We start from the raw sequence: 57,671 nt of genomic DNA on the forward strand, positions 1-57,671 counted from the left end.
AGAACAATTGATACCGCCAAAATAGGCCCATATCCTTCTTTTTTATTAGGTTGTTCTACTAGCTCCGAGAGCAAATGTGGTGCGATTGCTGTCGTCGATATGGATAATTTATTGTGGCGCTTTTTGAATAAAAACCCGATCAAAGCAATGAGTGGTAGAACCAACCATAAATACTCTGGCGCTAAAAAGTGGAATGCTCGGAAATAATCAGCCATGTGAACTCCTCGTTCTCCATTCAACGACAGACAACCCAAGCCACATCACAGCATAATAGGCAAGGAGGCTAGTTAGAAGATATGGGTAAAGATAGATATATGGTTGAAAGCTGCTTTGTTGATATTTGCTTTGCTCAATCTGGTTAATTTGTTGCAACACAGATTTAAGGGCATCTTTGTTCATTGCCAAATAGTTTTTTCCACCCGTTAAAGCGGCAACTTGACGTAGAGTGTTCACATCGACTTTGGCATTTTCGTCCTTTGTATCAGGATTGCCCATCGCAATAGTATAGATTTTAATATCACGTGTTTTCGCCACTTTTGCTGCCTCAACCGGCGGTAGTTGACTTGACGTATCGCTACCATCAGTGACTAAAATCAAGACTTTTTGTTTTGCATCAGATTTGTCAAAAGCGCGTATACTCAAGCCAATTGCATCACCAATTGCTGTCGCAGGACCGGCAATCTCAGTTTCCAAACCTTCAACAACTTGTGTCCACGTTTCTAGTTCCTGAGTAAAAGGCACTTGTAAATAAGCGCCGCTGCCAAACACGATCAAACCCAGACGGTCTCCTTGTCGCTCTGCCCCAAACTTCCACATGAGTTTTTGTAGTGCTCCCCATCGAGATGATAGCTGCCCGTCTTGCTGAGGAAAGTCAATTTTATTCATAGACTTCGAGAGATCTAAAGCAACCATTAAGTCTCGAGCTGACTTTTTTTCCGTGATTTTGTCCCCAAGAATCACAGGCTGAGCGGCACACAAAACCAATAAGCCCCATGTAATTAACAGTGATATTTTCTGTACTTTAGATCGAAGAGGAATGCAGCTGTTTTTTTGCGCACTCTTGTTAGTAGTGTCTAGCACTTTCTGGAAAAATGACACTCGCACAGCACTTTCGCTTTCTCGATACGCAGGCATCAAGAAATAGACTAGCGGTGCAACTAATCCCAAGAGAAGCCACCAAGGTGTTAATAAAGTCATAAAGAGACTCCTTTTTCTGCCCCATGGTGTGCAATCCAATCTATAGCGGCACTTAAACATTGTGAGTTGAGTTCAACATTCGACGTCCAAACTCTTGGATTCTGAAACGCAATGGCTTCAATATGTTTTTGAATAGCCTTAGTAAATATTGTCGTCTTTGCGGATGAATTTAGAAATTCGTACCACTCTTGCCCAGTTAAGGTGCCTATAGGTAAGTTTGGATAAGCAATAGAAGCGACCTGGCGCAATTCGTTTGGAATGAGCGCAATACCCTGCTCCAACGGCAACCTATGGAGCAGTGATATCGCTTTTCGTCGATATGCATTAGCTCGCCATTTGTGAATCTGCCACCAAATAGTAAGGGCTAATATCACTACAAGACATAGGATCAAGCCCCAAGCAGCTGGGGTTTTTGGCGTCAACGACACGTACTTAGGCATGATGATGCCGTTAAAACCCTTTAACATATAATTACCAAAGACTTCTGGTTCAGGGATCTGATATGTAAACATCATCCGCCCTCTCTTAGAAGCTGACTTAACTGAAGGTAGGGTTCATCAACAGTATTAAACAGACCAAAAGGTAAACCAGAGTGATGAACCGAACGGCGAACTTTAGCAAAGTGCTCATTAGATGCAGTTTGATATCGCAGTATATCTTGAGCGTTGTTATCAAGTTTTATTTGCTTTGAACCATCACTAATTAGCAAGTCAGATGCCGACTGATAATCCTGTTCCAGCAAGTCGGTGACGAGAAAGACCATCACGTTATGCTTTATTGACAAACGTTTAAGCTGGTCAAGCTCTTGATTTGTCAGCGCCAATCCATCTATAACTAGTACTAACGTACCACTGCTGCCTAACAAAGGAGTGTAAGTCGTCAACGTTTCTTGAAGCGGAACAAACGCGGGAGCTTTCTCTTTAGGTGAGTCGCGTAGAGCTTGATTTAGTGTCGTTATATCAGATATGTAACGCAATATTTGAGATGTCGTTCGTGATGGATATTGAACTAAAGTTTGGTTGGCACCCATGGTAATTCCACCAACACGATCTCCTTGAAGGTGCAGTAACCAAGCGATTAGCGTAGCAAGTTGCGCTGCAACAACCGACTTCATGTAACGTTGGCTACCGAAGAACATATTTGCACGTTGGTCACAAAGTACTAAAGCAGGTCTATCCGTCTCTTGGGTAAAAACTTTGGTGACACGACCATTCGCTCGCATACTCGCTTTCCAGTCAATGTCCTTAATATTGTCACCAGTTCGATATGTTCGGAGTTCTTCAAAACTCAGCCCTTGCCCACGAAACTTGGAACTATTTTGGCCCGAAAAGATACCGTCAGGCTTGAACTTCGCATAAAGAGTTAATCGCTTTGCTTTATTTTTGAGGTCCATTAACGTGGCACGATCCACAACTATTCTGGGGTCAGATATAGGCATTAGACAATTTCCACCACGTTAATGAGCTCATCCACTACCGCTTTACTATCAATGGCATCAGACATCGCATCAAAACTCAGAGTAATACGATGGCAGAGTACGCTATGCGCAACCGCTCTAACATCATCAGTGTCAACATAGTCTTTATTTTTGAGAAAAGCATAAGCTCGCGCCGCTTTGTCTAAGGCTATTGTTGCTCTGGGGCTCGCCCCAATTCGAATCCATTTGGACAATTGGCTGGTCTGATATAAGTCTGGGGAGCGTGTTGCCATTACCAAATCTACAATATAACTTTCGATAGAATCAGAGACATAAACGTCTAGAATGGCCTTTCTAGCATCTAGCACCACAGAAGGCTCAACCTGCATTAGTGCTTCCACAAATTGTTGCTCTTTTTTGACAAGCTTTAATATCGCTAGCTCATCGGCACGTTTAGGATAATCAACAACAATTTTCATTAAGAAACGGTCTAACTGAGCCTCTGGTAATGGGTAGGTACCCTCTTGCTCAACTGGATTTTGTGTCGCTAAAACCAGGAAGATTTCAGGCAGTTCATGGCTCTGTCCACCTACAGTGATTTGTCTTTCTTCCATCGCTTCAAGTAATGCAGATTGCACCTTAGGAGGCGCGCGGTTAATCTCATCGGCAAGCAGAATATTGGTAAACGCCGGCCCTTTGACAAAAGACATCATTCCTTCGTCATTAAGAGATTCATAACCCACAACATCGCTAGGCATAAGGTCTGGGGTAAATTGAATACGGTTTAGATCCAGATCGAGACTCTGTGCTAACGAACGTACTGAACGTGTTTTAGCAGTCCCCGGCAAACCCTCTAAAAGTACATGACCATCGGTCAAGAGTGCAATTAAGAGGGAATCAACAACATGTTGTTGACCGATTATTTTATGTGTTAGTGATTCAGATAACGTTTGTATATCTCGGCTAATACTTGTCACTGACATATTTACCTCCAATAAGTTGAAGAGAAAATATTAGCCCTTTAGAAAACTGAGATAAATTAATTGTATTTAAAATAGCATTTAGCAATACTAATCTCATACAAAACACAACAAAGGCAGCAACAATGTATATAAAAATCAGCATTTTAGCTATGATTTAAATTAAGATAAATAATACTTTAAGCATTAGTAATTATTCAAATCACCAAACATCATTAATATTCACCTCAAGCTTAGATGCTGAATGCTAATTTAAATTCAAATACATACTGGTGAAGATAAAATGAAAATACCATGTAAGAAGACACTATTAACGTCCGCGATGCTCGCGCTATCCGCATTGACGTCTGTTAATGCAACTGCTGCCCCATCAACTCCATCTACACCCACCGAAAAACCAAACATTCTAGTGATGTGGGGTGACGATATTGGTATGTGGAATATCAGCTACTGGAACCGTGGATTAATGGGCTATGAAACTCCCAATATAGATAGGGTCGCCAATGAAGGCGTCGCTTTCACTGATTACTACGGAGAACAATCTTGTACTGCAGGTCGTAGTGCGTTTATTACCGGTCAAGATGGCTTGCGTACCGGAATGACTAAGGTTGGTCTTCCTGGTGCTCCACAAGGCATCGCTGACGATGATATGACGATTGCCGAAGCGCTTAAAGATATGGGTTATATGACAGGTCAATTTGGTAAAAACCACCTAGGTGACAAAGATAAAGACTTACCTACAAATCACGGCTTCGATGAGTTTTACGGTTTCCTTTATCATCTAGACGCGATGGAAGAACCTGAGCATGACTTCTACCCTAAAGATCCTAAGTTTGCCGAGCAATACGGTCCTCGTGGTGTCATCCATTCAACGGCTGATGGTCAAATCAAGGATACAGGCCCATTGACCACAAAACGCATGGAAATCATTGATGATGACGTTACAGCACACGCTATTAAGTTTATGGACAAGGCACAAGCTGCGCACAAGCCATTCTTTGTTTGGTGGAACTCATCCAAGATGCACTTCAAAACGCACCTTAATCCGAAAGACAGAGGTATTTCTGGTCAGGGTTTCTACAATGATGCCATGGTGTCTCACGACAGAAACATCGGCCAACTTCTCGATTATCTTGATGATAACAACCTAACTGACAACACCATAGTCATGTATGGCACCGACAACGGTCCACACTATAACGCATGGCCTGACGGTGCAATCACTCCATTCCGCTCAGAAAAAGAAACTAACTGGGAAGGTGCATGGCGAGTACCTGCATTCGTTCGCTGGCCTGCCGGTCACTGGGATGGTGGTCGAGTACTAAACGGCATGGTTTCTGGTCTAGATATGCTGCCAACACTAGTCGCTGCTGCAGGTAACTCACACATCAAACAAGACCTTCTAAAAGGTGGATTTAAAGCGAACAACAAAGAATTCAAGATCCATCTTGATGGCTATAACATGAATGATTACTTCGCAGGTCGCACTAAAGAAACTCCACGTAAGAGCATTATGTTGTACAACGCCGACGCTCAGATCGTTGCTATGCGCTACTCACAAGACAACTACATCGGTGGCGGTAAAAACCACAGCACGGATTGGAAAGTTGTGTACGGTGAACAACGTGCGAAAACAATGGCTCTATGGGCAGAACCGTTCACATGGTTACGTCTGCCTAAAATCTTCAACCTTCGCCAAGACCCATTTGAGCGTGCTGATCAAAACGCAAATGGCTACTGGAACTGGGAAATTGACAATGTATTTGTGTTTTATAAAGCTAACCAATTGGTTAAAGAACACCTAATGACATACAAGGATTACCCACCATCACAACGTCCTGGATCTTTCACCATGTCTGGCGCAAGTGAAACGGTTTACAAAAACTTTGGTATAGGTGCTGGTGGCTCAAAAGTTCAAACTGCTCACTAGACAAAACTCAACTAACGATACAAGGGTGAATTGACGTTCACCCTCTTTTTTGGAGAAAACCATGAATAAAGCAGCTTTAATACTGTTATTGGTCACATCAGCTTGCGCTCATGCAACGACTGCAGATGACTCTAACAGCGCAGTACTAGAAAATATCGCTCGTTTTAATAAGTACGAGCAAACGGCAAAAGAAATGTCTAATGGCCAATCAGATATGGTTCAAATTAGCCAACAACAATACCAGAAGGCACCAAGCCAGCCCCAAACTGTCATGCCTACTACCGCGACATCCAGTAAGCAAACGGCCGCACCAGCACGTGCAGAGTCTTCTGTTTATCAATCCATCAAAATCTTAATTGAAAGTGGGAACCTTACAGAGAAAGATAAAATGAAGCTAATCAGTGCCTTGAGTTCTTGATTGAGCATACACATATAGTTGGATTTAGTTTTAGTTAAATAACTAATAAGCACCGCTATTCAATTAATTGGCATTGGACGCCTTATAGTACCCCTATCAACGAAACACGAGAAAGGTTATTTATGAGTGATACCAGCCCTGTAATTCAAGCGGGACCACAATTTAATGGCAAACCATCTAAGCGCATGCATGTAATGGCAAAGCCGATTGGCGCAGCATGTAATTTAGACTGCGATTACTGTTATTATTTAAGTAAAGAAGACCTGCTTGAGTATAAAAAAGGATGTTCACCAAAACTGGATGACCAAAAACTAGAAAAATTCATTAAAGATTATATTCAAGGCCAAAATACACCGCAGATTACTTTTTCATGGCAGGGCGGCGAAGCTACTATGTTAGGTCTTCCTTATTTTGAAAAGATCGTTGAATTTCAAAAAAAATACCAACCTGAAGGTGTAACTATTTCCAACGACCTTCAAACCAATGGCACCCTTTTAAATGACAAATGGTGTAAGTTTCTCAAACAGAACAACTTTCTTGTTGGCTTAAGCATTGATGGTCCTGAACTGCTGCACAATACCTATCGTACCAACAAATCTGGTCGTGGTACCTTCAAGCAAGTAATGAGAGCTGTTGAATTGTTACATAAACACCAAGTGAGCTTTGCAACACTTACCTGTGTGAACAATATAACTAGTCGCAACCCATTAGAGGTGTACCGCTTTTTAAGGGATGTAGTGAAGTCACCTCAGATGCAGTTCATCCCAATTGTTGAAATGAAAACCTTCCGCGAAACTGCACCAAATACTTGGCAGATTGACGAGAGATTAATGCAAGGTGACAAACGCCTTATTCCAGGCTACAAAGACTCCGTAGTGGAACCGTTCTGTGTTTCTGATCATGCATGGGGCAATTTTCTCATCGCTATTTTCAATGAATGGATATGTAACGATGTGGGAACCGTATTTGTTCAGTATTTCGAAGCATTTCTTGAGGCGTGGATGGGACATAGAAACCCTCTTTGTACTCTGGGTGAAATGTGCGGAAAGGGCTTAGCGATGGAACCTAATGGTGATGTATACACGTGCGATCACTATGTTTATCCAGAGTACAAAATCGGTAATATTGCCGAGACCGAACTCGAAAACATGGCGTTCTCGGCTAAACAACAACAGTTCGGTACAGCGAAGTCAAAATCCCTCCCTAAACAATGCAGAGAATGTGACTATAAGTTTGCATGTTTTGGAGAGTGTCCAAAAAATCGATTCATCAAGACCAAAGAAGGCGAAAATGGCCTGAACTACCTGTGTGCGGGATGGAATAAGTTCTTTCGTCATGCAGATGCAGGCTTTGCATTTACCTTGCGAAGACTTGGTTTACCCGTCGCTCATGGAAAGCATAGTGACCAAGCCCTAATCGATAATCAAATAATCTCTGAACACAAGGCATAGGCATGAAGTCGTTATCTTTAATCTTTATTGGTTTGTTGTCGTTTTCTGTGTTTGCTTCAGGAGTACCGTCTGAAAACTTCAATCCAAATAAAAATGATCCTGCATATGTCGCTCAGGATAAGTCTCAGCCAATCGAGCAACGAATTGACGCGTTAGAATCGTTAAGAATCACGCCTTCCCAAAATGCTCTAATAGCCATCGCTCGAGCACTCAAAGAGGATAATGAACGCATTCAACATGCTGCAATAGTAGGTAGTGATGGGTTAGCACTCGACTATCGTTGGGAGCTCATTTCACCTTTTTTAGATGATACTAGCCCGACCTTAAGCTATGCGGCAACATACAGCTTAGCAAAGATGTATCCGAAGTTAACAACATCTATGAGACACAAGCTTGATTTATATATCCCGAAACTAGAACAGTATTACAAATTGAAGCATGACGCCTTTTCAACCTTTAAACTGGCTGAAGTGTATCAAGCATCAGGTGACACTAAAAAAGCAATAACGACCTATAAATCACTTATTGAAGAAGACTCAAGTAATCAAGCTTTTTGGGTTGGATTATCAGAATCCTATCGCGCAGACAGTCATACTGACAAAGCTTTAGATGTACTGAACGAAGGCATTCTGTTAAATCCTAATGCTTCACAACTGTATTACGCCAGAGCACTTGCTCGTGTACGAAATGATAACAAACGCGAAGCGCTTTCCGACTTCAAATCCGCTGCCGTTTTAGCTGAAACGAATAGCTATTATTGGTATTTATATGCTGTAGCGCAAAAAGGTTTTGACCTCGAAAAATCTGTGCCGCTTTTCGAACATGCGTATCAACTGTCAGGCTCTGCAGAACAACTGTACACACTATGTAGTGTTTACATAAAGTCGAACAATACGGCCGCCAAGTCTTGCCTAAATGAGCTAAAACCTAGAGTACCTCAGGCGAATTATGATGCTTTACAGTCTGAACTTCTCCACAAAACAAAGAGATGATAACGATATGTACAAAGTTACGCAGTTAAAACGATGCTTAACCCTTTTACCAATGATAGTGGCAACGATTAGCTTCACAGCCGATGCAGGACAATTGTTAGCTCAACAGCAAGAAGTTTCCGCCGTGACCAATGCAAACGCGTCATACTATAGTGCTTTTAAGCAAAGTAACGAGGATAACTGGGTTTACCAATTAGCCCAAAAAAACGAACTGAAACAACACTGTTATTTATCTAAAGATAAATCGTTACCTCTGGGCAAACAGATTAGTTACCAAGGAATTGAAATGACGTGCATACAAATAGGAAAGTCTAGCCGTATCTTTTGGCCAACTAGATGGGTGGAGCACTGCCAGTCGGTAGGAAAGCCTTACAACATCTGTATGATAGACGACATCAAAACATAGATAAGTAAACTTCAACAAACTTCTCGTTAATCGTAATACACCCCACCAGCAGTAACTTTCTCATTACTGCTTAAGCCACAAATTGACTATCATACATATAGAATGCATTATCATTTTGTAATGTTGCTTAAAGAGTAGGTTATGGATCTTAATTTATTAAAAACCTTTGATGTTGTAATGAAGTCTAAAAGCGTTAGCGAGGCGGCCGAGGTCTTAAATATTACTGCTCCGGCTGTGAGTCACGCTCTAAACCGCCTTAGAGATCAGTATCAAGACCCCCTTTTTATTCGACAAGGCAGAGGGATCACGCCTACCAATTTTGCCCTTCAACTGCACAGTGAAATACAAGGCCCCTTGAGTTTTCTACTCAATGGCACCAGTTCTAAACAAGAATTTATTCCTTCTAAGAGTCAAAGAACTTTCCGCATATCAAGCCATAAAGATTTTGATTTGATGATGGTACCTGCGATTACCAAATATAAGCAGAAATACGCTCCTCATATTACGATTCAAGCAGACGTAGAACACTTGAACGAAGCAGATAGACAAGATGACCTTCGCCGAAGAACCGTTGATGTCATTCTGGCGACCGTTCCCCTCTCTGAACACGGCTACCACAACGAACTTATAATGGAACAAAAAGCAGTTGTTGTAGCGAGTAAGTCGCATCCTACTATTCAAGATTCATTATCTTTCGATGACTTTATGCAAGCGCATCACGTTACATGGCGCAGCCAACGTCTTAGTACTCATACACTAGACTCTCTTGCTATCGAAGGCCAACTTCCAACTAGAAAAGTAGCCTATTCTACAGGTTCACTGCTAACAGCCATGCAATTGGCTTCAGAAACTGAGTGGCTTAGTGTATGTGGCGAATGGTATGCAAATAAATTTTCGGAACGATTAGATTTGAATGTACTCCCATTACCATTTTCTGCAAAGAAAGTTCCCATATACATGACATGGCATCAATCACAAAAGAAAGATAAAGGTCATGAGTGGCTTCGTGAAACGATTAAAACTATATTTAAGAGCATTGGATAGTACTCTATTACTGTACTCACATTGAATGTTTGAGCTAGCACACTTTTGGTACCTACTTAAAACATCATATTGATACTCTTATCCTTCTACAAAATAACTAGTCGTAGAGTAATTTACATACGCTTGAACCACGATAGACACCATGGCAGCAGCACAATCATGAGTGTGCCCACCCCCCAAATAACACCCATATTCGCAGCTCGTCGAATAAATGGACCAATATCGAACCCACTTGAATGAGTGTACAGTGTAAACGGTGTCAGCGTAGCTGCTAGGAGTCCAATTTCGAAATTTGGTATTTTCTTGGAGATTTTCTCCGAACTATGAGCAAAGTAAAATACAACAATGGAGAAGCCAAATATCACTAGCGATAGCATCAGTATATTTTGGCCATGACCGGCTATAAGCATATGTAATACTAGCGCAATGAAACAGCCGGATACCTGCAGCGGTAAGATACTTTTTAGGCCTTTTATGATCGAAGCATAATCTGGTCTACAAACAATACTTATGATCACTGAAAGGCAGAATATGGCCTTGCCAACTTCAATCGATAGAAAGTAAACCAGGGATAGAGATATGATGATGGTGGATATCACATTCAGAGCCTTAGAACGCTTGGCGACTTTTTGATTTTGTCTGGATGACATTTGGTTAGTTGGGGTCGGCAAAATCCAAAAAATAGCTTTTGCTAGTAGTAGCATCATGAACGCGACATGTAGAAGTTGGTAAAAATACAACTCCATCGAAGTTCCATATGTTGTATTGATAAGTCCATAACAATATAAAAATAGCGGCGCCGTTGAAAATGATGCAAGTTTTTCAATTCGCAAATAGCTATATATGACGAAAACCGAGATTACTATTAACGCCCACTGGTTATGGTCGAGTATTGTCGCAGCCAAGGAGCCCGAAATAAAATAGATGCTAACTAAAGATATGAACACTAATGATTTATTCAAGCTAAACTTATCTCGTAAGATCAAAGCTGGACCTAAAAAAACACTAAATACTGGCATTCCTAAATGCAGCATATCAGTGATAACAATCGATAGAGTAAAGAACAGTGCACTTCTTATCATTGGTGCTTTTATGTTAAACATAGGATATATCTTTCATTAGTATAGGTAACGAAATAATGCAATAATATGCATCGTCATATATGAAAACGAATTCCAGTATTTGCTATCGTCACGAACTACCATTACTGTTGCTCGAGAACCTGAAATTAAACTGCTATCAACATCTGGCATATTTAGAGTAGAGCGAACATATTGGCTTTTGCGTACCCATCTATCTCCCTGAGCTACCGTAGCAGTCTCTCCTAACTTTTGATCGCCAACCCCAGTTACAGTTATCGCTTGGTCTATGCTAGTTACTTGTGTCTTGAATATTCTGCCGGGTATAGCATCAAACACAACCAAGCAATTCGCATTGGGTAAAAGATCTAAACCTTTTTCGTTAAAATCAGCGACGAGCTGTCTCTGTGATTGAGAGGTTATGACGATTTGCGGTGAGTTCTTTGATACAAAATGACCTTTTACGAGCTGCATATTGGTAATTACTCCGTCAAATGGAGCATGTACTGTAGCTTTATTAAGGTTTTTCCTAGCTTTTTCTAATATAGCTTTCCCTAACAGCAGCCCACCGTTTCCACCTTGTTCTGAGCCAAGCTTAACGTGGTTAATCTGTAACTTGATTTTAAATTGTTCTATTTCTCTTATTTCATCAATGTATGCTGTGTAAGCATCATCATATTGTTGCTGGTTAATTGCTTTATTACGTAAAAGGGTTTTCATCCTCATATAGTGCTGTTTTTTATTACTGGCAATTTCTGTTTTTTGCTTTATTTCGCTTTCAATCAAACCCATTTCAAGTTCAATCTTCTTAAAGTTCTGTTCTAGAATAATCAAATTTGCATAAGCGGTATCATACTTAGATTGAAGTTCATCAGTTTCAATTTTAAAAAGAGGGTCACCTTTTTTAACAAATTGACCATTTCTTACGTATATGTGCTCTACCACACCGTCAATATCAGTAGATATTTTCGATATATCACTTATCACGTAACTATCCGTTGTAAATGGAGAATACAAGTCACTAAGAATCATGCTAACAGCAGATATTACCAATAGAACAATGGCAGCTAAAGTTAGAGGTTTCGAAAGATTATGGAGAGTTAAATTCATCTTAGAATGTCCTTCATTCGGTACTATTAACGCCAATACCTAGAAAGAGCAAACTACAATCAGATACTGTGTATTGATTTCATATTATCTACATATAGACTTATGGTTAAATGGCTCGAAATCAGGAACAGTTTTGCATAGAAACAATAATCGCTTTGACTTAAATACACTTGTCATCTTTCGGCGTGTAGTAGACCTAAACTCGTTGTCTAAAGCCGCTGAAGAGCTAGGAATCAATGCCTCTACTGTAAGCCGTAAGATATCAGAAATAGAAGCATACTACGGCGTTAAACTCCTCATACGTTCAACACGAGCACTTGACCTAACTGAGGAGGGAAAAGCACTCTACCGCTACTGTCAAAATGTGGACGATGTGTTAAGACGTTCAGAAGATGAAATAATGCACCACCAACTTGAGCCCACAGGCATTTTGAAAGTTGTCGTACCCGTTGACCTTGGTAACCTCCTACTTCAAGACGCCCTCGTGAGTTTTTCCCGAAAGTACCCTAAAGTTTTGCTCGATCTTGATTTTTCTAATCGGCAAGTCGATATGCTTGAAGAAGGCATCGACATTTGGTTTTGTATTGGAGAAGTAAGTAATAAGAGCTTGATTTCAAGTGAGTTACTATCATATAAACGATACCTTATGGCATCAAAGACATATCTTTCAGAATATGGCGACATTAGCTCTATTGCTGACCTAAAAGCGCCTCATAGACAGCTCAAATCTAAAAATCCATTCATTTATCAAGAGTCAGATAAGTCAGTACTTAAACAGCTACCAGTGGCATTGACAGTCAATAGCGGCTATACCATTTTCAAAGCTTGTGCTTCAGGCCTAGGACTAGCTTTCATCATGCCTAACCTAGTAGAAAAATACGATACCGATAAAACGCTAGTGCCTGTCCTTCCAAACGAAATCTATCAGCAATCGTCTGTTAACATGGTATACAAAGAGCGAAAGCTAAAGCCAATGCGCGTTGAATACTTCTTAGCTCACATGAAGAGTTACTTTCTTTAATGAGGTAAAATTCCTTCGACTAGCTGTTTTTGGTCAAACCATAAATAAACGCCAACTCAGCCACCGTTTTTGCTTTGAATTTTCTCAATAAACTGGCTCTATGGACTTCCACCGTCCGCATAGCAATACAAAGTTCATCAGCAATGCGAATGTTGCGCTTTCCCGCTATGATCAAGCGCAGAATGTCCTTTTCTCGAGGTGTTAACGACGCATACGCGTTTTTTGCTTCCATTGTATCTAGGTTGGCAGATGACTGAGCCAACCCTAGGACTATCGCTTGAGCTAACTCTGAACCTTTCACTGGCTTTTGGAAGAAGTTGACGGCTCCAGACTGTAAGGCATCTACAGCCATTGGAACATCACCATGTCCCGTCAGATAAATAACCGCGAGTGGACTGTGTGCTTCTGTCAGGATTTGATGTACTTGTTGGCCGCGAAGCTTTGGCATACGACTATCTAAAATCACACAACCCGCTTGTTGGATATCAGCGCTATTTAAAAAAGTCACACCATCAGGAAAGCTGGTTACATTAAAGTCCTGCTCTTCAAGCATAAACGCCAATGAATCTCTGACAGATTCGTCATCATCAACGACGTATACAGGCAGTTGGTTATCACACAATTTATATCACTCCTTGGCTACTCGTCGGTGAGCATGGTGTCTGCTGGTGGATGGTATGGCAAAGTAATCACGACTAAACAGCCATGCGGCTGCGTTGATTGTATTTGTAACTCTCCGTTGTGCATCTCCACTACATCGCGGCATATTGCCAGGCCTAACCCTAGGCCATCTTTTTTACTGCTTATAAAAGCTTGCGTCGGGTTATCTTGCTCCAAACCAGTGCCGTTGTCTGCGATTCGAATAGATAACATTTGAGATTGATACTCAGTATGAAGAGCTATCGTTCCTTTATAGTCACGTTGTTTTTCAGCAAGCTTTGAGCAGGCCTCAATAGCATTGTTGATCACGTTAACAAGTACTTGTTGTATACCCACCGCGTCAACATTGACGAGTCGTTGTTGCCCTTCTGTACTCCGAACCGTCTCAATACCATTTTTGTCTAATCGATATTTAAGTAGCTCGATACTATCCCCTAGCAACTGTTCAACATCACATTCTGTCTTCGCAATCGCACGTTTCTTTATGAGATCCCTTAGTCTGCTGATAATTGCATCGGCGCGCTCAACTTGGTCTTGGATTTTTTCCAACACTGGCACAATGTCTTCTGGAGGACGCTTTTTGGCAAGGCGCAGCAAGCCACCTTCACTGTAGTTTCGAATGGCAGCTAATGGTTGGTTAATTTCATGTGCCAAACTACTGCCTAATTCACCAATAATCGCAACTCTCTGTGTATGTTCTAACATTTCACTTTTTTCTTTGAGGCGCAGTAATGTCTGTTCTAAATCGTGTTTACTCTTGCTAAAACGATATTCAAGCCAAAAGTGATACACGTTCAATACAATCACGAATAAAAACAGTGTCCATGCCCATTCTTGATGCAATCTTAACCAACGAATCGCTTCCTTCCACCAAGGCTGCTGAAGCGGATGCAAATCCATAGCCTGAAATAGTTTATCAATGGAGAGTAAACTAACCGGAGAAGTCCAGCCTGACGCTTTTGAGGCAATCGCAGCTGGGCTGTCAGCAGGCATAGCAAGCAAAGCTCGGCTGATTTCTTTGGCGAGTTGAGATGAGCCGCGTTCAGTTTTTGCAAACGACCAGTTAGGATACAGAGGTGTAGAAACAGCACATGATGAATGCGTTTGTTCAAGAGGGTTCAGCACACGCAACAACCCTTTATCTATCAATCCTTCCTTCTCCATTTGTTCCAACAAGCACGCTGGTACAACCGCCGCTTCTACCGCCTTATCACGAAGTTGATATAGGTTGGCATCAATTGGAAACCCCAAGTAGCGCACATCGGAGAAGAAACTATTAGGATCGCCTCCGTCGGTTAGAACTTGGTATCGCATCGTTAGATATCCACCAAAAGCATCTTTAGAAACAGCAGCAATCGATAAACCTGCAACGTCACTTGGTGTCTTATATGGGGAGGCAGACCGAACAACCAAAGCCGAACCAATGCCGTAGTTTGAGCGTTCTGGCGCTTGACTTACTATCGTCGCTATCCACGATAATGGGTATTGACGACCTAATTGAACGGCTTGCCCTGGATTCGTTAAAACGAAATCCATGCGCTGATCTCTAACCGATTGCGCCATTCCATCAAGATCTAAAGGATGCAGCACAAAATGCGCGGCAGGGATCTGTTGATTTAACCAGTCAATAGTCGGCTGCCAACGTTGCTGAGCATATAAATGCCCTCTGATAGCTAAGACCCCTACATCCACTTGTGCCTTAGTTGTTGAAGCTATCTTCGTCCCTTGGTCTTGCTGCCCTGCATAGGCAATTCCAGTTATCGTGCCAACGATAACCATCAATAAACGAACCCAACGTAGCGTGCTTCTCACCATGAATTGTTTTTAATCCTTAAGATTTAGAGCACCAGAATAGCAGCAATAGAGGCACTTCGGCATTTGTCTTAGATCAACTTTGATCGTGGTATGTGGAAATCCACTATATCGACAGCGAGTAACAATTCTGACAATACCAACAGGCTTTCATTAATCTTAGCAGGTGAGTTATGGATTCCACCAAACGTCGCTTTCTCAGCGCCATTACAGCTGGCGCTGCACTCATCCCTGTTGCAGGCGTTGGTACAGCTACCGCCAGTACAGTTATAAGGAACAATCAGGAACCCGACCGAAAAGGTCAAACTGGAAAACGATTTGCCATGGTTGTCGATCTTCGTAAATGCGTAGGGTGCCAAGCATGCACAGTCGGTTGCAGTATCGAAAATCAAACTCCTATTGGTCAGTTCCGAACCACGGTAAAACAGTATGAAGTCACTTTGGATGACGGTTCAACCGCTACCAAAGAAGTGAAATCCTTTATGCTGCCGCGCCTTTGCAACCATTGCGATAACCCGCCTTGCGTAGCAGTTTGCCCAGTTCAAGCTACTTTTCAACGTGAAGATGGCATCGTCATGGTAGATAACAGTCGTTGTGTTGCCTGTGCTTACTGCGTTCAAGCGTGTCCGTACGACGCGCGTTTTATCAATGAAGACACTTTGACTGCAGATAAATGTACCTTCTGTGCACATAGGCTGGAGCAAGGCTTACTACCTGCCTGTGTCGAGACTTGTGTTGGAGGTGCACGTGTCATTGGTGACCTGAATGATCCCCACAGCGAAGTTCGACGCTTAATGAGCGAGCATAGTGATGATATTAAGGTGTTAAAACCGGAAGAAGGAACCGATCCCCACGTGTTTTATATCGGCATGAATGAACGTTTTACTCAGCACATTGAAGGTCAACCCGCTATTTACGAACCACAAGGAGAGCAAGTATGAACATTACTGAAGTTCTAGTTCAACCTCAGACTATCGCATGGCTCCCGTGGGCGGTACAGTACTTTTTTTACATTGGCTCAGCCTATGCTGCAGCTATTTTGTTTTTGATTGCTCTCACGTTTCAATCTCACACCAGCCATCATTTGCGCGCTGCTTTAGCACTGACCTTGGCCATCGGTGCGATTGTTGGACCACTTGCCTTAACCGGAGATCTGCATCAACCAGGTAGAGCTTGGCACTTTTATGCACACTTCACACCTTGGTCTTGGATGTCTTTAGGTTCGATTTTTCTACCTCTATTTTCGTTATTGGCGATGGCGACAGCTTGGCTTTATCTTCGAAATGACCTAGTGGCGCTGCAACATCAGAACAATAAACTGCTTCGACTCTTTGCTAAGTTATCACTAGGTCAATGGACCACCAGCCGTAAACTAATGATGAGCGCAGCCATTACCACCGTGATTTCTGGTTTGACAATTGCTCTCTATACCGGCGCAGAGATAGCCGTTGTTCAGTCCCGTCCATTATGGAATCAACCTGCCTCACCACTCATTTGGTTCGTCACAGCTTTCTCAGCAGCAATTGGCTTCACTCTGCTAATTCTGCTCCTTATTCCCTCAAAACCGAAAGCACTGTCATTGGGAGATACCCGTCTAGTGAAACAGACTATGATATTGAGTAGCGTATTAGCCCTCATATTAATCCCTCTTTGGGCATCGAATAATTCCGCGTTTTCACTTTATGCCAACTCGCAGTGGGTTAATAAAATTGCACTGCTTACCGCTCTGCTTGTTGCCAACATACTGTTGTCACTCTTCTGCCTACGCGACAGCAAAACACATTTTTTCTATTTGCTTATCGTGTCCTTTATCTGCCTTGCCAGCGCATGGAGTGTTCGCTGGGTCACCATGATGGAAGTACAAACCATCGCGAAATTTGATATTGGTCCTTACCTTTATCACCTTCCTGTGGGCAGCAATGGCTTGCTCGGGATTATAGGTATGTTTGGCCTGTGGATTGCTCTTGCTTTACTTTGCTCTGAGCTTGTTCAGCCTAAACAGAACATCAACTCCACTACCCTAAACCAACACTGATTTAAGAGGATTTCACTATGGATAACAAACGTCGTCAGTTTCTGAAATCTGGCCTAGCTGTCGGTGGTCTGGGTGCTTTTTCAGCTGGCTATTCAACTACTACTAAGCATATGGTCGATGGAGTCGTTGAAGGCACTGCAGGACAGAAAACCCGTAATATTCACCATGGAAACTCACTCGAACCTGAATACAAAGTGACACCAACGGGCGACCTAATACCAAACCCGAACCAGCGCGTGGCACCTTCTATGTGTTTTGGATGTTGGACCTTATGTGGTTTACGTGTACGTATCGACAATCGCAATGACGAAATACTGCGTATTGCTGGTAACCCATACCATCCACTCTCTCACCAACAGCATATTCCATTCAATACGCCTGTTAAGGATGCTTATCTAGGCATGGCAGGCGAATCTGGCCTCGAAGGACGCTCTACAGCTTGTGCTCGCGGCAACGGCATGATGGAGATTCGCAATAGTCCCTATCGAATTACCCAGCCATTGAAACGTGTGGGCAAGCGAGGTGATGGGAAATGGCAACCCATCAGTTATGAGCAATTGATTCAAGAAGTCGTACACGGCGGAGACTTATTCGGTGAGGGGCATGTCGAAGGTCTCAAAGATATTCGAGATCTTGTAACTCCTGTCGATGCAGATAACCCAGAATATGGACCTAAAGCCAATCAACTTTTGATGACCAACGCTGGTAATGAAGGTAGAGATGACATCTTTAAACGATTTGCCTTCAACAGTTTTGGAACCAGAAACTTCGGCCATCACGGCTCATATTGCGGTTATGCGTTCCGAGCAGGCAGTGGTGCATTTATGAATGACCTAGACAAATTTGCCCATCTTAAACCTGACTTCGACAACGCTGAATACATCATTTTCATCGGCATGTCTCCCGCACAAGCTGGTAATCCGTTCAAACGTCAAGCACGCCAACTTGCTAAAGCACGAACAGAAGGCAAACTTACCTACACCATACTAACTCCGAGCTTGCCGGCAGGCTCTTCTAGTCTCGCTGCAGCTGATACCAACCATTGGCTACCTATCAAACCAGGGGCAGATTCCGCATTAGTGCTAGGAATGATTCAATGGATCATCAAAAACAGGCGCTACAATGAGAATTTCCTAAGCCAACCTGGTGTGAATGCCATGCATAACGCGGGTACCGCACATTGGTGTAACGCTACGCATTTGGTGATTAGTGACGAAAGTCATCCGCGCTATGGCACCTTTTTGCGCGCCTCCGATTTAAACCTACCATTCGAAGGTGAAGCGCTATCTGACAACGATTCTTATGTGATTATTGATGCGCAATCTGGGCAATTTGGCTTAAATACTCAAACGGGCTCAGCGGAATTATTTGTTGACCAAACCGTCGAGCTCTCTTCAGGCAAAGTTCGAGTTAAATCGTCTCTGCAGCGATTAAAAGAAGAAGCTTTTAAACATGATTTAAACTTCTACAGTAAACAGTGTGAAGTCCCCGTTAATGAAATCGCTGCTTTGGCTAAGAAATTCACAAGCTATGGCACTAAGGCGGTAGTGGATACACACGGCGGCAACATGCACACCAACGGGTTCTATAACGCGTTTACCATAATGATGCTCAATGCGCTCATAGGTAATATCAACATGAAAGGAGGCGCAATGGCGAAAGCTGGCGGCTATCCTACATCTGCTGCTGGCCCGCGTTATGACTTTACGAAGTTCCCTGGCAAAACTGCGCCAAAAGGCGTTTTCTTGTCACGCAGCAAATTTCCATATGAAAAGACCAATGAGTACAAACGTCGTGTTGCAGCTGGAGAATCCCCATACCCTACACGAGCACCGTGGTATCCGTTTGCAGCGCCTTTACTGACTGAGCACTTATCCGCTGCCATTGATGGTTACCCGTATCGCATTAAGGCATGGATTAACCATATGGCAAACCCTATTTACGGTGTACCAGGACTAAAGACATTATTAGAGGACAAGCTAAGAGATCCGAAGCAACTCGGATTAATTGTCTCTGTCGATGCCTTTATCAACGAAACCACTGCATTATCTGATTACATCGTACCTGATACTGTCACCTACGAAAGTTGGGGGATGGCAACACCTTGGCATGATGTTCCAGTAAAAACTGTAACTGCACGTTGGCCTATCGTCGAAGCTCGAACAGAAAAATCTGCCGACGGTCGCTCTGTCTGTTTAGAAAACTTCTTAATCGATGTCGCTAAAGAAATGGAATTAGGAGGTTTCGGTGAAAAAGCAATTCGAGATACCAATGGTCAATGGCATGGGATCCATTCTGCGGACGACTATTATTTGCGTTCAGCCGCTAACCTAGCTTATGTGAAAGGTGGAGTACCTGACGTCAGTGCAGAAGACATCGCCTGGTCAGGCTTAGAACGATTACTACCGAGTATGCAAAAGACATTAACACCAGAGGAAGTGAGTCGCGTCGCTTACATTTTCGCTCGAGGAGGACGATTTGAAAATGCTACCGAGGCTTATAAAGGCGAACAGATGAAGTACAAATGGTCTCGTCCGCTTGCTGTTTGGAACGAGCGTGTGGGCAGCTCAAGAAACACAATGACTGGTGAATACTACAGTGGCTGCCCTACATGGCACCCGCAGAAGCTAGCAGATGGTACACCATTAGAAGATCGCTATCCAAAAGACAAATGGCCATTTAGCTTAACAAACTTTAAATCCAATATTCATAGTGCGGTCTCCAACCTTTCACCAAGGTTAAACTCAATTAAAGGTATCAATCCGGTCTATATTCATCCAGATGATGCCAGCAACGCAGGAATTAAAACAGGTGATAAGTTTATCATCGAAACGCCCGGAGCGAGTACCACCGCCCTTGCGATGATTGTGCCAGGAATCCTTCAAGGCACACTTGGATTCGAGCATGGTTTTGGGCATACGGAATTAGGGCAACGAGCTCATTGGATTGGTGACAAGCAGCAACCTATCAAAAGTCGTCAAATGGATGGAGTAAATATCAATGACATCGGCTTAACAGACCCTACCCGAGAGGGTAAAGGCGTCATGCTGGATTGGGTTGTTGGCGCGGCTGCTCGCCAATCATTGCCCGCGAAGATTCGCAAAGCTTAATCTACCTCTACTAATTCTTCAGGGCTTCTTTCAATCTTGTAAGAAGCCTTTTTTGTTATCTTTATTTACGCTCAAATTACCAACAACTCAAACACATTAGAGTCAATATGACACATATTAATTATTGTCTTTTTGACAAAAACAAGGAAAGAAAAAACCATAAGTAACTGTAATAAAACAAAAGTACAACATGGCACAGATAATGAAATAGGTGAGATTAGTATTAAAAAAACAATATCCCAGTGAGGTAACTTATGACTGCTCAACATAATAAATTTAACTTCGACCACCTACTCACTTTCTCAAACATCGCATTAGTGGCCACCTTTATTGCCATGATCGTGAGTATTCTGGTGTCTTACCCTTATGCACACCTGTTTACGCTACCTCAACAAATCGCTGCGCACATTAGTACCATCGTCATCGCGGGCTTGCTGAAAGTGAGTTATGTTACGCGCTGTCTCGCTCAGTACAATTTAGGATTAGAAGTTCGCTAAGGAGACGAAAAGTTGGCGTTGAATACTTAGCGCCAACTTATTTACCCCAACACACCCGTTAACTTAAACATCCAACAGTCGACGTTGCGACTGATTAAGCCTCTTTGAGGTCTCCGCCGTTAACCACTTCTTCTGATCTTGCTGCTGAACCCCGTCTTTAGCGACATACAACCCATGCAATACACGGCGACGCGTACCTAGCGTATTGACCGTACCTCCGTGCCAGGTGTGGGCATTAAAAATCATAATACTGCCAGCAGGACACTCAAGGTAGACTTCATCTGGATGCGTTGCTTCGGTATCTTCTAAAACATCTTCTGGTAACTCTGGACGTAAATGAGTGCCCGGAATAATCCGAGGGGCGCCATTGTCTCTACAAAGATCATCAAGTGCCCAGATAGAATTCACTAAATGCACTTTGGGGAAGTCGGGCCTTGGTTTTTTCCAATCGCCATGCAGCGGTTGCAAGCCACCACCAGGGTGAGCCTCGCGGCCATTCAAGCTCGACAGTTTGAACTCGCCATTAAAGATATGCTCACAGGCATCAAGCACTAATGGATGACACCAGATTTTTTCCCAGACGGTGCCCTTATTAATCAAATTGGCAATTCGAGTCACCGTCTCTTCTTGGTGGTGCTCAATGGCTAAGTTATCTCCCTCTTTCTCTACAAGGTAGTCAAACTTTGCTCTGAGTTCTTGAAGCCACTCCGGGTCAATCACATCATGAATGATGGTGAAGCCATGAGTGTCTAAATCATCATATTGATGCGGTGTTAATCCCTCTAAAGAGTAGAGGCTAGTTATTGTAGATTCGTGACTCATTTTATTATCCTTCTCGGCTGACTTTTCCCCTATCAATCTACTGTTAAAGCCGTAATAATCCTGTAGGCAATATCTACGATAAACTGGATATTTGTAAGATCGTTTACTAAATGTGAAGCAACGCAAATAGACCAATTAAGCTTGTCGCGTATACTGGATTCTTATTTAGTTCCGCCTCCACCACCTAGAAGAATGTTATAAAGCATGTTAGATAGAACCTACCTCATCGAAGCCTTAGAACACTACGCAACGCATACGGAGCAAATCCACTCATTGCTGTTTGCAGGTAACCTACCAAGTCCACCGCCGCTTGCGTATCAAGTTCACTTTCCTCGTATTGAAATGGTGTTAATTGGTGAACTGGAAATGGACGTTGGTAATAGCATAGGAACAGATACGGAGGTCACTCTCAAACAAGGTGATGTTCTCTACTTACCAGCCGAAAGTTGGAATAAACCTAATTGGGATAAACCTGTGGTCACCATGTCAGTCCTTGTGGGTAAGCAAAGTTTTGGGATGAGTCTTTTGAGTTGGGATGGTGAAAAGTTCGATTCGGCAATAAAAGAGAACGTCGCAAGGCGCGGACCGAGAACAGGCTCCTTCATTCTTCAAGCCATTGAGGAATTATCATGGCACTCTCAAGATCAGAATACGTTGCACCTTTTGGCTAGCAGCCTCTTTAGTCATATCCATGACCTGATCCATAACCCACCCGAAACGCCGTCTAAGAGTAAGGCGTTGTTCGATGCAGTAAGAGATTACTTGGAGCAGAACTATCATGAGCCATTGACGCGAGAGTCAGTCGCTAAACATTTCTACGTCTCACCGAACTACCTGTCGCAACTTTTTAACAAAGAGGGAAAAGTGAAGTTCAATGAGTATTTAACGCATATTCGCTTAGAGAGGGCAAAGTACTTACTCAAACAGTATGACACCAAAGTGAAAGAGATTGCGCATCGCTGCGGATTCAACGACAGCAACTACTTCTGCCGAGTATTTAAACAGCAGACAGACCGCTCCCCTTCTGAATATCGGGCGCATTACCAAAGCGGAACGATAGAATAAAGCTAAACGCTTATAACAGTCCCTGCTGGGGCTACTTTAGCGCGCTCGATAGCGTTAATCGCCAGCTCTGGACTACGCAAAAAATCTGAAATCGACATCTTGATTAAGCGTGATTGCTCGAACCTCTCAGCCCCTTCAATGTTGATCTCTGAAATGATAAATGCGACGTCCGCGGCATCAATTGCTGCTTGCTCTAAGGAATTCTCAGCGCCTAATGCTCCCTGTGTCTCCACCTGGATTTTATAACCTGCTTTTTTGGCTGCTTTCTCCAGCAACTCCGCTGCCATATAGGTATGCGCAACGCCACTGATACAAGCCGTAACTCCAACTAACTTCATTATTACCCTAAGATCTTCCTATAGCAAAAAGCCTAGTGAGTATAATCTCACTAGGCATCCGTGTCTTTGTCTATCCTAGCTAAACTTGTTTTTAATCATGTTCATAATAGATCAAGAACCGTTTTGCCTTCACCGTAAGCGCCATGCCAATCACTCATAAAGCCAGCGACACCAGAATCGGTTAACGGATGAACAAGCAATTGGTCAAACACATCTGGTGCAATCGTAACGGATTGAACCCCTGCTTTTGCCACTTCATGGACTTGTTGAACGTTTTTAAATGAAGCAGCAAGTACTTTTGCATCTAGATTATAGACATCAATTAGGTGGGCCATTTCAGCCGCAACCAACGTGCCATCACCACAGATGTTGTCCAAGCGGTTCACATAAGGAGCAAGGAATTCAGCACCCGCCATAGCGGCCATCAATGCTTGCTGCGGAGTCAAAATCGCCGTTGCAGTAATTCGAATACCTTCAGCGCTGATCAGCTTCATCGCTTTAATACCTTGCGGTGTCACCGGCACTTTAATAATGATTTCAGGGTCAAGCTTACGCAGTGCCTTTGCTTCTTCCAGCATCACCTCTGCAGTGTCACCTACCACCTGAGCATGAAGCATACGCTCAGAGCCAATTAACTCACGAATATCCAAAATGATATCGCGCAGTGAACGGTTTTCTTTTGCGATGATCGTTGGATTGGTCGTCACACCCGCAATCGGATACAGGTCTACCGCTTTCTTAATCGCATCTAAATTGGCGGTATCTAACATATAAATCATGGTACATCTCCAATAACTTTCACTAGTCACGACGCCCTCTCATTTCGGTTCGTCGTTTACTTTTTTAATAACCAAATTCTTTTAAACACTGAGTAATGGCTTGTTTACTCTCAGTAAAGCGGATGCCCTGTGCCGCGAGCTTACTCGTGTCTAAACGAACATCACGCGTCTTAGGCGCATCGCATTGCACCAATATGTCCGGCAAACGCTGCTCTAATTTGAGTTCCGTCAGAATATGCTCGGCAATGTCATAACGACTCGCGTCATTGTGTGCGCCGGTATGATAGGTGCCATAAGGGATGTCAAAGATCTTAGGAAACTGCTCGATAAGCTCGTGCACATAGGTTAAACCTCGGAACTCATTACCACGTTCGTACATCACTCCCCCTTTGAATAAGGTTTGAATGGCATTCCAAACCACATTGGGATTGATCGTGGTGTTTCTTTCAGGCAACCCAAACAACCACGTGAACCTCAACACCCACATTTCTGGCAGAATGCTCGCTAACTCTCGCTCTGCTTCCAGTTTGTTCTGACCATAAACGGTGTCAGGAACCGGGATTGATTGTTCTGTGTAAGGACCCGCTTCAGAGTTACCATTGAAAACTTGCTCAGTAGATATGAATACTAGCTTCGCGCCAACTTGCTTACATGCTTTGGCGACATTGATTGCACCTTGGACATTCACTTTATGAGCAACTTCAGGATGCTCATTACAAAAATCCGTTACAGCAATAGCAGCAGCGTGAATCACGAAATCAGGCTGAAATTCGGTAAATATCTGGTTAACGGCTCTGTTATCAGTGATATCCAGTTGCGCAACGTCCGTCCCTTTAATCTCAAATTCACCTTGGTAACGATTTATAAATCGAGTACCAAAAAAACCACCCGCTCCTGTAATCAAAATTCGTTTCTTGCTCATGTCTAGCCTCCTATGACGACTTTATATCCATGCGCTTCGACATGGCGCTGAATCGCATCAATTTCTTGTTTTGTCGGTACTGGGATGTCTTTCATGGTGTAGTGCATCCCCAATGTGTCGTATTTATTTGAGCCAAATTGATGAAATGGCAATAAGTGGACCTCTTCAATATCGTAAGGAGCAATAAAGCCAAGTACCCTATCAACATTAATGAGATCGAGGGTGTAGCCTGGTATTAGCGGTAATCTGGGGATGACCTTGCAAGGTTTGGCCATTAACGTCTTAAAGCTTTCGAGTACCTTATCCAGATTAATGCCGATGATCTCCTTAGCTCTGACCTCATCCATCAATTTGAAATCAAACAGAATTTCATCGCAATATTGAGCCATATCGCTCAACTGCTTACTATTTCCATGTCCTGAGGTTTCAATCGCCGTTTTGTATCCCAGTCTTCTTAGCTGCTTTAGAAGTTCGATGCAAAATCTGCCATGCACCAGAATCTCACCACCAGACAAGGTGACGCCACCGCCTGATGTTTGATAGAACACATCATCTTTAGCAATTTCTTTTACCAGCTCTTCAATAGTGACGTCATAACCGACTTGTTCAAACGCACCACTTGGACACTCATCCGCGTCCTGCTCGCAAACATCACAGTGTAAGCACTTGGCTTCCCTGCGAATGTTTACCAAATCAATCGAACGTGACTCTGGGTTAGCACACCAAGGACATTTCAAAGGACAGCCTTTAAAAAAGACCACGGTACGAATACCTTCACCATCATTTAACGAGTATCGCTGGATGTTAAATACTCGCGCTTTGAGCTGGGGCGCACTAAACTCCCCAGATTCTGAACAACCTGTTTCGCTCGTTTGGCAATTACAGCTCATGAGCGGTTCTTCGGATAATGTCATCTTGAATTTCTTTCGATAGTTCCACGAAGAAAGCGCTATAGCCGGCTACTCTCACCACCAATCCTGCGTAATCTTCGGGCTTTTCTTGCGCCTTACGTAACGTGTCTGCATTCAATACATTGAACTGAATGTGTTGCAGCTTGAGCTTCATAAATGCTCGTAAGAAATCCCCTAATTTGGTAATGCCCTGCTCTCCCTCTAGGGTTGATGGCGTGAACTTCACATTGAGCAAGCTACCATTCGACAGTAAGTAGTTATCCAGCTTACTGACCGATTTCAGTACCGCAGTCGGGCCTTGCTGATCTTTGCCCAACATAGGAGATAGGCCACCATCAGCCAATTGCTCACCAGCCAATCTTCCATCTGGTGTCGCACCAACCACAGCACCAAGAGGAACATGAGCAGATACCGTGTATGACCCCGGAGTAAAATAGCCACCACGAGGGTTTTGGTAGGTTTCGACTTCTTTACAGAACAGTCTTAACAAGTCAGCACCCAACACATCCACTTCATCGATATCGTTGCCATATTTTTCGTAGCGGTTCATCAGACGAGCACGAACTCGTTCGCCCTCTTTACCTTCGAAATTAGATTCAAGAACCGCGATAAACTCCGCAAAGTTCATGCGATTTTCTTCAAATACAAAACGCTTTAACGCCATTAACGAATCAGAAAGGTTGGCAATCCCAATCCCTTGCACACCAGAGAAATTATAACGACCACCACCATAGGTAATGTCCTTCCCATTCTCGATACAGTCGCTAATGAACGAGGACAATAGTGGAACAGGAGCCCAGTCACGATGCCCCACATCACAGATGTTTGACCCTTCAACCATTAGCTGCACATACTGGCAAATGTCGGTGCGAATCTCAGCGAGTAATGTTTCAAAACTGACGTCTTGATTGCCCTTATTGCGCTTAAGTACCAATTCCATGACCTTAAGCAGGTTAAACATCGCTATGTCATGCAGCCCATAGGTTTTCCCCGGAATCGACAGCTCCACACAGCCCACGACAGAATAATCACGCGCATCTTCCAAAGAGACACCACGATTCAAAAACGCCGGCACCACCACTTCATCATTGAATATTTGCGGAATACCTGTGCCTAAACGAATGGTTTCTGCGGTTTTATTGAGAAACGCACGGTCAATGAATTCGTTTACTCGAACACCAAGGTTTGGCTGCGGTAGTTGCACGCTTTGGTACGCATCAAGACAGAGTGTTGACAACGTATTGACTGCGCTACGCCCATTTTCAGTCAGACCGCCGAGCAAGATGGTATAACCGGTTGGAAAGCCAGCAAAAAACTTAGCACTGCTGGATGAACGCAGTAGGACGATGTCGTTTGTTTTGACCCACAAACTCTCAAGCAGCTCTTGCAAAAACGCAGGAGATTCACCGTTGGCGATAGAGTCCTGATAAAACGGCATCATATATTGATCAAAACGCCCAAGAGATAGTGAACTCGCATTTGACTCATACTGAAGAATGATATTCATATACCAGAACAGCTGACACGCTTCATAAAAACCTTGCGGTTTTTGTGTGGCGACTTTGCCAGAGATACATGCAATACGAATTAACTCTGCCGCCCTAACGGGGCACTCGCACTCAGCGGCCATCTGTTTGGCTAACGCTTCGTAACGACGAATATGTCTAGTTGAGGCTTGCAGTAGAATCAGTACCGATTGATAAAACTCGTTGTCACTATTAACGGTTGCTAGCGTAGACATGTCATCGGTCAATGCACCTAATCCGTTTTCAAGTAAGCGATCAAAGTCGATAATGATGTGGCCTTGACCTTTATCGGTTTGGTTAACACTGAATACTTTCTCGGACACCGCTTGTTTGACGGTTTCAGGAATTTGAGCATTGATAAAGTCTTTCATAGAACGCTCGGACCAGTAACTCAGCAGCGTCTCTTTATAGACCACTTTATCTTCTTCAGAGATATAGAATTTATCCTGTGGGCGTGACTCAAAGATATCTAACTCTTTATCAATCCAATAAGGATCCATTTCTGGTGAGACAATACCAGCACGCGGCTTGATGGTGCGGTTTCCGGCAATCAGTTCATCATCACGAATCGATATCGCAACATTATCCAAAACGTGTGCTGTTGCCTTTGCTCGGCGGATAAGAGTATGTTCCCCTTCCGTCTGCTGATGGCTCTCGGTATACAGTAGCGCACGTTCTAGAGAGATTTCACGTTGAGCTTCAAACAGGGCGGACTTTAATCGAGTAATTCTTTCGGTGCTCACAATAGGCTCCATTATTATTGTCTATTGCCACTGATGGGCATTTTCTTGATTCATAACAGAGTCACTTTCGATAACGCTTGAAGAAAGTAACTGTGGTATGAAGGCTCCCTCGTGTTAAGGGAGCCTGACTGGTTATGCTGTCGCTTTCTCTAAGTGAGCTTCAATCTTACTCATCACAGCATCTGCACGCTTGACGGCATCACTCACGCCGATACGAACAATTGTTTTACCCTTGAATCGATCCTCATTCTTGATACCGATATCCTTAGTTAGAATCACGATGTCAGCTTGAGCGACCTCTTCTGCTGTCAGCTCATTTTCAATACCAATTGAGCCCTGAGTTTCAACTTTGCAATTCCAACCTTTTGCTTTTGCTGCTGCCTCTACGGCTTCCGCCGCCATGTAGGTATGCGCTACGCCAGATGGGCACGCTGTAACTGCTACGATATTAGTCATAATTCTCACCTTTATTTTAATGTTCTGTTTTTATTGGATAATATTTAATTCAAAGACTTAGAGTTAACCGATTGATATGTCTAGGTCTAAATCATCAGATTCTTCTTTCTGCGGCTGTTCTACTTTACGACGAGCTTTAAGAAAGTTAACCAGTAGTGCGGTCACTAAAGAGCCAACACCAAGTGCAATTAGGAAACCGAATCGACCGTCTACAACTGGTAGTACAATCAAACCACCCCATGCCGCGAAACACTCAACACCAAGAATCGCTGCAGTCGCCGCACCTACTGCGGTGCCAATCATGATGGAAGGAAGTACACGAAGTGGATCGGCTGCCGCGAATGGAATAGCACCTTCAGTAATACCCATTGTTCCCATTAGAATGGACGCGCGGCCAGCTTCCTGTTCGTCAGCTGCGTAAAGCTTCTTGTTCAAGAATGTCGCTAGACCCATGCCTACAGACGGTGTTGCTACCGCAACTGCACTAATACCTGCGACGTTGTAAATGCCTTCACCGACACAAAGGATGACGAATGCATACGCAACTTTGTTAACTGGACCACCCATATCAAAGGCAATCATTAGGCCCATGATAATAGCGAGTACAACGATACTTGAGTCCTGCATACCTTTTAGGAAACCAGTAAGCGCTTCTGTTGCCGCGCCAATTGGCTCACCGATGCCCCAAACGATGGCACCAGCGGTAATAAATGTACCTATAATTGGAATCACGAAGATTGGCATAATTGAACGAGCAAACGCTGGCACTTTTATCTTCTTCAGATAGAAAACAACAATGCCGCCTAATAGACCCGCGAAGATCGCACCGAAGAAACCAGTGTTGTACATGTTTGCGCCAATGAACGCTGCAATAGCAGAAGGCGCGAGCGCTGAGCGGTCAGCAATCGAATAACCGATGTAAGCAGCTAGAATGGGAACCATAAGTTGGAAGCCGGCTACACCAATAAAGAATAGATCGTGCAGCCACGTTCCTTCTTCAGGCACAGCACCTTCCCCATATAACATGACGGAAGCCGCCAGTAGGATCCCCCCCGCAACCACGAAAGGAATCATGTGAGATACACCTGTCATTAGATGTTGTCTCGTATTTTTAAGAATTGAGATTAAGTCATTCATTGACCTCTCCTTTGAGTACATAAGTATTAAAATTTTTATTAAAGGAAGTACTTCTTTTGTATTTATTGGCTCACGTTTCTGATTAAGCTTCAGAGAAACTCCATCTCTACAGCACAGGGTTATAATAGTGAGCAAATGTGCTAACCAGTTAGAGGACAAAACTGCTTTTTACTGGATATTTGTTAGATGCAGCGTGAATATTGATCTTGAGCACACTTTACTAGTACTTTTATCAAAAGATTCAAGAAAACCAATTAAGCAACTGTTATTAAAGGATTAGTTGAACATAAAACACTGACACATCTTTTATAAAACTTGATTAAAGTCACATACTAAACTGTATTTTTGAACGGTATCACAAACAGCCCACTACCTTACAAATATCCAGTTTTTAGCACTTTTATCCAATAGTCCACACGGTGCTTTTTGTTAAAGTTGTAGACATAAACGACTAATAACAAATTCGAAACTAAGGACTAAACCCCTATGAGAAGTTTTACCTTTTCTTGTGAGCTACCCAATGGTGTTCACGCAAGACCAGCGGGTCATGTAGAAACCCTTTGTAATCAATACCTATCTAACATTGAGTGGCAGAACGAACGTACTGGCCTATCTGGAAATGCAAAAAGTGTGTTGTCTTTAATAGGGACAGACACACTACTCGGTGACACATGTATGATCACCATAGACGGCGAGGATGAGGAGTCTGCACTGGAAGCTTTACAGAACTTTATTGCGAATGAGTTTCCACATTGCGATTCTCCACTAGAACAAACACACGCTAATGAAGAACAGCAACCACTACCACGTAACTTATCCAACCTCACGGAAGGAGCGATTCGTGCAACTTCCGTGAGCAGTGGCATTGGCCGTGGCGTAGTGGTTAAAGTAGGTGCAATCAACTTTGATCAACTGCCCTACCTTCCTGAAACAAGAGCACTTGAAGAAGAAAAGTCTGAACTAAAAAGCGGTCTCGCTCAGCTTTCTAAGGCCATTGAAGTGCAAGCCAACACATCAGTAGATACGGAAAGCGAAGTGCTTGCCGCGCATCTCTCTATATTGAGGGATGAGTCGTTCGCACAACAACTGAATACTAATCTCGTAGAAGGAAGAAGCTGTGCCCAGGCAGTGGTCGCAACCGCAAAACACTATGCAGAGCAACTACAGAAATCTTCCAGCCAATACCTTCGTGAGCGTGAACTCGACATTCGAGATGTTTGCTTCCAATTACTGCAAACAATCTACGGTGACGAACATTACACCAGCCAACTCGCGCTGACTGAACCCTCTATCTGTATGGCTGAGGACCTCACCCCTAGTCAGTTCTTAGAGCTGGATAAGTCACTGCTAAAAGGTTTGGTTTTGACCCATGGTGGCAGCACATCTCACACAGTTATTCTTGCTCGCTCTTTTGGTATTCCAACAGTCGTTGGAATGAAAGATGGTGCATTGGAGGCCGACATCGGCCAAGAGGTTTATCTTGATGCCAATTTAGGTGCAATCGTCACCGACCTAACTGAACCTGTGGTTCGTTACTACGAACAAGAAAACCGAATCATCAATACGGTTCGAGAGCGCCAGGCTGCGTTCAAAGATACACAGGGTATGACACAAGATGGAAAAAAACTTGAAGTTGCAGCGAACATCGCCCATTCCGTAGAAGCAAAATCAGCATTTGACTCGGGAGCAGAAGCCATCGGTTTATTCCGTACCGAGATGCTATACATGGATCGCAAAAGTGCGCCGAAAGAAGATGAGCTCTACAACATATTCTGCCAAGCACTGGATGCAGCTTCAGGTCGTGCGATCATCGTTCGTACTATCGACATCGGCGGCGATAAACCAGTTGACTACCTCAATATCCCTAAAGAAAACAACCCATTCCTTGGCTACCGTGCAGTACGTATCTACGAAGAGTTTATTGACCTATTTAAAACCCAATTACGAGCTATTCTGCGTGCTTCGGCACATGGTCCGCTGAAGATAATGATTCCAATGATTTCTTCGATGGAGGAGATTTTATGGGTCAAAGACATTCTTGCTGAGATTCGCCAAGAACTCCGTAAAGAACAGGTTCCGTTCGATGAAAAAATCCCGCTTGGCATTATGATGGAAGTTCCTTCTGTAGCCTTTATCATCGATCAATGTTGTGAAGAAGTGGATTTCTTCTCCATCGGCTCTAACGACCTAACTCAATATTTGATGGCCGTTGATCGTGACAATGCAAAAGTAACGAAACACTACAACAGTCTAAATCCAGCATTCTTGAGAACGCTAGACCACGTCGTCAATGAAGTGCATCGTCATGGTAAATGGATTGGACTGTGTGGGGAGCTTGGCGCTAAAGGCTCAGTATTGCCCCTGCTCGTTGGTCTAGGGCTTGATGAAATCAGCATGAGCGCACCAAGCATTGCTGCGACCAAGGAACGCATTTCCAAACTAGATAGCCGAGAATGTCGACAGTTGTTAAACAAAGCAATGCAATGTCGTACACCATTGGAAGTAGAGCATCTACTTGCGCAGTTCCGTATGGCACAAACCGAAGCGCCACTGATTTCAGAAGATTGTATCAAGCTTGATCTCGACCTGCGTAGCAAAGAGGAAGTGATTAAGACACTCGCTGACAATCTATTCCTAACAGGACGTTGCCGTTATCCGAATAAATTGGCGGACGATCTTTGGGCTCGAGAAGATGTGTTCTCAACCGGTCTAGGCTTTGGCTTTGCTATCCCTCATACCAAGAGTGAACACATTGAGCAATCAGCGGTGAGCGTATGCCGTCTAGCGAAGCCTATTCAATGGGGCGATGAGGAGGCGCAGTTTGTCATCATGTTGACGCTGAACAAACACGCAGCCGGCGACCAACATATGAAGATCTTCTCTAAGTTGGCACGTAAAATTATGCATGCCGAATTTCGTGATGCCTTGTTTAACGCCCAATCGAGCAGTGAAATAGAACAGAAACTCATGACGGAGCTAGAGCTATAGTCCCCAATTCCAAATGGAAGTAAGAAGGATTCAAAACCTTCTCACCTCGGACTTGGACTGACTAACTTGTTCGGTTCCAAGTTTTTGGCGAAGTAACCATCATTCGTGTCCAGTGTTACTTCGCCCTTTTTGTTTTAGAAAGGAGCGGAATATGCCCGCCACTACGACATCAAACACTCAAACAAGACTCGACAGCCTTATTGCGGAAGAAAACCTGTTGCAGTTCCCCTATTTCAATCAGAAAGTCGCTTGGGATATCGGTAATGAGCTGCGTGCCAACGCCATCGAAAAGCACGCCAAGGTTGCCATCAATATTTCGGTTGGTGAGCAGTGCCTTTTCCATTGTGCACTTGACGGAGCAACATTAGACAATCAAGAATGGGTGAGAAGAAAATCAAACGTTACCAAGCGTTTTCAGCGCAGTTCTTGGTATATGAAGCATTACCTAGAAATGAAGGGAAAGAATATAGAACAAGCTTCTTTCATTGATGAGAAAGATTACAGTCCATTTGGCGGTTCTTTTCCTATTCGAGTTAAAAACACAGGTATGATAGGAACGATTACGGTTTCAGGTTTGCCTCAACACGAAGACCACCAGCTAATCGTAGATGTGCTCTCACAGTATTTGAAAAAGGAATAGTTATCGTGACGACGCTTTCATTTAAAGGTCTGTTATTCGACCTAGACGGTACATTAGTCGACTCAATCCCAGCAGTGACACGTGCATGGTCACGCTGGGGAGAATCTAAAGGTCTCGAGCCTAGCTACGTGATGTCGAGGATTCACGGAAGGCCTGCTATCGAATCAATCGCTGAGCTGCTTAATGCATCAGTAGATACACCAGAAGTTCAAGCCGAATTTGACTATCTAGAACACTATGAAGCCACCCACACCGAAGGCACCACTGCGCTACCTGGCGCCGTTGAGCTACTAAACAGCTTAAATGAGCTCGGTATCCCGTGGGCTATCGTTACCTCTGGCACATTGCCAGTAGCAACAGCTAGAATGAAAGCGGCAAACCTCCCTCAGCCCAAAATCCTTGTTACACCCGAGTTGCTCTCCCAAGGCAAACCACACCCCGAACCTTATTTGAGAGGGGCGAAAGAACTGAATCTGAATCCTGAAGAATGCATCTGCTTTGAAGATGCGGTCGCTGGCCTCAACTCAGGGAGCGCAGCAGGTTGCCAGAGCATTGCGGTGCTCAGTCATAGCTCAAGAAGTGAATTGCCTGACGCGGATGGCTATATATGCAAGCCTTCTGATATTCAGATTGAAAAGACAGAACACGGATTTACCCTGACGTTGTAAGCCGAAAAGGAGGCATACGCCTAGCCTGTTCAGAAATTGTCTATTAGTGCTTCTATGTATAGGAAACCTATACCATTGAGCAACCTAGAGTCTGGCAACTCACCATATCGCACCGATGCCCTTTGCTCCTTTAGGGCATTAGTGTTAGCTTCAAACGTATTGAATAGCGCTGATTCTGCTTCTGTACCTCTCGCCACCTAAGACGCTGTCCGCACAACATCAATAGTTCAACTGATCATCAACAAACATACCATTCCCTGTTCTCTTTACTACACTACTATAAGCAACTCCAACTAGTGACACTTTTGTTAATAGCACTGGAAGAGATCATTTGAACAATAATAATAGATTAGTTACCACTGATTCCCTCAGCAAACAAGGCCGTCCATTATCGTCCTTTGATTTACGCTATGTGAGTTTGTTTTTTCTATACATAGTATCTTCATTTCTTTTCTCAATGCTCAGCCCTCAAACTTTAGTTGCATCATTGTGGCCATCAGCTGGTATTGCACTTGCGGGTTGTTTTTTATGGCAGAGACACTTCTTACCTGCAATCTTGGCTGGCTCACTAATATTTAGTATTGGGATTCAATTATTCGATGGGAATGCAACTGGCCTCTCTTTAATAATAACGTCAATTGGAATCAGCTTCGCTTCTACGGTTCAAGCTTGGATAAATTACCGCGTTTTAAGACATCTCTCCTTAAATGTCATTAGCTTAGCCAGCTTTACCAAAGTTACTCTATTTATAGGAGTAGCATTTATATGCTCTCTAATCGGTAGTTTGCTAGTAAACCTGCTCATAGAGCCCGCTCATATATTACGCTTTAGCGACAGCTACTGGGCAAATGTAGTCATTCAATGCTTAGGTGACTTTTTAGGTATCATCATTATTACACCTATCGTTGTTATCTTATTTAAATCGCGCGACCGACTAGCCAACAGACTAAAGCACTCTAGGGCTCTGATATTTCCACTTTCTATTGTTTTTATTACACTTATTATCATTCAAAATTACAGTGATAAAACGCTCAAATCCGACAGCCTCAATGAGGTCCAAGTCCGTTCTCAATTGATTGAAAAAAACCTTAATCATCAAGTAGAAAACTATTTAAAGTCTTTATCAACTTTAGCTAGACATCTTTCCGGGAATGGCGACATTACACAAGAAGAGTTTAGAGAGATAACCTTGCCGCTTATCGACAAAACTCCTGGGATTCGAGGGTTTTCTTGGAATCCACTTGTAGAACAGCGTCATGTGAGCAAGTTTGAAATAGAGACCAATAACCAAAGCTCTTCGATGTTTAAAGTTCGGGGCACCCCATTGAATGAGTATGATCCTCTCGTTGTTGTAAAATGGATCGAGCCATTTCTTTCCAATGAAAAAGCATTTGGCTTCAATGTGTTCTCTAATGCAGCACGGCGAGAGGCAATGATTCTCGCGCAGAACAATAACTATCCAGTCGCTACAGAGATTATTCAACTTGTCCAACTTGAGACCAAAGAGCCTGGATTTTTAATATTTACTCCGATAAATGATGGACCTTCTCTTGATACCTCAGTTATTACACGCTCTTTCAATCTATCTGGTTTTGCCGTTGGTGTTTTTGTCGTTGGGGATATTGTTAAAGCGAGTGTGAACAATAGCTCTGCACACTATATGGACGTAGAAATTCTCGACTCTAGTGCAGGAGATGAAGTGATTTACCGTTACTTCTCACCAGACAATTTAGCCCCATCTGAGGGCGCAGTAGAGTTTTCTTTTTCTCAACAAGTGACTACTCGAGAGTGGACCGTCGTTTTATCTGTATCACAACAAGTACTCCTTTCATTAACCGCTCAAAAATCCGTAACATTTCTCATTTATGAGTCTGTGTTTGGTGCTTTAAGTGTACTGCTTATCATGACGGTGTTTAACAATCATAAGGTCTTATTAAGGCGTGTAAAAAGTCGAACTAAAGAACTGGAAGCTTCAAGAGATCAGCTTAAGCGTTACGCGTTTAACGATGCACTAACCAACTTACCTAACAGACGCATGTTTATCGAGCAAACTAACCATGCTTTGAGATTGGCCGAACGGAATCGTTCGATCGCAGCCGTTCTTTTTCTTGACCTCAATCGTTTTAAACACGTAAACGATAGCCTAGGGCATGACTTTGGCGACAAGTTACTCGTCGAAGTTTCTAAAAGGTTAAGTGGTTGCTTGAGAAGTAGCGACGTACTAGCTCGTTTTGGCGGTGACGAGTTCACAATTCTTATCGAAAACCTTACCAACATAGAACAAGCAATCGCTCTATCCAAAAAGATCATTAATGGGTTGAGAAAACCCATTCAAATTGGGAGAGAGTCCCTTACGATATCAACTAGTATAGGCATTGCCGCTTACCCTAAAGATGGTCAAAATGTCGACGATCTTCTTCGAGCCGCTGATACCGCCATGTATAAAGCAAAAGAGTCATCGGTTGGTTATTTTTGTTACGCGAACACTTTAAGAAAACAAGCACAACACAAACTATTTATTGAATCAGAACTGCCGAGAGCCTTGGAGAAAGGACAGTTTGAATTATACTACCAACCTATTATCGAGCTTCGCTCTGGGAAGCATCTTGGTTGCGAGTGCTTGCTAAGATGGAACCACCCTACCTATGGAGTAATTTCACCCGATTCATTTATACCTATTGCGGAGGTCTCTGGAGAGATCATTCCTATTGGCGCATGGGTCATCGAGCAAGCCTGCAAACAGATCAGAGTGTGGCAAGACCAGAATATTTACCATAAAAAAGTATCAGTAAACGTATCAGTAGTGCAGCTAGTTTCGGGTCAACTAATTGACGATGTGATGGATCCACTTCAACGCTACGGGATTTCACCTGAAGCCCTTGAACTTGAAATTACTGAGAGTGTATTAGTACAAAATATGAGCCAAGCCATCAGGTTCATCACAGAGTTGAAGAAGATTGGGGTAAATATAGCTATCGATGACTATGGAACCGGCTATTCCTCGTTAAGTTATTTAAAGCAACTTCCTGTTGATAGCTTAAAAATCGACAGAATTTTCATAGACCAACTTCACCCAGAAGACATGACGATAGTAAGTTCGACGTTACAAATGGCTAATGAGCTTGGTATTAATGTCATTGCGGAAGGGATACAAACCGCAGAACAAATGAAAATCTTGATAGATCACGATTGTCAGTGGGGTCAAGGTTTTCTATTTAGCAAACCACTCCCCCAATCATCCTACACGGCGTTCTGCCAAAACAGCAAACTTAGCCGTTCAGAACGCTCCAATGGACTCTAGGTCCATTTTAGACACTAAAATCACATAACCGAAGACTAGCGACCGATGAATGATTAAATAGAAAAACCGCGCATACACAGCGCGGCTTTATTTTTTAGCAGTTTGTAAGTGAGCTAGCCAAGCTAACAAGCGAAACAAAAACCTAATTTGTAATCTTCTCCACTCTTCGCTGTATATTCCTTGTCTTCATTACTCGCCGTTGGGCGACATTTATCATCGCCTTTCACCAAGCTTACCCAGTGACGAAGACCCGTGGTTTGATGGCCTTCAGACTGACCAAACGTAGTACACGTTTCTAATTGAATATCAGCAATTTGAACCAGCTGTAGAAACCCGTTGCCTTGACGGCGAGCGAACGTAACTTCTACGTGAGTGCCACTTTCGTCGCGGAATAGAATCGAATCCGGAGAACACTTGTCGCCAGTATAAGCAACAAACTGTTTGGCATGGCGCAGGCCGCTATGTTGACCATTTTTGAAGTACGCTTGAACGTGGCGATAGTCAATTTCATAACTTACTACATCCTCGTGAGAACCATTCTCTAGCGGGAACAAGGTATCAAGAAGTTGCTTAGTCATTTGTTGTTTTTGAGTTGGCTTATCAGCGTTGACCATTTCCACGGCAAACACGGCTTCAGCGATAAAATTTTGTGGGTTATGTAGTTCTGTTTTATCGAATGTCTGCATATTCATAGTCTATTCCTTCAGAGGCAATTAATAACAGCTTAAGCAAATACCCTTAACACCTTGTTGGTTTGTCTCGTTATTGCTTGATTATTAGAATAGCGCTTTTTTGACAACAATTTCACAACGAAATTTTCACACTGTCAATTTTACAAAATCACTCTTTGTAAAAATCGATAAAGCACTCTTGGAAATCATATTTATTCTCAATTTTTCAATACGTTAATAAAATCAGACATGCAAAAAACACAAAACCCGCTAAAAGCGAGTTTTGTAAAATTCACTGTGTGAACGAGTAAAAAAGGGGATTTTTACAAACCTCTTTGCCACTCTTGGCGGAGCGAAATTTGCTCTGGATGATGAATTGCCAGCTCAACTTGTTGCAATAATGCCTCTTTATCTTTACCCAGTACTCCCTTGAACACTAGATAGTTGGAAGCATGATCTGAGCGGAATATTGTCTTGTCTAACTGTAAATGTTCAAGCAATAATTTTATTTCTTTGAATAACTCGAGTTGAGTCAATTGGCGAAAGTCACCGTTATATTCAGCCGCGACGCGCTCTTCACCAAATGGAAAAGACACTACTAAGGTTGAGAGATAGTCTGGCTGAGCGGCATTCATTAGCTTGGCCGAATTCAGTGCATGCTGCTCACTCAAAATAGGGCCGCCTAGACCATTTAGGATCATGACAGAACTTTTCATGCCTGCCGCTTTTATCTTGTTTAGCGCGGCCAACGATGATTCAAATGTCTCACCTTTTTTCACTTTAGCTAGTACTTCGTCATCTCCGCTTTCACAACCGATATACATCAAACTCAACCCAAGCTCTCTAAGCTCTGCGAGTTGCTCCGATGTCTTGTTGGTTAAATTTCGTGGCAAACAGTAGCTTGAGATACGTTGAATGTTGGGAAGGTAGCGATGAATTAACTCACAGATCGCTTTAAGACGATGAAATGGTAATGTCATCGCATCACCATCCGCAAGGAAAACTCGGTGAACTCGTGCACCAGACGCGGCCACTTGCTGCAATTCTTGCTCTAGTTCTTCTAGCTTCTTAGGACGAAACTTCTTCTGAGACTGAGTATACATATCGCAGAAAGTGCATTGATTATGGCTACAACCATTGGTTACTTGTAATATCAGCGACGTCCACTCTGACGGTGGTCTAAAAACCGGTTCAATGTAATTGAGCATCCGATATCCTGTTAAGTAAGTGCGTTAGCGAAATCGTAACGCACTTTGACCTCTCGTCCAACGAACAAGGTGAGCTAGAACTACATAAATATGAACTGCCTATATAAACTATCCAGTTCCGCTCGTATTTGACGAATTTGCGCATCATTTTGCACAGAGACCGCTTCAAGCAGTCCTTTCTCGCGCGCGGTGATTTGTTGACAAAGGCTAGCAAGACTGTCGCAAAACGCGACATTATGACAAGCCTGCTGCTGCGCCTCTTCCATTGCTGATGCTACTTTACGACGCGATGTAGCGGGCACAATCGCATTTGCTTGATTATAAACTTGTTGTCTTTTACGTCTTTGTAGCGATTCGTCTATCGCTTGCTTCATGGCGGGTGTGATTCTATCGGCATACAAAATCGCCTTACCATTGGCATTTCGTGCTGCTCGACCAATGATCTGAATCAGCGCTTCTACCGAACGTAGAAATCCTGCGTGGTCCGCGTCGAGAATGGCAACCAAGGAAGCTTCGGGAATATCCAGTCCTTCTCTGAGTAAGTTGATACCAATCAAGACATCGAACTCCCCAGCCCTTAATCCATTGATAATACCAACTCTTTCTGAGGTTTTAATATCGGAATGTAAGTAACGAACGCGTATTCCCTGCTCCGCCATATAGTCGTTTAACGACTCCGCACTTACCTTAGTTAAAGTGGTCACGAGCACTCGTTCATTATTACTGGTACGCTGACGTACCTCCTTTAACAGGTCTTCCATATTGTTAGCTGATGGGCGCACCTCAACCTCAGGGTCAAGCAAACCTGTTGGTCGAATAATTTGTTCAACCACCACTCCACCTGAACGCTGAACTTCGTATTTTCCTGGCGTCGCAGAAACAAAAATTGTCTGCGGTTTTGCCTTTTCAAATTCATTGAACGTCAGTGGACGATTATTTAAAGCTGAAGGAAGACGAAACCCGTAATCAATAAGGGTATCTTTACGACTTCGGTCTGATTTCGACATTGCTGAAATCTGAGGAACCATCACGTGAGACTCGTCGATAAACACCAGCCCATCCTTAGGTAGGTAATCCATTAATGTCGTCGGCGGTAGCTCAGGATCTCGTTCATTAAGATAACAGGCATAGTTTTCGATACCGGAGCAATAACCGTATTGCTGCATCATTTCAATATCATGCATACACCGTTCGTAAAGCCTTGCCGCCTCGGTTAATCGGTTTGCTTCGTTGAGCTCTCTAACTCTTTGTTCCATTTCAATACGGATCAACTCACTGGCTTTACGGACTTTTTGTGGTGACGACGCATAGAGTGTTTTAGGTGAAATCTTGTACTCTGTGCAAGATTTTAAGAGTGTACCCACGATAGGGTCGACCCAATCAAGTTGCTGAATAACGCCGTTATTTAAAGTAATGCGAATAGCATCTTGGGCAGAATCAGCTGGAAACACATCTATTTCGTCACCACGAATGCGAAAACCAGCGCGCTCTAACTTGGGCTCGGTAAGGGTATATTGTAAGCGTGCTAATCGTTCCGTTAAATCAGCTATATCTAGCGCCTCACCTACTGCGAGCGATATTTGTAAGTCTCGATAAGTTTGCGGATCGCCTAACCCGTAGACAGAAGAAACGGAAGCCACCACAATAACGTCTCTTCTCTCAATCAGTGACTTGGTTGCCGAGAGCCTTAGTCGCTCTAGCTGTTCGTTAATCGCGGAGTCTTTGCGGATAAAACGGTCGCTACCGGGAATGTAGACTTCTGGCTGAAAGTAATCGTAATAGGAAACAAAATACTCAACGGCATTCTCGGGAAAGAAGTGACACATCTCGCTATATAACTGGGAAGCTAATGTTTTGTTATGAGCAAGAATCAACGTGGGTCGTTTCAAGCGATGGATAATATTCGCCATCGTGAATGTTTTACCCGACCCCGTTACGCCTTGTAATGTTTGATGACTTTTACCACCTTCGATGCCTGAGATTAAACGAGCGATGGCTTCAGGCTGGTCTCCTGAAGGTGGGTATGCGGAATGAAGAATAAATTTGTTTTTAGACATATACTCGCCCTCTGAAGAACAGTACTAAAGTATATGCCTATTATCGTCAAAGTGACTAAGCGAAGCTTGCTTGAATCATATAGCTTCTGCAGAATCGATCTCACTTGTGTCCCCTGTCGACTCACTTAACAACCCTGCATAGATGCCATTAATAGACACCAAATGTCCATGGTTGCCCTGTTCGACTATTCGACCCTTTTCTAATACTAAAATTTGATCCGAGTGTTTGATGGTACTTAAACGGTGAGCAATAGCGATAACCGTTTTTTCCTCAAATAAACGCTGCATGGCTTTCTGAATAAGATCTTCAGTAATCGAATCTACAGAGCTTGTCGCTTCATCAAGCATCATAATCTGCCCACCTTGAGCAACTGCTCGAGCAAACGAAATAAGCTGCGTCTGCCCCACCGATAAGTTCGAACCATTCTTATCTAAAACCGAGTCATAACTTCGAGGTAACTGTTCTATAAATCGATCTGCATAGACATAGCGTGCGGCTTGCTCAACTTGTTCACGGTCAATCCCCGGTTTACCAAGGGCGATATTGAACTCGATACTTTCTTCAAACAAATGAACATCTTGCATCATCATCGAAAATAGGTGTGCCGAGTCATCCACTGAAATCTTCGATAACTCAATGCCATTTAACAGAATACTGCCCTCATAATCTTGATAGGTTTTTGAAATCAATCTCATGATGGTTGATTTTCCAGAGCCAGTAGAACCTACCAAGGCAATTTGATGGCCTTTTTTAAGTACGAAAGAAACGTCTTTCAGTACATACGGAGCATCTTGTTTATATCGAAAACTAACATTAATGAACTCTAAGCTCACAAACTCTTGCAATGGTTGTTGGACCTGATGACTCGGTAACAAGGTTCGACCTTGTTCCTCCGTCGGCTCAACAAACAGTTCTTCGATATGATCAAACGCCGCAAACGAGCTTTGAATAGAGGCAATTTGAGAGGTGAAATCACGAATCGGCACAAACACTTTTTCTAGCGTATTAATAAAGGCAATCAGTACACCTAAAGTCAGCGTTCCGGCTAGCACTTGTTCAGAGCCATACCAAATCATGAGACCAATGGTTACCGACGTCACACCAGAAATGAAAGAGAATAAGATGGCGTCATACTTATTGATTTTCTTTTGAGCAACCAAAAACTCATCAATATGCCCATTGTATTTCGCTTCTACTTTCTCTTCAGCGCGGTACATTTGAACGGTACTCATACCGAACAACAATTCTTGTAGATAACCGATACCTCTTGCCAAGGATGCGCGCGTTATCTTATGTAAAGCTCTTAGACGATTACGTACATACACCGTTAAATACATAACAGGAGGCATGACTACTAATACGATCAAAGTCAGCTTCCAATCGATAAATAGCATCATTACCAACAAGGCAATGGTGTTTATTGAATCCTTTACCAACCCGACAACCGATTGCACAAACGTTTCACCAATAGTCTCTAAATCACTCGTCAAACGTGACAACGTGACGCCTGCTGGCGTGTTGTCGAAATAGCTGCGCGGAAGTCTGAGTACGCGTTCAAACAACACTGCGCGCATATCGGTAATCGTTAGCTGACCAGTTTTTCTTAGATTGTAAGCATAAGTGGTGTCCACCACGTACCCAGCAATAAGGACTAGAACCAAATACACCACATATTGCATTAACCCAGCGAAGTCATTTTGTCCCAACTGAACGTCAATAACTTGGATAATTAACCAGGGGAATAACAAGCTGGTTGCGACCGACAGAGGAAGCATAGCAATACCAATCAGAGCGGTTTTCTTGTATTTCTTAGCGAACTTGAAGAAATGCTTGAGATACTTTAAGTCGACACCTTTTAACATGCGCTCGCCTCCGCTTCATTTTGCTGAAGCTGCCACGTTTCCAAATAGTACGGGCATGTTTTCAGTAACGTTTTATGGTCACCTTTCGCAATTATCTTGCCTTCATTAAGTACGATGATCTCATCCATATATTCTAAAGCGTTAACACGGTGCGATACCACGAGCACCGATTGGTGTTTGAGTCGCTCAAATAACCCATTCAATATTTTACGTTCGGTTTCGTAATCAACCGCAGAGAGTACGTTATCCATAATGACAAGGTCTGCGGGCTCTAAGAGTGCTCGTGCAATGCTCAACCTCTGCTTTTGCCCACCAGAGAGCATAATGCCTTTTTCACCTACCAGAGTTTGATCACCATCCTCAAACCTAGCCACATCGTTTGCAAGCTGGCTCAGCGATAGCACTTCGTCCACTTGCTCCTTGGTGGCATCATTGTTGGCACTACCAAATCGAATATTCTCTTCTACCGTGGCCGAGAACAGATAAGGGTCTTGGGTGACGGTTTTAACATAGCGACGCAAGTCACTGCGGGAAAAATCCGTAATGTCTTTACCACCTAAGAAAATCGCATTAGTGGGAACATCTAAATGATGATTCAGGCAGTTCACCAAGGTTGTTTTGCCTGAGCCGATTCCACCAAGTACCCCTACTTTTTTGCCCGCTGGAATGTCAAAGCTGATATTGTCCAAAATCAGCCGTTCATCATTTGGATAATGAAAACTCAAATTTCTTACCGATAACGACTCCCCTTTCAACTGTTCAACATCCTCATCAGCGAGACGAGTTTGATCAGTTTCAGGGATTTTAGCATTGAGGATAGTTTGAGCACTTTGAATACCAACAATACCTCGCTGGTAGATAGTCGCGATTCGACCAAGCTGCATCAGTGGCATAGCCAGTAACACAGAATAAGTAAGAAATGCGGTGATTTCGCCAAGAGTTAGCTCTTGATTCATCAGCATGTAACCACCTAGACCGAGAATTAGTATCTTCATTAGGTCATTGGCGTAATCAAGTACCGGTAAAAAGAACACCTGGATTCGAGTAATCTGCATTCGGCAACGCAGCAGTTGCTGATTGAGCTTCTCTATTTCTGTAGTTACCCAAGGTGACATGCGTTGATTCTTAATCAAGTCGATGCCTGACAAGTAGCTCATAAGCTGAGCAGACAAGCTTTGTAGCCGATTCATATGCTCAGTGTGCAACACTTTCATTCGCTTAAATCCAATGCGGAAAATCACAAAAGCAATGGAGATTGGAATGACTGAATACATGGTCAGTTCTGGAGAGATACGCCACATCCAAATTGGTGTCAGAGAAAGAGCAAACATAGTGTTAAAGAACTGGAGAAAGCCAATCCCAAACATCAGTCGAACCCCCATCACATCGTTGTTCATGATAGAAATGAGTCGACCTGATGCAAACTTCTCGTGGTAGCTATTTGGTAGCCGATTGAGCTGTTTTAACAGTCTATTTTTAAGTGCAGCTTCTGCAATCCTTCCGGGGTTAAGCGCATACACTCGAGACAGAATACGCACCACAACCATAGCTACAGACATGCCCACTACGATGGCGACATAAGTTTGCAATTGTTGATGACCGTCATTCGACGCATCATCAATCAGATCTATCGCCAGTTGGATATAGCGTGGAATTTCTACTTGCAGCCAGTTAACGAGAAAAATAAAAATGATCGCGAAAATATAGGATTTGCGATTCATATACAAATAGTGCGAAATCAACTGCCTAGTGTTCATAAAGCTCTTTATTTGGAAAGATTTAGGGGCGTACTAGTCGATGCTGATATGACCAGATTGTGTCAGTAGCATAGGATTAGCTTTAGAATATGGTTGATAATATCAACTTTAATTAGTCTTGTGAATGGATTCATTAAAATTATCCCGAACTAAACTCACTAATATTTGTTCTACTCCTTCTAAGTTGTAGCAGTGTGTTTATGCGTCGTCCTGCCTAAAATCAAACAAGACATGATCTTAGTCATAAGAAACTCACTTTTTATCCAGTATCATCGAGACGCACTGGACTTACTTTTTTCAAGTAAAAACTATATAAGTGACCTATCCGATGACACAAAATATAAACTCTATTACCTTCGATATGGTCGACACAGCAATTACAAGAGTAGAACACGCTAACCATATCAATTTGGAAGCACTCAAAAACACACTGAGTGTCAATCCAGATCAGGCAGTAGAGATGTTCAACTCTTTGGTTTGCATAGACTCTATCGATGACAAATTTAAGCAAATCATGAATAGCTACCCACAGCTACTAGATAACGCTCAGCACCTTTTAGAAACCTCTATTTTGCTGAGTTAGTCAATTTGCCGTTTGAAATCATGAAAAAGCTCTCTATTTAGAGAGCTTTTTTGTGGCCGTTATTTAAAACTATCGTATCGTAGAACGCTCGAAACGTACGGTTATTTAATTAACCGAACAAGTAGTGAACCCGGTGCTCTTACCGACTCTACATTGTGACTGATCACCACGCCGTCTGAAGGTGACAAGTACTCTTCGATAACATCACCAAAACTGTTGTATTGCGTCGCTATTTTTTGACCCTCTGATATCTTATCTAGCAACTCAACATGGCTGATCACAAACCCACCTTGATTCGCTCGAATACTGACAATTTGCTCGCCCTCTGTACAAGGTAGAGTTTGCGGCACCACTTCACCATCAATTAACTGATACGAGCGCAGAATATTCAGCACCCCATCTACCGCACGTTGCACCATGTCTAGGTCAGAATAGCGCCCGACGCCAACTTCAATCGTAATTGAGGGAATGTCTGCTCGGTTATACACAGTTTCAAGAATACCTGGGTCTCCTGGGTCGTTTAAAATCACATCGGGGTTCAGCAGACGCGCCATTCGAATGGCGTCATCAAGTCGATAATCGGCAAACACATACAGTGGATACGCCGCGCCCGAAGTTTGGGAATGCAGATCAATGGCCAAATCGGCGTTGGGCTGAAGAAGGTTGGTCCAAAGGCTGTGCGCAAAACGATTCGCATCATCGCCGTCTGGGCTGCCGGGAAAAACACGATTCAAATTCGAGGTGGAACTATCTGGAGCAGCGGAGTGGTAATCACGACTATGGCGTGCGATCCCAGACAGGTTCACTGTCGGCACAATGGTGACCGTACCGGCATTCGTTTTACCAATCAGCTCTCTAGCCAACTGCTGAGCCGTTAGGATCCCATTTTGCTCATCACCATGGATACCAGCGGTAATCATAATCCGTTTTCCAGGGCGAGAGCCCTTGAACACACGAACGGGCAACGTCTGGGGATGACCTATGGCGTCGGTGGCGACCGCAAACCAAAATTTATGCTCACCCGGCTCTAAACCTTCCACATCCAGGGCCTGTATCGTTGGATACATAGGCACAATACATTGGTTGAGTGGTTTAGACATAGTAACTCCGACGCTGGCACAAAGCATCATCATAACATTGATATAACACCAGTACAGTGCTGAATCACCGAGTTACACCCCCCTTACTATTGGAACCATGGTGGCAGAACTGGTTGATAAGACTGAGTTTAAGTTACGGAAGGAGGCGATAAAAACGTTGCATAAAGGCGGCAGAGTCACTGCCGCCGTTTTATTATGCTAACAGGCAAGATACCGAGTGCGCTTCGTCACCAGTTAGTATCGGCTTTTCCTTGGCGCAGGTTTCATTGGCTAGTGGGCAGCGAGTACGGAACACACAACCTGAAGGTGGATTGATTGGAGAAGGCAAATCCCCTTCCAACATCTCGATGGTTTTCGAGCGCTCAATGTGAGGATCTGGTATTGGTACCGCTGACATCAAAGCTCGAGTATAAGGGTGCTTTGGCTCAGCAAACAACGCCTCTGACTCTCCCAACTCTACCGCGTTTCCTAAATACATCACCAACACTCGGTCTGATATGTGTTTGACTACCGACAGATCGTGAGCAATAAAGACCAAACTCAGTCCTAGTTCCTTTTGTAGTGCTTTCAATAAATTCACTACCTGTGCTTGAATCGATACATCCAATGCTGATACTGGCTCATCGCAGATGATCATCTTGGGACGCAGAATCAGTGCTCGGGCAATACCGATACGCTGACACTGGCCACCAGAAAACTCATGGGGGTAGCGATTAATCACATTAGGTAATAAACCGACTTTCGCCATCATTTCTTTAACGCGTTGTTTCACTTCTTGTTTGCCAAGCTCTGGATAAAATGTCTCTAGGGGCTCAGCAATGATATCTCCTACTGTCATGCGAGGATTGAGAGACGCCAGCGGATCTTGGAAAATCATCTGGATTTCCTTGCGCGTTTCCCTGCGCTGCACAGAGTGCATTTTAGTAAGGTCATTCCCAAGCCAGACCACCTCACCATCTGTAGCTTCAACTAAACCAATTATCGCTCGTGCGAATGTGGATTTACCGCAACCTGACTCACCTACTACTCCGAGCGTTTCTCCTTCATAAAGACGGACATTGACTCCATCGACCGCTTTCAACTGAGAAGCCTTACTCCAAGGCCATGCGGATTTCGAAGCAATGCTGAAGTGTACTTTGAGCTGTTTTACATCTAACAGCAGGTTTTTGTTATCTTTCATAGCATTCATTTGGTCCAAGTCTCCCAATCAGAGAAGCAGGCTCGCTGGCGATTATCGGCAAAGTTCTCTAACGCTGGCGCCGTAACGCTGCACTGTGGAATAGCACGATGGCAACGTTCTTGATAAGGACAGCCCGGTGGTAAGCGAAGCAAGTTAGGTGGATTGCCGGGAATAGTAGGGAGTATCTCCCCTTCCGTGTCCAATCGAGGAATAGCCTTGAGCAGGCCCTCTGCATAAGGATGACTTGGGTTATAGAAAATATCATCCACAGTTCCATACTCCATGGTACGGCCTGCATACATAACCAATACCTTGTCGCAGGAACCAGCGACTACACCCAAATCATGGGTAATCATAATGATCGCCGTATTGAATTCAGTTTTCAGCTCATTCAATAGGTCCATGATCTGTGCTTGAACTGTTACGTCCAACGCAGTGGTGGGCTCATCGGCGATCAACAGCTTAGGGCGACACAACAGAGCCATGGCGATCATCACGCGTTGGCGCATACCTCCTGAAAATTCATGAGGGTACATCGAGATACGCTTACGGGCTTCAGGAATCTTCACCGCCTCTAGCATGCGCACAGATTCTTCAAGCGCCTCCGTTTTACCCATCCCTTTGTGCAGCATCAGGACTTCCATCAATTGGTCACTGACCTTCATGTATGGATTGAGAGAAGTCATTGGGTCTTGGAAGATCATTGCAATCTGTTCTGCACGAACTTTATTCAGTTCTTTTTCAGACAGATTAAGAATTTCACGACCTTCAAATTTAGCACTACCAGAGACAATGCCATTTTTTGCCAGTAAACCCATAATCGAGAAAACGGTTTGTGACTTACCGGAACCAGACTCGCCGACGATCCCCAACGTTTCGCCTTGGTTTAACGCGAAGTTGAGGTCATTCACTGCCGTCACTAAGCCATCCTGCGTCTTAAACTCAACTCGCAGATCTTTTACATCTAATAAACTCATTATTTTTCCTTAGTCACGACTATCTGTCTTTCGGATCCAGCGCGTCACGAAGACCATCGCCAACGTAGTTAAAGCAAAATAGTGTGACCACCATGAAAATAGCAGGGAAAGCCAGTTGCCAAATAGCCACTTCCATTGTCTGAGACCCTTCCTGCAGCAGCGCACCCCAACTTGTCATTGGCTCTTGCACGCCTAATCCTAGGAACGATAGGAACGACTCGGTTAAAATCATGCTCGGAATAAGTAGTGTCGAATAAACCGCAACAATACCCAATACATTCGGCACAATATGGCGTGTAATGATTCGCCAGTTGCTCACACCACTGACATGAGCTGCCTCGATAAACTCTTTACTACGAAGACTTAACGTTTGACCACGTACTATTCGGGCCATGTCCAACCAGGCAATTGCGCCGATAGCGACAAAAATCAGCACGATGTTGCGACCAAAGAAGGTTACTAACACGATCACCAGAAACATAAATGGCACTGCATAGAGAATTTCAAGCACACGCATCATCACGCGGTCCACTCTGCCTCCGATAAATCCAGAGGTCGCCCCATACAAGGTCCCAATAAGCACAGCAACCAGAGCACCGAGCACACCAACCATCAATGAAATACGTCCACCGATTAGCGTTCGCACATAGAGATCTCGTCCTAAGCTATCCGTCCCAAACCAGTGCTCTGCACTTGGTGCAGCGTGCATGGCATACCAATCCGTATCATCAAAGGTGTAACTTGCAACCATAGGAAGGAAAATCACTGCCATGGTCATTACAAACAGAATCAACAAACTCACCATCGCAGCTTTGTTTCGCATAAAACGAATTCGCGCGTCTTGCCACAAGCTTCGACCTTCAATTTCTAAACTTTCTGAAAACTTCTCGACAGCTTCCAAGTTTTCTTTTTTCGTTAGCATCACTCACTTCCTCAGTAACGAATTTTCGGGTCGATCATCGCAAGCAAAATATCCACGATGGCGTTGAATAGAATGAAGAGGAAACCAATCAAAATGGTCACCCCCATCACTAACGAATAGTCTCGGTTAAAAGCCGCGTTAACAAACAGCTTGCCGATACCCGGTAAGCCAAAAATAGTTTCGATAACAACGGAGCCAGTAATAATGCCGACGAAAGCAGGCCCCATATACGACACTACAGGCAGTAACGCAGGCTTTAACGCATGCTTAAGAACGATGTAGGAATAACTCAGCCCTTTGGCTCGCGCTGTACGAATGAAATTACTGTTGAGCGTTTCTATCATGCTGCCTCTAGTGATACGAGCGAAGGTTGCCACATACAAAAGCGACATCCCGATGACGGGTAGTACAATGTACTTCAGACCACCGTCGTGCCACCCCCCTGCTGGAAACAGGTGCCAGTGTAGTGAGAACAAGTAAATCAGTGCCGGAGCTAACACGAAGGATGGCATCACGACACCTAACATCGCGGTCGACATAATGGTGTAATCGACCCAGGTATTTTGCTTTAAGGCGGCAATCGTACCGACTGTGACTCCCATAATGAGGGTAAAGATAAACGCGACTAACCCCACTTTCGCCGATACCGGCAGTGCCACAGCGATCAATTCGTTAACCGTGTAATCTTGATACTTGAATGAGGGACCAAAATCTCCATGGAGGACATTAGATAGGTAGGTCGTGTACTGCTCAAATACTGGCTTGTCTAGGCCATATTTAGCTTCAATATTTGCCATGACTTCAGGGGGAAGTGGGCGTTCACTTGAAAAAGGGTTACCCGGTGCAAAACGCATCAGAAAAAAAGATACGGTGATCAACACCAATAACGTTGGTATTGCTTCCAATATCCGCTTCATGATGAACTTAATCATAAACGTGTCCAGTTTGAAATTATGAATAACAGAAGGACACTGCATGTACGATCACATACAGAGTCCTTGCTGACTTTTTAACAATGATTACTTAGCTTTGATGTAAAGGTCTTTTGCGTAGATCTTGTCTTCCGCGTTCCCTTCGGGATAACCGCCAAGTTGAGGTGAAACGAGACGTGTCGTCACGTATTGATAGATTGGAGCTAAAGGCATGTCTTTCGACAGTTGTGCCTCTGCGTCATAGTAGAGCTGAGTGCGCTCAGACTCGGATTTTGAGTTGAGGGCTTTGTCGATAATGGCATCATAAGCTGGACTCTTATAATGAACACCACCATTGACGTTATCGCTCATCATCAAAGTTAAGAAGGTCGATGCTTCGTTGTAGTCTCCACACCACGCAGCACGCGTGACGTCAAAGTTGCCTTGGTCCCTACTCGCTAGGTAAGACTTCCATTCTTGGTTCTCCAGGTGAACATTAACCCCGAGTTTTTTCTTCCACATCGACGAAATAGCTACCGCAATTTTCTTGTGATTTCCCGACGTGTTATACAGCAGGCTGAAATCTAGCGGGTGGTCTTTATCGTAACCAGCCTCTGCCAGCAACGCCCGCGCTTTCTCATCTCTTTGTTTTTGCGTTAGCTTGCCGTATTCCGGCAATTGTGGCGAAAATCCCGCGGTGATTTCTGGCGTTAGGAAGTAAGCGGGTTTCTGTCCCTGCCCTAAAATGGCTTTAGTGATAATGTCACGGTCAATAGCATAAGACAGTGCTTTGCGGACTCTTACATCGTTAAACGGTGCTTTCATTGCGTTGAACTGATAGTAATAGCTGCATAAGTTGCCCTTGATGGCGACATCCTGCGGATACTCTTTTTGAAGGCGATGGAAATGCTCGTTTGGCACTTCGTTAGTCATCTGAATTTCACCCGACAGGAAACGGTTCATTTCAGCGACTTGATCCTCAATAGGCAAGAAAGTGACTTTGTTGATCACTGTGTGTTCATTATCCCAGTAATTAGGATTTCGCTTCAGCTCTAATCGCTCATTCACCACCCACTTTTCCGGAAGGTATGCGCCATTACCAACAAAGTGCTCCGGTTTGGTCCACTTCTCGCCCCATTTTTCAATTGTCGCTTTATGTACAGGCATCATAGTGGTGTGAGCCAACATCTTAACGAAATAAGGTACTTCGGTATCCAATGTGACTTTCAGTGTGTAGTCGTCAACGGCCTCAACACCTAATCCAGATATATCTTTCTTACCTTCAATAATATCTTGTGCGTTTTTCATCTTGGTTGAGGAAAGATACCAAGCGTAAGGTGACGCAGTTTTCGGATCCACTGCTCGGCGAAAACTGTAGACGAAATCTCCCGCGGTCACAGGATCGCCATTGGACCATTTAGCATTGTGACGGAGGTGGAAGGTGAAGGTCTTATTGTCAGGAGTATCCCAAGATTCGGCCACACCTGGAATGGTTTCACCATTGGCATCCTGTGTCACCAGACCTTCCAACAAATCACGAATGACGTTTGACTCGGGAACGCCTTCTGACTTTTGAGGGTCAATGGTTGCCACTTCGGTACCGTTACCTCGTACAAATTCTTGTTTTTTTGCTAGTTTAGTTCCGGCTGGAACGTTAGCTGCATAGGATGACTGAACAATAGTAGAGCCAAGTATGCCCGTACTAATTAGTAGTGCTATTTTCGTTTTATTAATAGTTAACATGTTGTGCCTGCATCTTTTTATTGTGATTAAACTGGAGAATTAACTCCGTTTGATTCAAAAGTATTTTTTACGCAAAGATGTAACACAAAAAGATAATTCTTATTCACATTAAGGAAATTTGATAGATAGGTAACGTTTTTATCACATTATATTAATGTCAAACAGCACCTATAAATCATTCTATTATCATAGAAATTGTTTTACTTTATCTATATCTGCTTGGAATGAATCAGCGCCGATAATAGTGACTACTTGCTCAATAACTTTGATTTCTTCAGGGTCAAATGTATGGTGTGGATCGACTAAGTTCCATACATGAAGAGGACTTGGAGACCATCGCTTGAACAAGCAGTCTAGAGCTTGCTCTTGGCTTCGGGTGAGTTGTTTATGGATATTTTTAGCACCTTTATGCCTCAAAGGGCCGTTAATGTAGACATCTGCCATATGAAGCATCAATCTTATTCGTGTTGTTTCGAACATTATTTCTAATTTCCTGCAGTGCTCTACGACTTATTACACACAACAAAATATCCGTTATTGTCCATTTATAATGAGTAATGTCTAGATAACATACTTTCTCAAAAGATTAATGTGAATCGTGGGTAAATTATTCGCTGTTATTTTCTGATATATTGCTTTTAATTAGGCAAGGGATAAGATATTTCCATCGAAAGATAATATTATTTAGAAACTGATCATTCTAGGCATACACGAGCAGTTAAATAATATTAACACTATGAAGGTAAATGTGGCTCAAAAAATCACATTCATAAGAGTGTTAATGAGAGGGATGACTGTCGATTCTTGAGGCAGGTTGTACGGCATAAGAGAAACATCTCACTTCTTATACCGTACAAAAGCACTTACGCCAGTAGCGATTTCGCAGTCGCTACAACGTTTTCAGTTGTGAAGCCAAACATCTTAAACAGCTCACCCGCTGGCGCAGATTCACCGAATGTTGTCATGCCGATAATCTTGCCATCGAAGCCAACATACTTGAACCAGTAATCCGCAATACCTGCTTCAACAGCAATACGCTTAGTCACTGCCGCAGGAAGAACCGCTTCACGGTATGCTTCATCTTGCGCATCAAATACGTCAGTAGAAGGAAGAGACACTACACGTACCTTCTTACCTTCAGCCGTCAGTTCAGCGTAAGCGTTTGTTGCTAGCTCAACTTCAGAGCCTGTCGCAATAAGGATTAGCTCAGGCGTGCCTTCGCAATCTTTCAGGATGTAACCACCCTTAGCAACGTTTGCTAGCTGCTCAGCGTCACGATATTGCTGTGTTAGGTTTTGACGAGAGAAGATAAGCGATGTTGGGCCGTCTTTACGTTCAATTGCGTATTTCCAAGCAACCGCAGACTCTACTTGGTCACATGGGCGCCATGTACTCATGTTTGGCGTTACGCGTAGTGATGCGATTTGCTCAACCGGTTGGTGCGTCGGACCATCTTCACCCAGACCGATAGAGTCGTGAGTGTAAACTTGGATGTTTTGCACTTTCATCAGTGCAGCCATGCGCATTGCGTTACGAGCATATTCCATGAACATTAGGAATGTTGCACCGTAAGGAACGAAACCGCCGTGTAGCGCGATACCGTTGATGATCGCCGTCATACCGAACTCACGTACACCGTAGTGGATGTAGTTGCCAGATGCATCGTCAGCCGTTAGCGACTGAGAACCAGACCACATGGTTAGGTTTGATGGTGCTAGGTCAGCAGAGCCGCCCATGAATTCTGGAAGCATCTTACCGAACGCTTCTAGTGCATTTTGAGACGCTTTACGTGATGCAATGTTTGCTGGGTTTGCTTGAAGGTCTGCAATGATCTTGCTTGCTTCTTGTTCCCACTGAGCTGGAAGCTCACCGTTCACACGACGCTTAAACTCAGCCGCTAGTTCTGGGTAAGCCGCTTCATAAGCCGCTAGCTTCTCGTTCCAAGCTGCTTCTTTTGCGCTACCCGCTTCGTTTGCATCCCACTCTGCTTTGATGTCAGCAGGGATTTCGAATGGACCGTGTTCCCAACCCAGGAATTCACGTGCTGCTGCAATTTCGTCGTGACCTAGTGGTGCACCGTGACAGTCGTGAGAGCCCGCTTTGTTTGGTGAACCAAAACCGATGATGGTTTTAGTACAGATAAGTGTTGGACGTGGATCCGCTTTTGCCGCTTCAATCGCTGCATTGATCGCATCAGCATCGTGACCGTCTACTGCAGGAATTACGTGCCAGCCGTATGCTTCGAAGCGCTTAGGTGTGTCATCAGAGAACCAACCTTCCACTTCACCATCGATAGAGATGCCGTTGTCGTCCCAGAAAGCGATCAGCTTACCCAGACCTAGGGTACCCGCTAGTGAACACGCTTCGTGAGAGATACCTTCCATCAGACAGCCATCACCCATGAAGACATAAGTGAAGTGGTCAACGATGTCATGGCCTTCTTTGTTGAACTGAGCTGCAAGAGATTTCTCAGCAATCGCCATACCAACCGCGTTAGTGATGCCTTGACCTAGAGGGCCAGTCGTCGTCTCGATACCTGGTGCATAGCCGTACTCTGGGTGACCTGGTGTTTTTGAGTGCAGTTGACGGAAGTTTTTCAAATCGTCAATTGATAGCTCGTAACCGCTTAGGTGAAGCAGAGAGTAAATCAGCATTGAGCCGTGGCCGTTTGACAGTACGAAACGGTCGCGGTCAGCCCACTCTGGGTTTGACGGGTTGTGATTTAGGTGAGAACGCCAAAGAACTTCAGCGATATCAGCCATACCCATTGGTGCACCTGGGTGACCTGAGTTAGCTTGTTGAACACCATCCATGCTTAGCGCGCGGATTGCATTGGCGAGTTTTTTTCTGTTGTTTGTTTCAGTCATTTTAACTCTCGAAAATTAATATAAATGTTCAAATTCTTGGATTGTTGCTTTGCCGCGTAGACGCAGGAAATTTAGAAAGCGGCTCGACGATGTCGATACAATTCTCTCTTCCGGTACTTGGTGTTTAGTGAGCAGGTCTATGGCTTTGTCGAGTTTTGAAATTTCCTCACAAAAGTGCGCGTCTGAACCCGTGGTGAAATACACACCTAATTCATTTCCTAGACGGACAATTTCGTCACAACGCTTGTCACTGCCCTTACGGCTTTTACCAGTTAGTGAGGTGTTGTTTACTTCGACAACAATGTTTAAGTCTTTCGCGCACTGTAAAACTTTGCGCATATCAAACGGGTAGTTAGGGTTGCCTGTGTGACCCAGTACATCGATTCGACCACTTTTCATGGCATTAATCAGGGCCTCAGTATGAGCTTGCTCTGTGGATGGGGAGAAAACTGGCTCATGAAAACTGGCGATAACCCAGTCTAAATGTTGGTCACTCGAGCTAGGAAGATCTATTTCTCCCTTAGTGTTTAGAATGTTGGCTTCTACGCCACGTAGTATGCCGACATCGTGGAGAAATCGGGGCAGAATCCTCTGATTATTGAAATACCAGTAATGGGGGGCACCTGGCATTTCAGGAGCATGATCCGTAATACAAAGAAGCTCCAGCCCCTTATTTTTTGCTGCTAACGCATTCTCTAAGACCGTACTGTAAGCATGGCCGCTAGCGATAGTATGAGTATGGGTATCAATGACTATTTTCATGACTCTCGTCCTCTATCGCTTAAATCTTGAAGGAACCATCTTGGTTTAGATATAGGTTCAAGTCTGCTTTTTGAGAGTTGTTCAGTACGTTATCGACGTTGATAGCATCTGACTTGTAGTAGAAGTCCAAGGCATCTTCCTCGGATGTACCACCGCGAATCTTACGGTTCACCAAACGATCTTGTAAGAACTGAGGGTTGGTATCGATGAACACCGTGAAATCAGCAAAATTCTTTAACCCATTCCAAACCGGTTGATCTAGCAATAAATAGTTTCCTTCGATAACTACAATGTTCTTATCGACAATCAATGCATCGTCCACGGGATCGTGAAGATTTCGGTCGTAATAAGGCCATTTAGGCGCAGGGTCTTTTAACTGTCTTAGTTTTCTGACCAGTTCAGTCAGATTGAAGGTTTCATAAGCGCCCTTTATTGAGCGAAGTAATACTTCTTTACCATTTCGAGTCGTGCTATTGCTGTCTAAGATTTCATTTGGAAAGTGAAAGCCATCAAACGGTAATACTTGCAAGGTTTCTAGGGCTTCGTCTTGCTCTGACAGATGTTCCCAAAATGCTGCAAGTGTGGATTTTCCACTGCCTGGAGGCGCAGCAAGAAAGATAATGACTCGGTCTTGTTTTTCTTTGTAGAGTTTGGAGAATTTTTCGACTAGGGGTTTATGGATTTGTTCAACGTCGCTATTGGGAAATTCAGCTTGGGTTTCAAAGCCGCTAACGTTTAAATTCACTTTCATAGTGACACCTTACTGATGGATCTCCTCTTCTATTTTTTGAATGAGCATTTCACAAGACAGTTTAAGGACTGTGATGATGAGAGATTCGTATCTCATCTGTGAAAACGTCTCAAATGAAGAGAACTTAAGTTGTTTTAGAGATTCAATATAAAAGCTATCTTGTTGCGAAGATAAAATGGCTTGATTCTCGATAAAGTCATAAATCATGTCATCACTAAACGACACTTTTTCTGGCCTAGACAAGGCGTACTCCAGCACTTGGTCGTAAAGGCCGATATCCGAATAGGTTTCTAGCGAAATCTTACCCATTGCGAATACTAACTTTGACACCACATCTGTGGTCACGAGAGGCCCATCTTCTTTCAGCAACGGGTCCACAGCATACTCCTTCACTAGTTCGTCTTGTACGAATACCGATGGAAGTATGGCTTTTAATTTGAGGTTTATAATTTTGTTTGAAACTTGAAGAAAGGCGGTGGCGTTATCGCACTCATCCAATTTCTCCAATAAATCTTCAATTCGTGACAAAGTTTCTAACCTTTTGATTATGTGGTAACCGTGAGGCTACCACATAAATAAGCTTCGACTAAACCGTCAAACTCACGTCATAAAACTCCAGTAACGCTTTTTCTGCTTCTGCATTCCAAACATAGTTGTTTTGCTGCAAAATCGCGTCCAATTCCCCAAAGAATGGGTCACTGTCTTCTAGAGTCTTAAACTGGTCGATTGCTGTTAAAGGCAAGTCTATGTGAGGGTAAATCAGCTTCTTACCACCCGGAATATCGAGCTGGTTCAGAATCGTATCTGGTGCTGCTTGTAGGCCGCCTACATGGGTAATCATGAACGATGGATTGATCTTCCCTT

The 57,671-nt window shown here is 43.6% G+C and carries 51 protein-coding genes and 1 pseudogene (2 of these 52 running past the window's edge); 18 read left to right on the forward strand and 34 right to left on the reverse strand.

Going from position 1 to position 57,671, the window contains the following annotated elements; all coding sequences use genetic code 11:
* The 5 genes in view from JKJ11_RS09850 to JKJ11_RS09870 are tightly spaced (each overlapping or abutting the next) and all read right to left on the reverse strand, a layout consistent with a single transcriptional unit that may run on beyond the window.
* Positions 1–215, reverse strand: partial view of a VWA domain-containing protein gene (locus tag JKJ11_RS09850; protein ID WP_252038088.1) — the beginning only. It extends 1,309 nt beyond the left edge of the window; the window shows 215 of its 1,524 coding nt (coding positions 1–215); its start codon is at positions 213–215; its stop codon lies off the left edge, out of view.
* The gene (locus JKJ11_RS09855) at positions 208–1,197 is read right to left on the reverse strand and encodes a VWA domain-containing protein (protein ID WP_252038089.1); all 990 of its coding nucleotides are present in this window, start codon (positions 1,195–1,197) and stop codon (positions 208–210) included. The genes JKJ11_RS09850 and JKJ11_RS09855 overlap by 8 nt, the downstream gene beginning before the upstream one ends.
* Positions 1,194–1,712: a DUF4381 domain-containing protein gene (locus tag JKJ11_RS09860; protein WP_252038090.1), complete on the reverse strand. Its 519-nt coding sequence runs from the start codon at positions 1,710–1,712 to the stop codon at positions 1,194–1,196. The genes JKJ11_RS09855 and JKJ11_RS09860 overlap by 4 nt, the downstream gene beginning before the upstream one ends.
* Complete coding sequence (locus tag JKJ11_RS09865) at positions 1,709–2,635, reverse strand: DUF58 domain-containing protein (protein ID WP_051868432.1); 927 nt, start codon at positions 2,633–2,635, stop codon at positions 1,709–1,711. The genes JKJ11_RS09860 and JKJ11_RS09865 overlap by 4 nt, the downstream gene beginning before the upstream one ends.
* On the reverse strand, positions 2,635–3,597 hold the full coding sequence (locus JKJ11_RS09870) for an AAA family ATPase (protein WP_239922244.1): 963 nt from the start codon (positions 3,595–3,597) through the stop codon (positions 2,635–2,637). Before JKJ11_RS09870 ends, JKJ11_RS09865 begins: the two co-directional genes overlap by 1 nt.
* A 280-nt stretch (positions 3,598–3,877) precedes the next feature.
* Here JKJ11_RS09870 and JKJ11_RS09875 point away from each other — a divergent pair, with 280 nt between their 5' ends.
* The 6 genes from JKJ11_RS09875 to JKJ11_RS09900 all read left to right on the forward strand — a co-directional run bounded on the left by JKJ11_RS09875 (position 3,878) and on the right by JKJ11_RS09900 (position 9,835).
* Complete coding sequence (locus JKJ11_RS09875) at positions 3,878–5,524, forward strand: arylsulfatase (protein WP_240206019.1); 1,647 nt, start codon at positions 3,878–3,880, stop codon at positions 5,522–5,524.
* 61 nt (positions 5,525–5,585) lie between these two features.
* A complete protein-coding gene (locus tag JKJ11_RS09880; protein ID WP_252038091.1) occupies positions 5,586–5,942 on the forward strand; it encodes a hypothetical protein in 357 nt (118 codons plus the stop codon).
* Between the two features lie 122 nt (positions 5,943–6,064).
* Complete coding sequence (locus JKJ11_RS09885) at positions 6,065–7,393, forward strand: anaerobic sulfatase maturase (RefSeq protein ID WP_088877515.1); 1,329 nt, start codon at positions 6,065–6,067, stop codon at positions 7,391–7,393.
* Between the two features lie 2 nt (positions 7,394–7,395).
* The gene (locus tag JKJ11_RS09890) at positions 7,396–8,385 is read left to right on the forward strand and encodes a tetratricopeptide repeat protein (RefSeq protein WP_252038092.1); all 990 of its coding nucleotides are present in this window, start codon (positions 7,396–7,398) and stop codon (positions 8,383–8,385) included.
* 7 nt (positions 8,386–8,392) lie between these two features.
* Entirely contained in the window at positions 8,393–8,791 is a 399-nt protein-coding gene (locus JKJ11_RS09895; RefSeq protein ID WP_252038093.1) for a hypothetical protein, read from the forward strand.
* A gap of 141 nt (positions 8,792–8,932) precedes the next feature.
* The gene (locus JKJ11_RS09900) at positions 8,933–9,835 is read left to right on the forward strand and encodes a LysR family transcriptional regulator (protein WP_038231195.1); all 903 of its coding nucleotides are present in this window, start codon (positions 8,933–8,935) and stop codon (positions 9,833–9,835) included.
* Positions 9,836–9,948: 113 nt separating this feature from the next.
* Here the strand turns inward: JKJ11_RS09900 and JKJ11_RS09905 are convergent, their stop codons facing one another.
* Positions 9,949–10,938 (reverse strand): hypothetical protein, encoded by a 990-nt coding sequence (locus JKJ11_RS09905; protein ID WP_252038094.1) that lies wholly within the window; start codon positions 10,936–10,938, stop codon positions 9,949–9,951.
* A 15-nt stretch (positions 10,939–10,953) separates the two neighbouring features.
* Positions 10,954–12,024: an HlyD family secretion protein gene (locus JKJ11_RS09910; protein WP_252038095.1), complete on the reverse strand. Its 1,071-nt coding sequence runs from the start codon at positions 12,022–12,024 to the stop codon at positions 10,954–10,956.
* A gap of 133 nt (positions 12,025–12,157) precedes the next feature.
* Here JKJ11_RS09910 and JKJ11_RS09915 point away from each other — a divergent pair, with 133 nt between their 5' ends.
* Positions 12,158–13,045 carry a LysR family transcriptional regulator gene (locus JKJ11_RS09915; protein ID WP_216610841.1) on the forward strand — a complete coding sequence of 296 codons (888 nt, stop codon included), beginning with the start codon at positions 12,158–12,160 and terminating at the stop codon, positions 13,043–13,045.
* 19 nt (positions 13,046–13,064) lie between these two features.
* On the opposite strand, the gene JKJ11_RS09920 is transcribed toward JKJ11_RS09915, so the two are convergent.
* Positions 13,065–13,667 carry a response regulator transcription factor gene (locus JKJ11_RS09920; protein ID WP_171390912.1) on the reverse strand — a complete coding sequence of 201 codons (603 nt, stop codon included), beginning with the start codon at positions 13,665–13,667 and terminating at the stop codon, positions 13,065–13,067.
* A 17-nt stretch (positions 13,668–13,684) separates the two neighbouring features.
* On the reverse strand, positions 13,685–15,520 hold the full coding sequence (locus JKJ11_RS09925) for a sensor histidine kinase (protein WP_252038096.1): 1,836 nt from the start codon (positions 15,518–15,520) through the stop codon (positions 13,685–13,687).
* Positions 15,521–15,690: 170 nt separating this feature from the next.
* Here JKJ11_RS09925 and dsrO point away from each other — a divergent pair, with 170 nt between their 5' ends.
* The 4 genes from dsrO (at position 15,691) to JKJ11_RS09945 (ending at position 21,159) form a co-directional block, all read left to right on the forward strand.
* Complete coding sequence (gene dsrO, locus JKJ11_RS09930; protein ID WP_252038097.1) at positions 15,691–16,458, forward strand: sulfate reduction electron transfer complex DsrMKJOP subunit DsrO; 768 nt, start codon at positions 15,691–15,693, stop codon at positions 16,456–16,458.
* Complete coding sequence (gene nrfD, locus JKJ11_RS09935) at positions 16,455–17,552, forward strand: NrfD/PsrC family molybdoenzyme membrane anchor subunit (protein WP_252038098.1); 1,098 nt, start codon at positions 16,455–16,457, stop codon at positions 17,550–17,552. Before dsrO ends, nrfD begins: the two co-directional genes overlap by 4 nt.
* Positions 17,553–17,569: 17 nt before the next feature.
* A complete protein-coding gene (locus JKJ11_RS09940; protein WP_252038099.1) occupies positions 17,570–20,662 on the forward strand; it encodes a tetrathionate reductase subunit A in 3,093 nt (1,030 codons plus the stop codon).
* A gap of 254 nt (positions 20,663–20,916) precedes the next feature.
* Complete coding sequence (locus JKJ11_RS09945; protein ID WP_038231183.1) at positions 20,917–21,159, forward strand: hypothetical protein; 243 nt, start codon at positions 20,917–20,919, stop codon at positions 21,157–21,159.
* A 63-nt stretch (positions 21,160–21,222) separates the two neighbouring features.
* On the opposite strand, the gene JKJ11_RS09950 is transcribed toward JKJ11_RS09945, so the two are convergent.
* The gene (locus JKJ11_RS09950) at positions 21,223–21,981 is read right to left on the reverse strand and encodes a phytanoyl-CoA dioxygenase family protein (protein WP_252038100.1); all 759 of its coding nucleotides are present in this window, start codon (positions 21,979–21,981) and stop codon (positions 21,223–21,225) included.
* Between the two features lie 204 nt (positions 21,982–22,185).
* On the opposite strand from JKJ11_RS09950, the gene JKJ11_RS09955 reads away from it, so the two are divergent.
* Positions 22,186–23,046 carry a helix-turn-helix domain-containing protein gene (locus tag JKJ11_RS09955; RefSeq protein WP_006071770.1) on the forward strand — a complete coding sequence of 287 codons (861 nt, stop codon included), beginning with the start codon at positions 22,186–22,188 and terminating at the stop codon, positions 23,044–23,046.
* Between the two features lie 2 nt (positions 23,047–23,048).
* On the opposite strand, the gene JKJ11_RS09960 is transcribed toward JKJ11_RS09955, so the two are convergent.
* From JKJ11_RS09960 to JKJ11_RS09990, 7 genes are all read right to left on the reverse strand, one after another.
* Positions 23,049–23,384 carry a PTS fructose transporter subunit IIB gene (locus JKJ11_RS09960; protein WP_006071772.1) on the reverse strand — a complete coding sequence of 112 codons (336 nt, stop codon included), beginning with the start codon at positions 23,382–23,384 and terminating at the stop codon, positions 23,049–23,051.
* 101 nt (positions 23,385–23,485) lie between these two features.
* Positions 23,486–24,163, reverse strand: a complete 678-nt coding sequence (locus JKJ11_RS09965; protein ID WP_006071774.1) for a fructose-6-phosphate aldolase — start codon at positions 24,161–24,163, stop codon at positions 23,486–23,488.
* A 64-nt stretch (positions 24,164–24,227) separates the two neighbouring features.
* Positions 24,228–25,085: an SDR family oxidoreductase gene (locus JKJ11_RS09970; RefSeq protein WP_252038101.1), complete on the reverse strand. Its 858-nt coding sequence runs from the start codon at positions 25,083–25,085 to the stop codon at positions 24,228–24,230.
* 2 nt (positions 25,086–25,087) lie between these two features.
* Positions 25,088–25,999 carry a [formate-C-acetyltransferase]-activating enzyme gene (locus tag JKJ11_RS09975; RefSeq protein WP_252038102.1) on the reverse strand — a complete coding sequence of 304 codons (912 nt, stop codon included), beginning with the start codon at positions 25,997–25,999 and terminating at the stop codon, positions 25,088–25,090.
* Positions 25,965–28,265 carry a formate C-acetyltransferase gene (locus tag JKJ11_RS09980; RefSeq protein WP_252038103.1) on the reverse strand — a complete coding sequence of 767 codons (2,301 nt, stop codon included), beginning with the start codon at positions 28,263–28,265 and terminating at the stop codon, positions 25,965–25,967. The genes JKJ11_RS09975 and JKJ11_RS09980 overlap by 35 nt, the downstream gene beginning before the upstream one ends.
* A 132-nt stretch (positions 28,266–28,397) precedes the next feature.
* Complete coding sequence (locus JKJ11_RS09985) at positions 28,398–28,721, reverse strand: PTS fructose-like transporter subunit IIB (RefSeq protein WP_006071781.1); 324 nt, start codon at positions 28,719–28,721, stop codon at positions 28,398–28,400.
* A gap of 63 nt (positions 28,722–28,784) precedes the next feature.
* Entirely contained in the window at positions 28,785–29,858 is a 1,074-nt protein-coding gene (locus JKJ11_RS09990) for a PTS fructose transporter subunit EIIC (RefSeq protein ID WP_038231172.1), read from the reverse strand.
* A gap of 486 nt (positions 29,859–30,344) precedes the next feature.
* Here JKJ11_RS09990 and ptsP point away from each other — a divergent pair, with 486 nt between their 5' ends.
* The 5 genes and pseudogenes from ptsP (at position 30,345) to JKJ11_RS10010 (ending at position 37,455) form a co-directional block, all read left to right on the forward strand.
* Complete coding sequence (gene ptsP, locus JKJ11_RS09995) at positions 30,345–32,846, forward strand: phosphoenolpyruvate--protein phosphotransferase (RefSeq protein ID WP_252038104.1); 2,502 nt, start codon at positions 30,345–30,347, stop codon at positions 32,844–32,846.
* A 151-nt stretch (positions 32,847–32,997) separates the two neighbouring features.
* Positions 32,998–33,486: a heme-degrading domain-containing protein gene (locus JKJ11_RS10000; protein WP_171390901.1), complete on the forward strand. Its 489-nt coding sequence runs from the start codon at positions 32,998–33,000 to the stop codon at positions 33,484–33,486.
* A 5-nt stretch (positions 33,487–33,491) separates the two neighbouring features.
* On the forward strand, positions 33,492–34,154 hold the full coding sequence (locus JKJ11_RS10005) for an HAD-IA family hydrolase (protein ID WP_252038105.1): 663 nt from the start codon (positions 33,492–33,494) through the stop codon (positions 34,152–34,154).
* Positions 34,155–34,611: 457 nt separating this feature from the next.
* Positions 34,612–35,097 (forward strand): annotated as a pseudogene (locus JKJ11_RS26075) (MASE1 domain-containing protein); the annotation flags it as partial.
* Between the two features lie 129 nt (positions 35,098–35,226).
* Positions 35,227–37,455, forward strand: coding sequence for a bifunctional diguanylate cyclase/phosphodiesterase (locus JKJ11_RS10010; RefSeq protein ID WP_252038106.1), 2,229 nt, complete (start codon positions 35,227–35,229; stop codon positions 37,453–37,455).
* 122 nt (positions 37,456–37,577) lie between these two features.
* On the opposite strand, the gene JKJ11_RS10015 is transcribed toward JKJ11_RS10010, so the two are convergent.
* From JKJ11_RS10015 to JKJ11_RS10035, 5 genes are all read right to left on the reverse strand, one after another.
* A complete protein-coding gene (locus tag JKJ11_RS10015) occupies positions 37,578–38,147 on the reverse strand; it encodes an aldolase/citrate lyase/malate synthase family protein (RefSeq protein WP_236111522.1) in 570 nt (189 codons plus the stop codon).
* A gap of 302 nt (positions 38,148–38,449) precedes the next feature.
* Positions 38,450–39,334 (reverse strand): radical SAM protein, encoded by an 885-nt coding sequence (locus JKJ11_RS10020; protein WP_252038107.1) that lies wholly within the window; start codon positions 39,332–39,334, stop codon positions 38,450–38,452.
* Positions 39,335–39,414: 80 nt separating this feature from the next.
* Positions 39,415–41,391: an excinuclease ABC subunit UvrB gene (uvrB, locus tag JKJ11_RS10025; RefSeq protein WP_252038108.1), complete on the reverse strand. Its 1,977-nt coding sequence runs from the start codon at positions 41,389–41,391 to the stop codon at positions 39,415–39,417.
* A 75-nt stretch (positions 41,392–41,466) separates the two neighbouring features.
* Positions 41,467–43,254: an ABC transporter ATP-binding protein gene (locus JKJ11_RS10030; RefSeq protein WP_252038109.1), complete on the reverse strand. Its 1,788-nt coding sequence runs from the start codon at positions 43,252–43,254 to the stop codon at positions 41,467–41,469.
* A complete protein-coding gene (locus JKJ11_RS10035; protein WP_252038110.1) occupies positions 43,248–45,011 on the reverse strand; it encodes an ABC transporter ATP-binding protein in 1,764 nt (587 codons plus the stop codon). The genes JKJ11_RS10030 and JKJ11_RS10035 overlap by 7 nt, the downstream gene beginning before the upstream one ends.
* Before the next feature lie 328 nt (positions 45,012–45,339).
* On the opposite strand from JKJ11_RS10035, the gene JKJ11_RS10040 reads away from it, so the two are divergent.
* On the forward strand, positions 45,340–45,594 hold the full coding sequence (locus JKJ11_RS10040; protein ID WP_006071801.1) for a hypothetical protein: 255 nt from the start codon (positions 45,340–45,342) through the stop codon (positions 45,592–45,594).
* Positions 45,595–45,695: 101 nt separating this feature from the next.
* Here JKJ11_RS10040 and JKJ11_RS10045 read toward each other — a convergent pair whose 3' ends face one another.
* The 12 genes from JKJ11_RS10045 to JKJ11_RS10100 form a co-directional block, all read right to left on the reverse strand.
* Positions 45,696–46,694 (reverse strand): succinylglutamate desuccinylase/aspartoacylase family protein, encoded by a 999-nt coding sequence (locus JKJ11_RS10045; protein ID WP_088877546.1) that lies wholly within the window; start codon positions 46,692–46,694, stop codon positions 45,696–45,698.
* A gap of 193 nt (positions 46,695–46,887) precedes the next feature.
* The gene (gene oppF, locus JKJ11_RS10050; protein WP_275664854.1) at positions 46,888–47,874 is read right to left on the reverse strand and encodes a murein tripeptide/oligopeptide ABC transporter ATP binding protein OppF; all 987 of its coding nucleotides are present in this window, start codon (positions 47,872–47,874) and stop codon (positions 46,888–46,890) included.
* Between the two features lie 5 nt (positions 47,875–47,879).
* Positions 47,880–48,851 carry an ABC transporter ATP-binding protein gene (locus tag JKJ11_RS10055; RefSeq protein ID WP_062457516.1) on the reverse strand — a complete coding sequence of 324 codons (972 nt, stop codon included), beginning with the start codon at positions 48,849–48,851 and terminating at the stop codon, positions 47,880–47,882.
* A gap of 19 nt (positions 48,852–48,870) precedes the next feature.
* A complete protein-coding gene (gene oppC / locus JKJ11_RS10060) occupies positions 48,871–49,773 on the reverse strand; it encodes an oligopeptide ABC transporter permease OppC (RefSeq protein WP_006071809.1) in 903 nt (300 codons plus the stop codon).
* Positions 49,774–49,784: 11 nt separating this feature from the next.
* Positions 49,785–50,705 carry an oligopeptide ABC transporter permease OppB gene (oppB, locus tag JKJ11_RS10065; protein ID WP_031495785.1) on the reverse strand — a complete coding sequence of 307 codons (921 nt, stop codon included), beginning with the start codon at positions 50,703–50,705 and terminating at the stop codon, positions 49,785–49,787.
* Between the two features lie 87 nt (positions 50,706–50,792).
* Positions 50,793–52,427 (reverse strand): ABC transporter substrate-binding protein, encoded by a 1,635-nt coding sequence (locus JKJ11_RS10070; RefSeq protein ID WP_252038111.1) that lies wholly within the window; start codon positions 52,425–52,427, stop codon positions 50,793–50,795.
* 186 nt (positions 52,428–52,613) lie between these two features.
* A complete protein-coding gene (locus JKJ11_RS10075) occupies positions 52,614–52,907 on the reverse strand; it encodes a hypothetical protein (protein ID WP_006071813.1) in 294 nt (97 codons plus the stop codon).
* 383 nt (positions 52,908–53,290) lie between these two features.
* The gene (tkt, locus tag JKJ11_RS10080) at positions 53,291–55,294 is read right to left on the reverse strand and encodes a transketolase (RefSeq protein WP_252038112.1); all 2,004 of its coding nucleotides are present in this window, start codon (positions 55,292–55,294) and stop codon (positions 53,291–53,293) included.
* A 15-nt stretch (positions 55,295–55,309) separates the two neighbouring features.
* Positions 55,310–56,056 (reverse strand): phosphatase, encoded by a 747-nt coding sequence (locus JKJ11_RS10085; protein ID WP_252038113.1) that lies wholly within the window; start codon positions 56,054–56,056, stop codon positions 55,310–55,312.
* A 19-nt stretch (positions 56,057–56,075) separates the two neighbouring features.
* Positions 56,076–56,807 (reverse strand): nucleoside/nucleotide kinase family protein, encoded by a 732-nt coding sequence (locus tag JKJ11_RS10090; protein ID WP_252038114.1) that lies wholly within the window; start codon positions 56,805–56,807, stop codon positions 56,076–56,078.
* Positions 56,808–56,816: 9 nt separating this feature from the next.
* A complete protein-coding gene (locus JKJ11_RS10095; RefSeq protein ID WP_006071819.1) occupies positions 56,817–57,335 on the reverse strand; it encodes an MltR family transcriptional regulator in 519 nt (172 codons plus the stop codon).
* 58 nt (positions 57,336–57,393) lie between these two features.
* On the reverse strand, positions 57,394–57,671 hold the final stretch of the coding sequence (locus tag JKJ11_RS10100; protein WP_006071821.1) for a zinc-binding dehydrogenase. 994 nt of this gene lie beyond the right edge of the window; the window shows 278 of its 1,272 coding nt (coding positions 995–1,272); its start codon lies off the right edge, out of view — the gene reads right to left on this strand; the stop codon is at positions 57,394–57,396.

Source organism: Vibrio sp. SCSIO 43133 (assembly GCF_023716845.1).
GTDB lineage: Bacteria > Pseudomonadota > Gammaproteobacteria > Enterobacterales > Vibrionaceae > Vibrio > Vibrio mediterranei.

What these genes read in the sequence shown, in the direction of transcription:
- JKJ11_RS09855 (WP_252038089.1), bottom strand. Translation starts at nt 1,197, where the DNA reads ATGACTTTATTAACACCTTGGTGGCTTCTCTTGGGATTAGTTGCACCG.
- JKJ11_RS09860 (WP_252038090.1), bottom strand. Translation starts at nt 1,712, where the DNA reads ATGATGTTTACATATCAGATCCCTGAACCAGAAGTCTTTGGTAATTAT.
- JKJ11_RS09865 (WP_051868432.1), bottom strand. Translation starts at nt 2,635, where the DNA reads ATGCCTATATCTGACCCCAGAATAGTTGTGGATCGTGCCACGTTAATG.
- JKJ11_RS09870 (WP_239922244.1), bottom strand. Translation starts at nt 3,597, where the DNA reads ATGTCAGTGACAAGTATTAGCCGAGATATACAAACGTTATCTGAATCA.
- JKJ11_RS09875 (WP_240206019.1), top strand. Translation starts at nt 3,878, where the DNA reads ATGAAAATACCATGTAAGAAGACACTATTAACGTCCGCGATGCTCGCG.
- JKJ11_RS09880 (WP_252038091.1), top strand. Translation starts at nt 5,586, where the DNA reads ATGAATAAAGCAGCTTTAATACTGTTATTGGTCACATCAGCTTGCGCT.
- JKJ11_RS09885 (WP_088877515.1), top strand. Translation starts at nt 6,065, where the DNA reads ATGAGTGATACCAGCCCTGTAATTCAAGCGGGACCACAATTTAATGGC.
- JKJ11_RS09890 (WP_252038092.1), top strand. Translation starts at nt 7,396, where the DNA reads ATGAAGTCGTTATCTTTAATCTTTATTGGTTTGTTGTCGTTTTCTGTG.
- JKJ11_RS09895 (WP_252038093.1), top strand. Translation starts at nt 8,393, where the DNA reads ATGTACAAAGTTACGCAGTTAAAACGATGCTTAACCCTTTTACCAATG.
- JKJ11_RS09900 (WP_038231195.1), top strand. Translation starts at nt 8,933, where the DNA reads ATGGATCTTAATTTATTAAAAACCTTTGATGTTGTAATGAAGTCTAAA.
- JKJ11_RS09905 (WP_252038094.1), bottom strand. Translation starts at nt 10,938, where the DNA reads ATGTTTAACATAAAAGCACCAATGATAAGAAGTGCACTGTTCTTTACT.
- JKJ11_RS09910 (WP_252038095.1), bottom strand. Translation starts at nt 12,024, where the DNA reads ATGAATTTAACTCTCCATAATCTTTCGAAACCTCTAACTTTAGCTGCC.
- JKJ11_RS09925 (WP_252038096.1), bottom strand. Translation starts at nt 15,520, where the DNA reads ATGGTGAGAAGCACGCTACGTTGGGTTCGTTTATTGATGGTTATCGTT.
- dsrO (WP_252038097.1), top strand. Translation starts at nt 15,691, where the DNA reads ATGGATTCCACCAAACGTCGCTTTCTCAGCGCCATTACAGCTGGCGCT.
- nrfD (WP_252038098.1), top strand. Translation starts at nt 16,455, where the DNA reads ATGAACATTACTGAAGTTCTAGTTCAACCTCAGACTATCGCATGGCTC.
- JKJ11_RS09940 (WP_252038099.1), top strand. Translation starts at nt 17,570, where the DNA reads ATGGATAACAAACGTCGTCAGTTTCTGAAATCTGGCCTAGCTGTCGGT.
- JKJ11_RS09945 (WP_038231183.1), top strand. Translation starts at nt 20,917, where the DNA reads ATGACTGCTCAACATAATAAATTTAACTTCGACCACCTACTCACTTTC.
- JKJ11_RS09950 (WP_252038100.1), bottom strand. Translation starts at nt 21,981, where the DNA reads ATGAGTCACGAATCTACAATAACTAGCCTCTACTCTTTAGAGGGATTA.
- JKJ11_RS09955 (WP_006071770.1), top strand. Translation starts at nt 22,186, where the DNA reads ATGTTAGATAGAACCTACCTCATCGAAGCCTTAGAACACTACGCAACG.
- JKJ11_RS09960 (WP_006071772.1), bottom strand. Translation starts at nt 23,384, where the DNA reads ATGAAGTTAGTTGGAGTTACGGCTTGTATCAGTGGCGTTGCGCATACC.
- JKJ11_RS09965 (WP_006071774.1), bottom strand. Translation starts at nt 24,163, where the DNA reads ATGATTTATATGTTAGATACCGCCAATTTAGATGCGATTAAGAAAGCG.
- JKJ11_RS09970 (WP_252038101.1), bottom strand. Translation starts at nt 25,085, where the DNA reads ATGAGCAAGAAACGAATTTTGATTACAGGAGCGGGTGGTTTTTTTGGT.
- JKJ11_RS09975 (WP_252038102.1), bottom strand. Translation starts at nt 25,999, where the DNA reads ATGACATTATCCGAAGAACCGCTCATGAGCTGTAATTGCCAAACGAGC.
- JKJ11_RS09985 (WP_006071781.1), bottom strand. Translation starts at nt 28,721, where the DNA reads ATGACTAATATCGTAGCAGTTACAGCGTGCCCATCTGGCGTAGCGCAT.
- JKJ11_RS09990 (WP_038231172.1), bottom strand. Translation starts at nt 29,858, where the DNA reads ATGAATGACTTAATCTCAATTCTTAAAAATACGAGACAACATCTAATG.
- ptsP (WP_252038104.1), top strand. Translation starts at nt 30,345, where the DNA reads ATGAGAAGTTTTACCTTTTCTTGTGAGCTACCCAATGGTGTTCACGCA.
- JKJ11_RS10000 (WP_171390901.1), top strand. Translation starts at nt 32,998, where the DNA reads ATGCCCGCCACTACGACATCAAACACTCAAACAAGACTCGACAGCCTT.
- JKJ11_RS10015 (WP_236111522.1), bottom strand. Translation starts at nt 38,147, where the DNA reads ATGAATATGCAGACATTCGATAAAACAGAACTACATAACCCACAAAAT.
- JKJ11_RS10020 (WP_252038107.1), bottom strand. Translation starts at nt 39,334, where the DNA reads ATGCTCAATTACATTGAACCGGTTTTTAGACCACCGTCAGAGTGGACG.
- uvrB (WP_252038108.1), bottom strand. Translation starts at nt 41,391, where the DNA reads ATGTCTAAAAACAAATTTATTCTTCATTCCGCATACCCACCTTCAGGA.
- JKJ11_RS10030 (WP_252038109.1), bottom strand. Translation starts at nt 43,254, where the DNA reads ATGTTAAAAGGTGTCGACTTAAAGTATCTCAAGCATTTCTTCAAGTTC.
- JKJ11_RS10035 (WP_252038110.1), bottom strand. Translation starts at nt 45,011, where the DNA reads ATGAACACTAGGCAGTTGATTTCGCACTATTTGTATATGAATCGCAAA.
- JKJ11_RS10040 (WP_006071801.1), top strand. Translation starts at nt 45,340, where the DNA reads ATGACACAAAATATAAACTCTATTACCTTCGATATGGTCGACACAGCA.
- JKJ11_RS10045 (WP_088877546.1), bottom strand. Translation starts at nt 46,694, where the DNA reads ATGTCTAAACCACTCAACCAATGTATTGTGCCTATGTATCCAACGATA.
- oppF (WP_275664854.1), bottom strand. Translation starts at nt 47,874, where the DNA reads ATGAAAGATAACAAAAACCTGCTGTTAGATGTAAAACAGCTCAAAGTA.
- JKJ11_RS10055 (WP_062457516.1), bottom strand. Translation starts at nt 48,851, where the DNA reads ATGAGTTTATTAGATGTAAAAGATCTGCGAGTTGAGTTTAAGACGCAG.
- oppC (WP_006071809.1), bottom strand. Translation starts at nt 49,773, where the DNA reads ATGCTAACGAAAAAAGAAAACTTGGAAGCTGTCGAGAAGTTTTCAGAA.
- oppB (WP_031495785.1), bottom strand. Translation starts at nt 50,705, where the DNA reads ATGATTAAGTTCATCATGAAGCGGATATTGGAAGCAATACCAACGTTA.
- JKJ11_RS10070 (WP_252038111.1), bottom strand. Translation starts at nt 52,427, where the DNA reads ATGTTAACTATTAATAAAACGAAAATAGCACTACTAATTAGTACGGGC.
- JKJ11_RS10075 (WP_006071813.1), bottom strand. Translation starts at nt 52,907, where the DNA reads ATGTTCGAAACAACACGAATAAGATTGATGCTTCATATGGCAGATGTC.
- tkt (WP_252038112.1), bottom strand. Translation starts at nt 55,294, where the DNA reads ATGACTGAAACAAACAACAGAAAAAAACTCGCCAATGCAATCCGCGCG.
- JKJ11_RS10085 (WP_252038113.1), bottom strand. Translation starts at nt 56,056, where the DNA reads ATGAAAATAGTCATTGATACCCATACTCATACTATCGCTAGCGGCCAT.
- JKJ11_RS10090 (WP_252038114.1), bottom strand. Translation starts at nt 56,807, where the DNA reads ATGAAAGTGAATTTAAACGTTAGCGGCTTTGAAACCCAAGCTGAATTT.